Consider the following 57,333-nt stretch of genomic DNA (forward strand, 5'->3'; position numbering starts at 1 on the left):
TCAGCCTCGCGGATTGCGGCGCCGCGCCATTCCTGTTCTATGCCGACTGGACGCATCGCATCGGCGCGGCGTTTCCACACGTGCTCGCCTATCGCAAGCGGCTGCTGGCCCGGCCGTCGTTCGCACGCGCGGTCGACGAGGCACGCCCGTATCGCCCGCTGTTCCCGCTTGGCGCGCCCGACCGGGATTGAACCCAACGCGACAAACCCGGCGCCCCGAGACACAAGAAGGCAAGAGCGGGCCGACGCGCGAGCAAGCTGAGGCGCCCGCTCCGCGGGCGCTGCGGCCCTCTTTGCCACAACATTATTTCCAACCTATACACTTCAATTCGATACCTACTTCCGCCCATCATTCATAAGGCAAAAACATGGACCGTTTCGAAGCGATGGAGATATTTACGCGTGTGGTTGAAGCGAACAGCTTCACCAAAGTATCCGAATCGCTCGACCTGCCCCGCGCCAAAGTCAGCCGCACCATTCAGGCTCTGGAAGAACATGTCGGCGTGCGGCTCCTGAACCGTTCGACGCGGCAGGTCAGCGTCACCGAAGACGGCGCGCTGTTCTACGAGCGCTGCGTGCGCATTCTCGCCGAAGTCACCGATGCCGAATCGTCGCTGTCGAACAAGCGCGAAAACCCGAGCGGCACGATTCGCGTCGATACCTCAGGCACGCTCGCCCGTGCGCTGCTGCTTCCCGCGCTCGACGATTTCTACCGGCAATACCCGGAGATCGATGTGCGGCTTGGCCTCGCGGATCGCAATATCGATCTGATCCAGGACGGCGTGGATTGCGTGATCCGCATGGGTACGCCGGAAGAATCGAGTCTGGTCGCGCGACACATCGGCCAGGCGCGGATCGTGACCTGCGCGTCGCCCGCCTATCTGGAGAAACACGGCACGCCGACCACACTCGACGAGCTCGGCGAGCATCGCGCGGTCAACTACGTTTCCGCGCGCAGCGGCAAGACCTTTCCGTTCGAGTACGAGGTGGGCGACGAGATCGTCAAGGTCACGCTGAAGAGCGTGCTCGCAGTGAACGACGGCAGCGTCTACATCGGCGCGGCCGCGCTCGGGCACGGCATCATCCAGCCGTCGCGCTTCATGGTTGCCGATCTGATCGCACAAGGCGCGCTCAGGGAAATCCTCACCAAGTATACGAGCCCGAGCACGCCGCTGTCGATCCTGTACGCCCATCGCCGCAATCTGAGTTCACGGCTACGTGCCTTCACCGAGTGGGTGACCGAACTGGCGCGCAACAATCCCGATCTGCGTATCGCGGACGCTTGACGTCTTGCCGCAGGGGCGCCGAGTGCCGGGTCCGTTGCAAACAAACTGCCCATAAGCCAATGATAAAAGCCCCATGCGTCTCACAACGCATGGGGCTTTCTCATCTCGAACAGCTCAGCGCAAAGCCACAGGGTCAGGCAATCCGCTCTTCATTCGACGGATCGAACAACACCGCCTTCGACGCATCGAACAGCAGCGTCGTATTCGTCAGCGGCTGCGGATTGGACGCCGGGTGCACACGGCTCACAATGCGCTTGCCGTTGACCTGCGCGAACACCAGCGTGTCCGGTCCGGTCGGCTCGATCACGTCGACCTTGACTTCGATCGGTTGCAGCTTCGCGTTGTCGCCATGCGCGCCGCGCGCGTCGGTAATCCGCTCGGGGCGCAGGCCCAGAATCACTTCACTCCCCACGTGCGACTTCACCTTCGCGGAGTCGAACGGCAGGTTCAGCACAGCGCGCGCCACGCCCGTGTCCAGTTCGATGCCGACGCCCGAACCCTGCTCCACCAGCTTGCCCTGGATGAAGTTCATCGGCGGCGCGCCGATGAAGCCGGCCACGAACAGATTCGCCGGCGAGTCGTAGATGTCTTGCGGTGCGCCGAACTGCTGGACGATGCCGTCTTTCATCACCGCGATGCGGTCGCCAAGCGTCATCGCTTCGATCTGATCGTGCGTCACGTAGACGATCGTCGTGCCGAGGCGCTGATGCAGCAGCTTGATTTCCGAACGCATTTCGATGCGCAGCTTCGCGTCGAGGTTCGACAGCGGTTCGTCGAACAGGAACATCACCGGATCGCGCGCGAGCGCACGGCCCATGGCCACACGCTGACGCTGACCGCCGGAGAGTTGACCCGGCTTGCGGTCCAGCAGATGCGTGATCTGCAGCGTGTTCGACACGCGGTCGACGATCTGCGCCTGCTCCTGCTTCGGTACCTTGCGGATCCCGAGGCCGAACGAGATGTTCTCGCGTACCGTCATGGACGGATACAGCGCATACGACTGGAACACCATCGCAATGTCGCGATCTTTCGGCGACAGGTTGTTCACCGTCTTGCCGTCGATCTGGATCTCGCCCTTGGTCACGGTTTCGAGGCCGGCGATCATATTGAGCAGCGTCGATTTCCCGCAGCCCGAGCCGCCGACGAGAATCAGGAACTGGCCATCTTCGATGTCGATGTTGACACCCTTCAGAACCGGCACCCCGTTCGGGTAGGTCTTGTACACGTCACGGATGGAAAGGCTTGCCATGCTGTGAATCCTCTTGTCTCTGGTACTGCTTGAAAGCGCCCCCAAACCTGGCACTTCGTGCCAGGCCCCCCGAGGGGGGCTGAGAAAACTTGGGGCGGCCCGGCGTTTTCTCAGGAGCATCTTGTCGGGTGACGGCGGCGCTTTATGCGTTCACGCAAAAGACGCCACCGCGCTCGGATGGTTTATCCCTTGACTGCGCCCGCCGTCAGGCCGCGCACGAAATAGCGTCCGGCGATGATGTAGACGAGCAAGGTCGGCAGGGCGGCGATGATCGCGCCGGCCATGTCCACGTTGTATTCCTTCACGCCGGTCGAGGTGTTCACGAGGTTGTTCAGCGCCACCGTGATCGGCATCGAATCGACACCGGAGAACACAATCCCGAACAGGAAGTCATTCCAGATCTGCGTGAATTGCCAGATCAGGCACACCATGAAAATCGGCAGCGACACCGGCATCAGAATCTTCGTGAAGATCGTGAAGAAACCCGCGCCGTCGATCCGCGCGGCCTTCACGAGTTCAGCCGGAATGCTCACGTAGAAGTTGCGGAAGAACATCGTGGTGAAGGCGATACCGTAGATCACGTGCACCACCACCAGACCGGTGGTCGTGTTCGACAGGCCGAGAAAACCTTCGAAGCGCGCCATCGGCAGCAGGATCGCCTGGAACGGAATGAAACAGCCGACCAGGATCATCGTGAAGATCGGATCCGCGCCGCGGAACCGCCAGTGCGTAAGCACATAACCGTTGAACGCGCCGATGATCGACGAAATCAGCACAGCCGGAATCACCATCCGCACCGAGTTCATGAAGAACGGCTGCATGCCATCGCAACGCACGCCCGTACATGCACCGCTCCATGCCTTGATCCACGGGTCGATGGTCCAGTGAGTGGGCGGCGTGAGCAGGTTGCCGGTGCGCAGCTGATCGATGTCCTTGAACGACGTGGACAGCATCACGTACAGCGGGAACAGGAAATACAGGGCGAACAGAATCAAGGCCGCATAAATGACGGCACGGCTGATCGTCATCTTAGGCTGCATTGCGGGTGCTCCTCGATTCCAGATACATCAGCGGCACGAGCACGGCCACAACGGTAGCGAGCATCATCATCGACGATGCCGCGCCGACGCCCAGCTGCCCGCGATTGAACGAAAACGTGTACATGAAAATAGCCGGCAATGACGAAGACGTACCCGGACCGCCCGCCGTCAACGCGACGACCAGGTCGAAGGTCTTGATCGTGATGTGGCAGAGAATCAGCAACACGGAGAAGAACACCGGGCGCATGCTCGGAATCACGATCTTGCGATAGATGGTGGGCAAGCCGGCGCCGTCCATCTGCGCGGCCTTGAAAATTTCACCGTCGACACCGCGCAGGCCCGCGAGAAACAGCGCCATCACGAAGCCGGTGGATTGCCACACCGCCGCGATCACGACGCAGAAAATCGCCTTGTCGGGGTCGCCGAGCCAGCTGAACGAGAAGCTCGTCCAGCCCCAGTCGTGGAACACCTTCTCGAGGCCGACGCTCGGCGTCATGATCCACTGCCACGCCGTACCCGTCACGATGAACGACAGCGCCATCGGGTACAGGAACACGGCGCGCAGCGCGCCTTCGTTGCGGATCTGCTGATCCAGCAGAATCGCGAGGAACAGACCGAGGCCGATACAGATACCAATGAACGGAATCCCGAACCAGCCGAGATTGGCGGCCGAGGTCCAGAACACATCGTTATCGAACAGCTCTCGATAACGATCGAGACCGACAAATTCATAACGTGGCATCAGTCGCGAATTCGACAGCGACAGAAAGCCGGTGATGCCGATGAAGCCATACACGAAGATCAGGCTGATCACGACGCTGGGTGCGAGCACCAGCTTCGGAATCCAACGATCGGCAAGGGCCGCCATCGGCGACGTGCGGCGGGTCACGGAAGCCGTGGTTTTCCCGTTTCCGCTGATAGAAGCAGTCACTACTCGACTCCTGCTGAAACTGTACCGCCGGGGCGCTCACGCATGGCAACCGCGAGGCCGGAGCGGCACAGGTGTGACTCGATGAAACCAGGGCCGAACGCTCACCCTAAGTAACGCACCTGCTGCAAGCAATTAGAAGCGCGCACCCGGCGCCCACGAGGGGACCACCTGGTGCGCCACTTCGCTTACACCACTTACTTGGTCTTCGCTGCCTTCGCGAGCGCTGCAACCGCGCTCTTCGAATCCTGCTGCGAGTTCATGAACTTCGTGACCACGTCCGAGATCGCACCGGCTGCAGCATCCGGTTGCGCCATGCCGTGTGCCAGCGAAGGCACGTAGCCGCCCGACTTGATCGCCACCTGTTCATCCGCGTACGACTTCTTCGCGCAGTCGTCGAACTTGGCCATCGACACGCCCAGACGAACCGGGATCGAGCCCTTGTTCAGGCTGAACTGTTCCTGGAAGTCCGGCGTCATGATCGTCTTGGCGAGTGCCAATTGACCCGGCGTCGCGGTCTTCTGGCCCTTCTGCTGGAAGAACACGAACGAGTCGACGTTGAACGTGTAGGCCTTTTCGGTGCCCGGCACGGCGGCGCAGACGTAGTCCGTGCCCGACTTCTTGCCGGCGTTGGCGAATTCGCCCTTCGCCCAGTCGCCCATGAACTGCATGCCGGCCTTGCCGTTGATGACCATTGCCGTTGCCAGGTTCCAGTCACGGCCCGTGCGGCCCGCGTCGAAGTAACCCTGGATCTTGCGGACCGTGTCGAACACGCCGACCATCTGGTCCGACGTCAGCGTCTTCTCGTCGAGATCAACCAGCGCCTTCTTGTAGAAGCCCGCGCCTTGCGACAGCACGACGTCTTCCCACAGCGTCAGGTCTTGCCACGGCTGGCCGCCCATCGCGATCGGCTGGATGCCGGCGGCCTTCATCTTGTCGGCCACGGCGAAGAACTCAGGCCACGTGGTCGGCGCCTTGCCGCCCGCCTTGTCCAGCGCTGCCTTGTTGATGTACAGCCAGTTCACGCGGTGCACCGAGAACGGCGCGGCCACGTAGTGACCGTCTGCGTGCATGATCTTGTCGATTTCCGGCGGCAGGTTCTTCTTCCAGTCCCCCGCGACGGAGTCGATCGGTACCAGCACACCTTGCGAAGCCCAGTCCTGGATCAGCGGACCCTTGATCTGCGCAGCGCTCGGCGCGTTGCCCGAGATCACCTGCGTCTTGAGTGCCGTCATGGCAGCCGCACCTGCGCCGCCAGCAACCGCGAAGTCCTTCCACGTGTAACCCTGCTTCGTCATGTCGTCCTTGAGGACGCCGACGGCTTTCGATTCACCGCCCGAAGTCCACCAGTGCAACACTTCGACCGACTCGGCGGCTTGCACAGCCGAGACGCCACACATCAGACCCGCGGCGCACAAAGCGCCCATGATCGCGCGAAATTTCATTGCTTATCTCCTCCAGACACCTGAACAAAAAACAAATGGCCCCTGATGTCGCCAGGGTGCTGTGGTTGGTTCAAACAGGCAAAACACTGGGCGATCGAGCACGGTCGGGCGCATGCGTCGAGGCATGTGCCGGCGGACCGATGTCCGGCCGCTGGAAGCTCAAGAGATGAGTGGTTCGGGATGCAACTGACTGTCTCCTCTTTTGATTTTTGCCTGCCCGCGTCGCGCGCGGCAGACTCGAGGTGCCTCACACGTTAACCCTGACACCAGCTCAGCCCTCCAGCTTTCCGTAAGGTCCACCGATGGCATGCTGGCACGTGCTCGCACGCAATGTCCGTTAACATGCAGGGGACGCCTGCCGATTCGGGAAAACGTGCATCTAGCCCCACAGCGCACGCTTTTTTCATCGAATTAGCGCTACCTCTTGATTTGGATTGTAGTTAAACTACAATTCAGTGTCAAAAAATATTTTATCGGACTACGGTCGCCCTTTTTCGGTCACCACGGCGGCTCTCAGGATATCGACGGAGACTCATGCAAACCGATTCAAGTTTCACCTTCGTGCTCTTCGGCGGAACCGGCGATCTGTCGATGCGCAAGATCCTGCCTGCACTGTATGAAGCGCACCGTGCAGGCGGCATGCTGGCCGAGAGTGGCAAGATCGTCGCGGTGGCGCGGCATGTGGCCGATCGGGCTGCCTACCTTGAGTGGGTCAATGAGCACGTCAAGCCGCACGTGTCGAAGAACGGTGTGGATGAAACAGCATGGGCGAGCTTCCTCGAGCGTATCGAGTTCGTGAAGATCGACCTCGGCAACCCCGAAGACTTCACGCTGCTGCGCGATGCCCTGAGCGGCCGGCCCGGCATCCGGGTGTTCTATCTGGCCACGGGTCCGTCGCTGTTCGTGCCGATCTGCCGCGCGCTGGCTTCAGTGGGCCTCAACGAAAATTCGCGCATCGTGCTGGAAAAGCCGCTCGGCTACGACCTCAAGTCGTCCAACGCAATTAATGATGCAGTCGGCGAAATCTTCGCCGAAGAACAGATCTACCGGATCGACCACTACCTGGGTAAGGAACCGGTGCAGAACCTGCTCGCGTTGCGTTTCGGCAATGTGCTGTTCGAACCGTTGTGGCGCCGTGAATGGGTGGAAAGCATTCAGATCACGATTGCGGAAGAGCTCGGTGTCGAAGCGCGCGGCGACTTCTATGACAACACCGGCGCGTTGCGCGACATGGTGCAGAACCATCTGCTGCAACTGCTTTCCATCGTCGCGATGGAGCCGCCGCATTCGATGGACTCCGATTCGGTACGTGACGAAAAACTGCGCGTGCTGCGCGCGTTGAAGCCGATCGATCCGCGCGACATCGGCAAGGTCGCGGTGCGCGGCCAGTATCATGCGGGCGTGATTCGCGGCAGCGCGGTGCCGGCGTATGCTACCGAGCCTGGCGTGAAGCCGGACAGCACGACTGAAACCTTTGTCGCCGTGAAGGTGGAAATCGAAAATTGGCGCTGGGCAGGCGTGCCGTTCTTCCTGCGCACCGGCAAGCGCCTCGCGGATCGTGTGGCTGAGATCGTGGTGAATTTTCGTGCTGTGCCGCATTCGGCGCTCGGCGCATCCGCGCTGCGTGGCGGTGCGAACCGTCTCGTGATCCGCTTGCAGCCGAACGAAACCATTCGCCTCTACTGTCTCGCGAAGCAGCCGGGCGAAGGGATGAACCTTGCCAGCGTCCACCTCGACCTCGCGTTCGACCGGTTCTTCCGCGAAGGGCAGATGGAAGCGTATCAGCGTCTGTTGCTCGACGTCATCAACGGCCGGCTCGCGCTCTTTGTGCGGCGCGATGAGCAGGAAGCGGCATGGCGTTGGGTCGAGCCGATCCTCAACGAATGGGCGGTGTCGAACAAGCCACCCAAACCGTATGCCGCGGGCACGTGGGGACCCGCCGCGGCGAGCGCGATGCTGGCGCAGCACGACACCTGCTGGCTCGAAGAAGAGAATTGAAGTAACTGAACCACGGCGCCATACCGTGCCCGATCACGATCCCGATCGAAGCACGGCACGGCGCCTGTAAGGCCCACCGACGAACTGAACGGAATGGCGCCGGTATCACGAAGGCGCCTGCAAGTCATCCCCGCTTGCAGGCATCGCGTGAGAGCAGTACGGCACGTTCCGCAGATCTAACAAGAAAGCAGCACGGAGGAGAAGTGATCGAGCTTCACGCTTTCGACGATCAACGCGCCCAATCCGACGCGTTGGCGAAAGCGGTTGGCGACGCGTTACATGCGTCGCTCGCCGCACAGGCGGCCGCGTCCGTTACCGGCATGTCCGCTACCGGCACGTCCGCTACCGGCACGTCCGCTACCGGCACGCCAGATACTGGCGCGCGCCCGGCAATGCTTGCAGTGTCCGGCGGCACCAGTCCGCGTCCGTTCCTGCAGACCTTGTCCACGCAATCCTTCGACTGGGCGCGCATTGCCGTGACGCTGGTCGACGACCGCTGGGTACCGGAAACGGACAGCGCGAGCAATTCGCAACTCGTGCACGACACGCTGTTGCAGAATGCCGCGAAGCACGCCGCGTTCTGGCCGCTGGTCGACACCACGCAAGAACTGAACGCGCACGTTGCCGCGCTGAATGCGGATCCACGCTTTAGCGTGGTGCCGGACGTCGCGATTCTCGGCATGGGCGAAGACGGCCACACCGCGTCGATTTTCGCGGATGCGCCGGAATGGGACCACGCGATCACCACGACTGAGCGCTTCGTGGCCGTGCATCCAGGCAGCGCGCCGCATGCACGCGTGAGCTGGTCGCTGTCCGCATTGAAAGAAGTGAAGCAGCTGTTTTTGCTGATCGCGGGACCGCGAAAGATGGACGTGCTGAATGCCGCCGCCGCTTCGCTACAAAAAAATGCCATCTCGCAGTTGGCAAACGACAAGGGAGTAAGACTCGATGTCTACTGGTGTGCAAAGTAAGACTGTTCCGGGCGCGGGCCAGCACGCCGACGGACCGAGGCTGCTCGCCGACATCGGCGGCACCAATGCGCGCTTCGCGCTCGAATACAGCCCGGGCGAGATCGCCTCGGTGCAGGTCTACCCGTGCGCCGACTATCCGGGCGTTGCCGAAGTCATCAAGAAGTACCTGAAGGACACCAAGATCGGCCGCGTGAATCATGCGGCAATTGCGATTGCGAATCCGGTCGACGGCGATCAGGTGAGCATGACCAATCACGACTGGAGCTTTTCGATCGAAGCCACGCGGCGCGCGCTCGGCTTCGACACGCTGCTCGTCGTGAACGACTTTACCGCGCTGGCGATGGCGCTGCCCGGTCTGACCGATGCCCAGCGCGTGCAAGTGGGCGGGGGCGCGCGTCGTCCGAACAGCGTGATCGGCCTGCTCGGCCCAGGCACCGGCATGGGCGTGTCCGGCTTGATCCCGGCCGACGACCGCTGGATCGCGCTCGGCAGCGAAGGCGGCCACGCAACGTTCGCGCCGTCTGACGAACGCGAAGACATCGTGTTGCAATACGCGCGCAAGAAGTGGTCGCACGTCTCGTTCGAACGCGTGGCCGCGGGCCCTGGTATCGAAGTGATTTACCGCGCGCTGGCGGGCCGTGACAAGAAGCGTGTGGCGGCGAACGTCGACACGATCGAGATCGTCAAGCGCGCGATGGAAGGCGAGCCGCTCGCCGCCGAATCCGTCGATGTGTTCTGCGGAATTCTCGGCACCTTCGCCGGCAATATCGCGGTGACGCTCGGCGCATTGGGCGGCATCTATATTGGCGGCGGCGTCGTGCCGCGGCTCGGTGAATTCTTCGCGCGTTCGTCGTTTCGCAAACGGTTCGAGGCGAAGGGCCGCTTCGAGGCGTATTTGCAGAGCGTGCCGACCTACGTGATTACCGCGGAATACCCGGCGTTTCTGGGGGTTTCCGCGATTCTCGCCGAGCAGTTGTCGAACCGCGCGGGCGGCAGTTCATCGGCCGTGTTCGAGCGGATTCGCCAGATGCGCGATGCGCTGACGCCGGCCGAGCGTCGCGTGGCCGATCTCGCGTTGAATCATCCGCGTTCGATCATCAACGATCCGATTGTGGATATCGCGCGCAAGGCCGACGTGAGTCAGCCGACAGTGATCCGCTTTTGCCGTTCGCTTGGCTGCCAGGGTTTGTCGGATTTCAAGTTGAAGCTGGCGACGGGTTTGACCGGCACGATTCCGGTGAGTCATAGCCAGGTGCACCTGGGCGATACCGCGACGGACTTCGGCGCGAAGGTGCTGGACAACACCGTGTCGGCGATTTTGCAGTTGCGCGAGCATTTGAATTTCGACCAGGTCGAGCAGGCGATCGATCTGTTGAACGGCGCGCGGCGGATCGAGTTTTACGGGCTCGGCAATTCGAACATTGTCGCGCAGGATGCGCATTACAAGTTTTTCCGGTTTGGCATTCCGACTATTGCCTATGGCGATCTGTATATGCAGGCGGCTTCCGCTGCGTTGCTTGGCAAGGGTGATGTGATCGTTGCCGTGTCCAAGTCGGGGCGTGCGCCTGAGTTGCTGCGGGTGCTGGATGTCGCGATGCAGGCGGGGGCTAAGGTGATTGCTATTACGTCGAGCAATACGCCTTTGGCTAAGCGCGCTACTGTGGCTTTGGAGACCGATCACATTGAGATTCGCGAGTCGCAGTTGTCAATGATTTCGCGGATTTTGCATCTGGTCATGATTGATATTCTTGCCGTTGGGGTGGCGATTCGGCGCGCTGTGCCCAGCGCGGATGTGGCTGAGACGGTCGCTAAGGCGCGGCAAGGGGCGGATGATGATGCTACTGCGGTGCTTGACTGGTTGAGTCATGGGGCCGCTTCTTCGGCGCGGGATTAGGGCATTCCCGGAGAGGTGTTTGGGGTCTGTGGTTTTATGGCGTTGGCCTTTACTTGTTGTGTTTGTGGTTTATTAGCGTCGCCCCTGTGCGGGGCAGGCACCTACTTTTCTTTGCCTGCCGCAAAGAAAAGTAGGCAAAAGAAAGCGGCTCACACCGCCAGCTCATAAGCGGGTCCCTCGCACAGTCGCGGTAGTGGCACATCTGGAATCGGTGTTCCCGCACATTCGGCCTGAGTGACAAAGCCGTCATTCTTCCCGCCTCGCGCTCCGCGCTCGTCGGAGCGGTTTGCTCAACCTAGCTGGTTTTTTGCGCGGTACCGCCCTCACTGGGCCGTTATGTTCACGGCTGTCCTCCGTTGTTCGTTCAGCCTTCGCTGAGGGTCTGCGGCGTGGTACGCCTTTGTTTTCCCTCGGTGGATTCGTCCTGCGACAAATTGCGGCGGCACCGCGTGCAACGGTTACGCGGTCCAGGTGTCGATTCATTACGTAGGTTCGTCGGGATTTCTAATCTATTGGCGTTGCCGAGGTGAGTGATGACCAAGGGCGGAATCAGGAATTTGAATTACCTTCGCGTCTTTATGGCCGTTGTCGAAAAAGGCAGTTTTACCGCGGCCGCGGAATGTCTGTGTATTTCGAAATCGCTAGCGAGCGAATACCTCAGCCGGCTCGAAGCGGAAATCGATACCCAACTCGTCCTGCGAAGCACCCGCAAAATCGCCCCCACCGATGCCGGGCGCACCCTCTATCTCGCCGCCCAGGAATTCTTCTCCCGGCTTCATGAAACCATCGGTAGCATTCGGCAACTGCGTCACGAATCGACAGGGCTGCTGCGCGTCGCGGCGCCCAGTGGATTGTCCACCGCGCTTCTGAGCGTTGTCGTCGCGACGTTCGTCGATCGGCATCCGCACATCGATATCGAAATCGTCTGCAACGACGAGAACGTCGATTTGATCGGGCAACGCATCGATCTGGCCTTCGAAACCGGATGGCCCAAAAGGAAAGGCTTTCGCATGAAAATGCTCGGCTCCTCCGAGCAAATCCTCGTCGCGTCGCCCGACTATGCGCGCAAATACGCCGCGCCCCGACATCCCGATGATCTGCCCAGCGCGCATTGGATCGTGCACAGCGGCCTCGCTAATTCAGGCTATTCGCTCTTCATCAGCAACGGGCAATCAGTCCGCATTCCCACCAGCGGACGCCTCAAAGTCCAAAACGTCCTGCTCGCCCATCAAATGGTCCTGGCCGGCGCCGGCGTCAGCGTGCTCCCCGATTACCTGATCGCCGACGATTTGCACGAAGGACGCCTGTGCCGCCTCCTACCCGCCTGGACAACGCCCGCAGGCGGTATCTACGCGTTCCGTACCGCCGCGCGCCATGCGTCGATCCGGGAGCGGTTATTCCTCGGTGCAGTGCAAATGTATCTCGCCGATTTGAGCCGCAAGCAAGTGGCCCTCTGCGTTCTCGCGACCTAGCGGCTCACGTCCACCTGCCGTCGCCGGCCTGAACCACAGTGGCATGTGGCCGCTGCCGAAGCCATACCCGCTGAATGCCTCGCCTCGGGAGGCAAGCGCAGGACCACAGGATAGATTGTTGCGGCCGTCACGCAGGCGGTCGCCGCAAACGTCTCCGGTCATCAACGCCATGGTTTTTGCTCCGTGGAAGAAGGGCTCAGATCGTCGCGTGACCAGGCGTTTTCGCTAGATGCGGATTATGCAGCGGCGGCTCGCTGTGGATATGAACGCGGCGCAGATGCCGGGCGCTGCGGCTGACGAAGGCTTCGCGTCCGTGCAGCAAGGTGAAGTTATCGGTGAGCACGACGTCGCCGTTTTGCCAGCGATGGGCGTAGTGCGCGCGCGGATCGTAGAGCGCGTGGCGCAGACTGGCGAGCAGCGCTTTGCGCTCGTCTTCGCCAATGCCGTCGAACGTGTAGCTTGATGGATTGATGAAGGTACTGTCGCCGTCGACCGGGGGTTCGCAGAACCGCAGCACGGGGAACGCGCGGCGTGGATGCTGGCAGACGATGGGCGCGGTCACCGTGGCGCTGTAGAGTTCGACGGTTCGCTGATAGATGCCACCGGCACGGTGCCAGAGCGCGAGAGCCGACGGCGTCGCGATCCGCAACGCTTCGGTGGTGCTTGAAAAAGTGGTACGGCCGCCTTGCGTTTCACCCGGTGCCTGGACGCAATGAAACAACTGGTACTCCGGCACGGTTTCCAGGTACATTCCGTCCCAATGCAAGGGCACATAGCTGCTCGCGAAGATATGGTCTTTGGGATCAGCGTGCTCGACGAGTTCGAGCACTGCACCGAACGGCCACATCATGATTCTCCCGAACGTCGCGCAATAACGGGTCAAGCTCTCTGCGTCGTCGAAACTGTCGAAACCGCGCAATATGATCAGTTGATGACTGTGTAGTAGCGCGCGCAACCATTCGACCGGTAGTTCGCCGACGTGAAGAGTCGGGCGACGCGATTTCACCAGTATGCCGAACGAGCAGGCGTCGCCGGTGTCGCCGACCAACGGTTCGAGTGTCACGTAGCGTTGCGGAAAGAGGTCGTTCATGACAACTCCGACTTGATCGGGGATGCCGTCGCGCAGGTCCATGCCGAAGCGTGTTCGTCGACGATATCAGGGCAGGCGGGGCGCTTGGCCGGTTGCGCGGGTTCGATTGCGTAGTGACTCGGCTGTTGGTCGCGCATCACGATGCGGCAGCCTAACCGCTCGGCGTCGCGGCGTTTCATCAGGGTGAACTGTCCGCCGCGCTCGACTGCGACGCCGTGCCACGGCGTTAGCCAGTTGTCGAGCGTCGGCATCAGATGGACACCAATCTTTAAACTGGTTGCCGGCTGCGGATGGATCGACAGACGAATCGCGTCCGGAAAGCGGTCGGCGAGGAGCGCGCCCCATGCCCAGCTGCGCTGAATCACGCCGAGCGCGCGGGTTTTGGAATCCTTTTGTAACGCGGTTCGCGAGCCGCCATAGTGGGGCGTCAAACCGTCTTCGAACAGGAAACGTGTGAGGGCGCGATAGAGCAGTGTGCCGGCTTGATCGCTCATGAGTTTCTGTTTGATCGTGTCGATTGGGTCGGCGTATTCGTCGACCAGGCGTTCGCGTATTTCTTTGAAGTTCCTGGCGCGGGAGGCGTGCGGGCTGAAATCTTCCAGGTTGTAGAGGTTGAGATGATCGGCGCGGTTTTTGGCGATGATGTGTTGCAGCGCGCTCTGGTAAGCGCTGATGTCGTGATCGGCGACCTGGATCAGATCGCTAAAGACGCGGCCGTCCGAACAGATTTTTAGTTTTGCGCCTGGCGGGTGATGTCGCTGAATGCGCTGGCAAAACGTGTTGAGGAACGATAGTGAGAGTTCTTCCGCCATATCGGGGAGGCGGCCTAGTACTTTGGCGGGGTTGGGGGATTTCGCTGGGAATGCGGGTAGTACGAATTCGATCGGCTTGTCTGCTTCGACGAAGGTGTGAATTTTGGGGAGTTGGATTGCGGCGAGTATTTCGTTGTCGCAGTGAATGTTGGGTGCAGCTCTTTGTCCCAGGTGATGGCGGTGGATTCGGGTCAGCTCTTCGAAAATGGCGAGGGAGGTTTTTCGATTTCGATCGGGGAGCATTTTTCGACTTCGTTGGGGTAATCGATTCTGTGTGAGGTGAATTTATTCTTTGCGTGGTGAGGGATAAATGGGGATTTGTTGAAAAGATTGTTCGGAGAACCTGGGAGGATGCGGGTTTGGGGTCGCCCAGCGTTCCACGCTCCCTGCACAGAGCAATGCCCGGGCATAGGCCCTACAGGCAAAATCCCAAAAAAGCGATAATAGAAACCCCAAGGCGTCGCAGGCAAAAACCCCAATGATCATCCGCCCTCATCTCCACTGGTTCCGCATGCTGCTGGCCTGGCGAGGCTCTGTCCTTCCCCAGTTGCTGCCGCGCTTAGCGTTGATCTTCGGCATTTCGATCATCGCCGTTGCGGCCCATGACCACCTGCTGCCGATCTCACTAAATCTCAGCACGACAGCGCCCTTCTCCCTGATCGGCATCGCGCTCGCGGTCTTCCTCGGCTTCAGAAACAACGCCAGCTACGACCGATGGTGGGAAGCCCGCAAACTCTGGGGCCAACTGCTGAACGAGTCACGCTCGCTGATCCGCCAGGTACTCACGCTATCGACAAAGCAGATTCCACAAGAAAACATCAAAGAATTCTCAGCAGCACTCGGGGCACTCCCGCACGCACTGCGACACCAGCTGCGCAAAAGCGACCCGCGCGAAGACCTCGCGGCACGTCTTCCAACCGTCCTCTTCGATCGCGTCACGGCGTCACGGTACAAGCCGGCAACCTTAATGCTGTCTCTCGGCGAATGGGTGCAACGTCACGCGCAGACAGGCGCGATCGATCCGATGGCGGTCATCGCCATTGATCGGAATCTGAATGGAATCTCGGATGTGATCGGCGGATGCGAGCGCATCGTCTCGACGCCGCTGCCCTTTGCCTATTCGGTGATGATTCACCGCACGGTCTATTTCTTCTGCGCGTCGCTGCCGTTCGGACTGGTGGACAGCCTCGGCATTTTCACGCCTGTTTTCGCGGTGTTCGTGGCGTACACGTTCATGGCGCACGAAGCGATTGCGTCGCAGATCGAAGAGCCTTTCGGCACCGACGACAACGACCTCGCGCTCAATACGATGTCGCTCTTGATCGAAGACGCGATGCGCGACCTCCTCGGTGAACCGGCTCTGGAAATGCCCAGGCCCCAAGGGGAAGAAGCTCACATACTCAATTGATGACGTCGCGGCGCAAGCGCGGCCGCGTGATCAGGGAAGAATAGATGCTGCCAGCCAGGCGGTCCGCCACACGTACCGTTGAGCGCCAAGGCCCATTCGTTGTCGACGGGCCGACAACCGTCAGTCGTTGCCGACCGTTTCCGACAAGCGCTTGAGCGTCGCCACCCGCGCACCGATGATATCGACGCGGCTGCGTTCGTCGATCAATGGCGTGGTGGCGTCGAGATACGCGGTCCAGGCCTTCTGCGCGCGCGCGAGCGTCGGGCGCGAACGCGTCGGCATCTTCGCTTGCAAGCGGCGGTAATAGCGGTTCAGATCGAACATCGCGTGTTCGCATTGCGCGTCCGCGCTACAGGCGCGCGAACGCCGCGGCGGGTCCCCGCCGGCGCTGATCCTGGCCGCGGCGCTGCGCAGCGCCAGTGCGCGATCACGCACCGGCTGCAATTGCATATCGGCTTCGGCCAGCACATACATCGTGCCGCGCGTCGTCGCGAACACAGCCGCCAGCAACTGCCTCTCGACATCGCGCGAGGCCTGCCAGCTCGCCTGACTCTTTTCCCATGGCTTACGTTGCGACTGCGGCAACTTCGTCTGAAGCTGCTGCCACGCGCTGTCCAACGCGGCCCGCCAGGCGATCCGCGCGTTGTCCATGCACTGCACCTGCCCCACCGTCGACGACATGTCGCTGCGCGCAAGACAGCTGCGCATCGACGCGTCGATCGGATCGGCGGCGGCGACTTCGGCATGCACCGCTAGCGGCGCGAAGGCGAGCACCGCCGCCATCGCCGACGTCAAGGCTAGCGCGCCAAATGCGCGCCGGCCGTCAGCACCCAACGGAGACTCCACCATCCACATCGTCAGGCGCGCACGCAATCGACGAAATATTCGATGCGCCCGTTAATGGTTTCGCCGACCAGCCCGTGGATATCCGTGTGGAAACCCGGGAAGCGTTCGTTGAACTCGCGCGCGAACCGCAGGTAGTTGACGATAGTCTTGTTGAAGCGCTCGCCCGGAATCAGCAGCGGAATGCCCGGCGGATACGGCGTCAACAGAATCGACGTGACACGGCCTTCGAGTTCGTCGATCGGTACCCGGTCGATCTCGCGGTGGGCGAGCTTGGCGAATGCATCCGACGGCTTCATTGCGGGCTCCATGCTCGACAGGTACATCTCGGTCGTCAGGCGCGCAATGTCGTTCGCGCGGTAGACACTGTGGATCTGCTCGCACAGATCGCGCAGGCCGACGCGCTCGTACATCGGATGATGCGAGACGAACTCGGGCAGCACGCGCCACAGCGGCTGGTTGTTGTCGTAGTCGTCCTTGAACTGCTGGAGTTCGGTGACCATCGAATTCCAGCGGCCCTTGGTGATGCCGATCGTGAACATGATGAAGAACGAATACAGCCCGGTCTTCTCGACGATGATGCCGTGCTCGGCCAGATACTTCGTGACGATCGCAGCCGGAATACCGGACTCGCCAAAGCCGCCGTCCATATCCAGACCCGGCGTGACGATGGTCGCCTTGATCGGGTCGAGCATGTTGAAGCCTTCGGCGAGCGGGCCGAACCCGTGCCACGCGTCGTTCGGGCGCAGCATCCAGTCTTCGCGCGAACCGATGCCTTCATCCGCGAACTGGTCCGGGCCCCACACCTTGAAGAACCAGTCGTCGCCGTATTCGGTGTCGACCTTGGTCATCGCGCGGCGGAAATCCAACGCTTCCGCGATCGACTCCTCGACCAGCGCGGTGCCGCCCGGCGCTTCCATCATGGCCGCAGCCACGTCGCACGAGGCGATGATCGCGTACTGCGGGCTCGTCGACGTGTGCATCAGATACGCTTCGTTAAAGCGATGCTTATCGAAGCGGCTGTTCTTCGAGTCCTGCACGACGATCTGCGAAGCCTGCGAAATGCCGGCCAGCAGCTTGTGCGTGGAGTGCGTGGCGAACACCATCGCGCCGATGCGCGGACGGCCCGCGCCGATCGCGTGCATGTCCTGATAGAACTCGTGGAACTCGGCGTGCGGCAGCCACGCTTCGTCGAAATGCAACGTGTCGAGCCAGTCGCCGAGCATTTCCTTGATCATCTCGACGTTGTAGATCACGCCGTCATAGGTGCTTTGCGTGATCGTCAGAATCCGTGGCTTCAGATCCGGGTTTTTGGCGAGCGCTTCGCGGGCGAACGGATTCGCGAGGATCTTCTTCTTGATGTTTTCCGGTTCGAATTCGCTGCGCGGAATCGGACCGATGATGCCGAAGTTGTTACGCGTGGGCGTGAGGAACACCGGAATCGCGCCGGTCATCGTGATCGCGTGCAGGATCGACTTGTGGCAGTTGCGGTCAACCAGCACGATGTCGCCAGGCGCCACCGTGCCATGCCAGACGATCTTGTTCGAGGTCGAAGTGCCGTTCGTCACGAAGAACACGTGGTCGGCGCTGAAGATGCGCGCCGCGTTGCGCTCGGAGGCCGCGATCGGACCGGTATGGTCGAGCAGTTGACCGAGTTCGTCGACGGCATTACACACGTCCGCCCGCAACATGTTCTCGCCGAAGAACTGGTGGAACATCTGGCCAAGCGGGCTTTTCAGGAACGCAACGCCGCCCGAGTGCCCCGGGCAATGCCACGAGTAGGAGCCTTCATCCGCGTACTGCACCAGTTCCTTGAAGAACGGCGGCGCGAGTGAATCCAGATACACCTTGGTCTCGCGGATGATGTGGCGCGCGACGAATTCCGGCGTGTCCTCGAACATGTGGATGAAGCCGTGCAGTTCACGCAGGATGTCGTTCGGCAGATGGCGCGAGGTGCGCGTTTCGCCGTACAGGAAGATCGGAATATCGGCATTGCGGCGGCGCACTTCGGTCACGAACGCGCGCAATGCGACGATCGCCGCGGCCAGTTCCGGCGTTTCGCCTTCCACGACAACGTTATCGACGTACGGCAGCAATTCATCGTCGTCGATCGACAGGATGAAGCACGACGCGCGGCTCGATTGCTGTGCGAACGAGGTCAGATCGCCGTAGCTCGTCAACCCGAGCACTTCCGCGCCTTCTTTCTCGATAGCTTCGGCCAAAGCCCGGATGCCGGAACCCGAGATATTCTCGGAGCGAAAATCTTCGTCGATGATGACGACGGGAAAACGAAACTTCATGGGCGATTCTCCAAAAAGAACGACCGCTGCGCCTTGTAAGAGCAGCGGTCACCCGAATAGCTGGTGGGTCAGTGCGCTGCCGGCGTCACGTCTTGGGCAACGTCACGCCGTGCTGACCTTGATATTTGCCGCCGCGGTCCGCGTACGACGTTTCACAAATCTCGTCGCTTTCGAAAAACAGCACCTGGGCGACGCCTTCGTTCGCGTAGATTTTCGCAGGCAACGGTGTCGTATTCGAGAATTCGAGCGTGACGTGTCCTTCCCATTCCGGCTCGAACGGCGTCACGTTGACGATGATGCCGCAGCGCGCGTAGGTGGACTTGCCCAGACACACGGTCAGGACGCTGCGCGGAATCCGGAAATACTCGACGGTGCGAGCCAGCGCGAACGAATTCGGCGGGATGATGCAGACATCGCCCTTGAAGTCGACAAACGACTTCTCGTCAAAGTTCTTCGGATCGACGATGGTCGAATTGATGTTCGTGAAGATCTTGAATTCGTCGGCGCAGCGGATGTCGTAGCCGTAGCTCGACGTGCCGTAGCTGACAATCTTCCGGCCGTCTTCGGATACGCGGACCTGGTCGGGCGCAAACGGCTCAATCATGTTGTGCGACTCGGCCATGCGCCGGATCCACTTGTCGGATTTGATAGTCATAGGTGAACGCTGCTCGACTTGAATGACAGATGTGTGACGGGTAACAACCCGGTGTGAGTTCCGGGTAACTTTTCGGCTAACTATCGGGTCGACCTGAACGGCGCACCAGTCAGACGGAATACGGCTCGGCGGAGCATCCCGGCCAGGCGCCCCCGACTAGGCGCCCCCGACGAAAGGCGCTTATTTTACGCGATCGTGAGAACGCTGCCGCAGGTATGGCCGAGGAGCGGCCAGATGCGTGTCGAGAAGCGACTGCCGAGGCCTGCTAAAGGAACCCACGAGGAACCCACGAAAGGAGCCCACGGGCGCAGACGAAACAAGGCGCTCGCGCGGCGCTCACTGGCGAATCAGACCGCATGCGAGCGCGGGGCCCGCACCATGCTGCGGATACGCATAAGGATCGGTCGCGTCGCGATGCAACAGAACCGCGCGTTGCACCACCGAACGGATACCGTCGAGCGACACGTCCGGCGCGACGATGAAGCCGGTCGCCACGCCGTTCGCGTCCGCGTGGATGTTGCCGAGGTCGCCTTCGACCCGGGCGCCGGCTTTCAAACGCTCGGCGGCCGGCGAAAACACCTGGCCCGCGCTGGAGCCGTCGGCGGCATTGCAATCGCCGCGTTCATGCACTTGCAACGCGTGGTCGCTATTGGGCGGCATGCCCGCGATGTTGTAGGTGACCTGCACGCCGTCCGAACGCTCGATGAACGTGACGAGGCCGCGCGCCTGATTGCCCACAGTGGGCAGCAACTGCGCGTCGGCACGCTTTTCCTGTGGTCTCAGGAACGTGCTACAGCCGCATAACAGCACGCTGCTGGCAGCCAGGACGATGAACGCATGCACCGCCTGCCCGTCGATTCGTTTTCCCATGCGATCCTCTTGCCGGCCTGGTGGCCGCCCCTGCGGCGCCGAGCCGAACCTGTGAAGTCGACATGATACCGCGAGACCCGGCGCAAATTGACGCCCTGGCCCCGCTTTGACCCCTCATCCGAATGGCTGCTCAGGTATTCTGCACGACGATGCTGGGAAACTTCGAGGTCATGTCGCGAGCCCGCTCGGCGATATGGATCGCAACCTTGCGCGCGATCGACCGGTAGATCTCGGCGATACGGCCCTGCGGATCCGCCACGACGGTGGGTTTGCCCGAGTCGGCCTGCTCCCGGATCGCGATATCGAGCGGCAGGCTGCCGAGCACGTCGACACCGTATTCCTTGCCCATCCGTTCGCCGCCGCCCGCGCCGAAGATATGCTCTTCGTGGCCGCAATTCGAGCAGATATGCATTCCCATGTTCTCGACGATGCCGAGGATCGGAATGCCGACCTTCTCGAACATCTTGAGACCCTTCTTCGCGTCGAGCAGCGCGATGTCCTGCGGCGTCGTAACGATCACGGCGCCGGTCACCGGCACGCGCTGCGACAAGGTCAGCTGAATGTCGCCAGTGCCCGGCGGCATGTCGACGATCAGGTAGTCGAGATCTTGCCAGTTGGTCTGCCGCAGCAGTTGTTCGAGCGCCGAGGTCGCCATCGGCCCACGCCACACCATCGGGTTGTCCTGCTCGATCAGAAAGCCGATCGAGTTGGCCTGCAACCCGTGGCCGGTCATCGGGTTCATCGACTTTTCGTCGGGTGATTCAGGACGCCCGACAATGCCGAGCATCATCGGCAACGACGGGCCGTAAATATCCGCATCGAGGATGCCGACCGACGCGCCTTCGCTCGCCAGTGCCAGTGCGAGGTTCACAGCGGTCGTGCTCTTGCCCACGCCGCCCTTGCCCGACGCCACGGCGACGATGTTTTTAACATTCGGCAATAGTTTGACGCCGCGCTGCACCGTGTGCGCGGCGATCTGCTGGGACACCTCGACGCGCGCGTTCGCCACGCCGGGCACGGCTTTCAACGCGTCGCCGAACTGCGCGCGGATTGCGTCGAACTGCCGTTTAGCCGGATAGCCGAGTACCACTTCGAGGCTAACCGTGTCACCCTCCACGGCCACGTTCTTGATGTTCTTGGCAGCCGCGTACGGCTTGCCCGTGTTGGGGTCAGTGACGGCTGCAAGGGCGGCGTCGACCAAAGCCCGATCAATACTCATTGACACTCCGTGGGGAACACCTGCGGCGCGGCGGAATCGAAGGTCTCGACCACGCGCTGGAATTTGAAAAAAATTGTTAGGCAGCATTGCTAAAGCCCGGTGTGCCGTGCACCCTTCGGGCAGGCGGCGCGCCATGGGGTCGCATCGTTGCGTACTTCAACCCTCATTGTAGTGGCTGGCGCCAAGCCCTGCCGGAAGACCCTTCTTCACTGTCGGACCGGGACCTGAGAAGACGCAGGATTCTCCTAACGTCGAGTAACGCGCTTTACCGCTGCCACGTTTGGCGGATAGTTTCATCGCTTCCACCGTTTTACTCGTTTGACTCAAGAGGAATCAAAAAATGAATGCAAAAATCATGACTCGCCTGGCTGTTTTCGCCGTTGCTGGTTCGTTGCTGGCAGGCTGCGCAAGCCAGCAAGGTACCGACACGGCCGTCGGCACTGGCGTGGGCGCCGCCACCGGCGCGGCGATCGGCGCGATCTTCGGCGGCGGCAAGGGTGCGGCGATCGGCGCGGGCGCCGGCGCAGCGGTGGGCGGCATTACCGGCTACAACTGGCAAGCCATTCACAACAAGCTGTCGGGCGCCACCAAGGGCACCGGCACGCAGATCACCGAGCAGCCGGACGGCTCGCTCAAGCTGAACATCCCGAGCTCGGTCACGTTCGACACCAACAGCTACGCGGTCAAGCCGTCGTTCGCGCCGGTACTGGATCAGCTCACGCAGACCATGCAGCAGAATCCGGAACTGATCGCCCAGGTGATCGGCTATACGGATAGCACGGGTCAGCCTGCCTACAACCAGACGCTGTCGGTCAACCGCGCGGAAAGCGTGACGGGCTATCTGGGGCAACGCGGCGTGGCGCCGCAACGCTTGTCGGCACAAGGCATGGGCCAGAACCAGCCGATCGCTGACAACAACACCGAAGCCGGCCGTGCTGCAAATCGTCGCGTGGAAATTTATCTGCGCGCCACGGCTCAGCACACCACGCAATAACAGCACAACCCGAAAGAGGAAGAAGCAGCCGGGCGCGAGGCTCTTGACAGAGTTTCCACGCGCGTCCGGCAACTCGTAAAAAGCAGAGGGGGGAAAAATCTCGTACGAGATCGAAAAAAATTTCGAACTCTGCCGAAAATCCGCTGTCTGTCTTTACGGTACGTGGCTGGCGAAGCCGCCGCGTCACCATTCTCCTCTTGTCGTTGTTGCTCCGGGGTTAATAGCCCCGGTTTTTTTTGGGCGCTCGGTTTTCAACGCCGTTTTCAAACGCGCCCGCTCCGGCACTTCCTGCCGGGCGCCATCCGTCCCTTGGCGGCAAGCCAGGCGGCCCAGCCCGCGCCGGGCGCCTGCCCTGCTAGAATCAACGTTTCGTCCCACCGCAGGCTCCCACCATCCTTATGTCAGCACCCGCAACCGATCACTCCGCAGGCGCGCCGTCGGGCCGTCGCCAGGTTCTCGTCACGTCGGCCCTTCCGTATGCGAACGGGCAAATTCATATTGGCCACCTGGTCGAATATATCCAGACGGATATCTGGGTCCGGACGTTGCGGATGCACGGGCACGAGGTCTATTACGTGGGCGCCGACGACACGCACGGCACGCCGGTCATGTTGCGCGCGGAGAAAGAAGGTCTCACGCCGAAGCAGCTGATCGACCGCGTCTGGCAAGAGCACAAGCGCGATTTCGACAGCTTCGGGATTTCGTTCGACAATTACTACTCCACCGATTCCGAAGAGAATCGGGTGTTGAGTGAATCGGTCTACCTGGCGCTCAAAGACGCGGGCCTGATCGACGCGCGCGACATCGAACAGGCGTATGACCCCGTCAAGGAAATGTTCCTGCCCGATCGCTTCATCAAGGGCGAATGCCCGAAGTGCGGCGCGAAGGATCAATACGGCGACAGCTGCGAAGTATGCGGTTCGACTTATCTACCCACCGAACTGGTCAATCCGTATTCGGTCGTTTCTGGCGCCACGCCGATTCGTAAGACCTCGACGCACTACTTCTTCCGTCTGTCCGATCCGCGTTGCGAGAATTTCCTGCGCGAGTGGGTCAGCGGCCTGGCGCAGCCGGAAGCCACCAACAAGATGCGTGAATGGCTCGGCGACGCCGGTGAAGCCAAGCTTGCCGACTGGGACATTTCGCGCGACGCCCCGTACTTCGGCTTCGAAATTCCGGGCGCGCCGGGCAAGTATTTCTACGTCTGGCTGGACGCGCCGGTCGGCTATTACGCGAGCTTCAAGAACCTCGCCGAAAAGCGCGGCCTCGATTTCGACGCGTGGATTCGCAAAGGCTCGAGCGCCGAGCAGTACCACTTCATCGGCAAAGACATTCTGTATTTCCACACGCTGTTCTGGCCGGCCATGCTCGAATTCTCGGGCCACCGCACGCCGACCAACGTGTTCGCGCACGGCTTCCTGACGGTGGACGGCGCGAAGATGTCGAAGTCGCGCGGCACGTTCATCACCGCGCAAAGCGTGATCGACACGGGCCTGAATCCGGAATGGCTGCGCTACTACTTCGCCGCCAAGCTGAACAGCACCATGGAAGATCTCGACCTGAACCTCGACGATTTCCAGGCGCGCGTGAACAGCGATCTGGTCGGCAAATACGTGAACATTGCGAGCCGCGCCGCCGGCTTCCTGATCAAGCGTTTCGACGGCCGCGTGCAGGACAGCGCGATGCAGCACCCGCTGCTCGCCACGTTGCGCGCCGCCGTGCCGCAAATCGCCGCGAACTACGAAGCGCGCGAGTACAACCGCGCGCTACGTCAGACCATGGACCTGGCCGACGCGGTCAATGCGTACGTCGACACCGCCAAACCGTGGGATCAGGCGAAGGACCCGGCAAACGCGGTCGCGTTGCATGAGACCTGCAGCGTCAGCATCGAGGCGTTCCGTCTGCTGTCGCTGGCGCTCAAGCCGGTGTTGCCGAAGCTGGCCGAAGCGGTCGAAGCCTTCCTCGGCATCGAGCCGCTGGTGTGGGCCGACGCGAACGTGCCGCTCTCCTCCACGCGTCCGATCAACGCGTACAAGCACCTGATGACACGCGTCGATCCGAAGCAGATCGAGGCGCTCCTCGCTGCCAATCGCGAGTCGCTGCAAGCCACGCCGGAAGCGGCGGCGGCGCCGGCGGATGCGAAGGCCAAGTCGAAGGCAGCGAAAGCGGCTACGGCCGGGAAGGACGAAGCACCCGGCGTCATCTCGATCGACGACTTCGCCAAAATCGATCTGCGCATCGCGAAGATCGTCGACTGCAAGGCGGTGGAAGGATCGGACAAGCTGCTTCAACTCACGCTCGACATCGGCGAAGAGAAGACGCGCAACGTGTTCTCGGGCATCAAATCGGCCTATCAGCCGGAGCAACTCGTCGGCAAGCTGACCGTGATGGTCGCGAATCTCGCGCCGCGCAAGATGAAGTTCGGCCTGTCAGAAGGGATGGTGCTGGCGGCCTCCGCCACTGACGAGAAAGCCGAACCGGGCCTTTACGTGCTCGAGCCGGATAGCGGCGCGAAGCCGGGTATGCGCGTGAAATAAAGCGCGCGGCGTCAAACGCCGCAGGCATCCGCAAAAGAAGCGGCACGCTTTTAAAGGCGTGCCGTTTTTTATTTCACGGCTTGTTCAGCGCTGCAGCCGCACGGATAAGTTTCTTGAAGGCGGTCTCATCTATTTCATCACCTTCATGAAAATCGATAGCGCGCCGGGTGTTGCCTTCCAGGCTGGCGTTGAATAGTCCTGAAGGATCATCGAGCGAAGCGCCCTTGGCGAAAGTCACCTTCACGGCGCTCTTGTACGTTTCGCCGGTACAGATCATGCCGTCGTGATACCAAACCGGAACGCCTCTCCACTTCCACTCCTCAACCACCTCAGGCACAGCCTGTTTGATGAGCGCGCGAACATGCGCGAGCATCTCGCCACGCCAGTCGCCCAGTTCCTTGATCCTCGCGTCGATCAGGCGAGAAGGGAATTCGACTTCGGTCGCTGCACTTTTTTTCATATTGTTCGCACCTCATTCGGCGGGTTTCAGTCTGGCGAAAATACCCATCATCCGCGAGTCGGCAAGCGGCGGGTAGGCCGGCAGGCTTCAGACTAAAATCCGCGCCAAAACCTGTTCCAGATTCGCAAAGAAATGCTGCCATCCGCCCTGGGCGCCCTGGTAAGCCTGCTCCTGATCTTGCCGGAAGCCTGACTGCTCCATGCGCAGGTGGGTGCCCGTGCTCGTCGGGCTGAGAGTCCAGGTGACGATGCTCTCAAGACCATAAGCCGCCCACGTGTACGAGAGCGTTTTGTTCGGCTCGATTGCCAGGACCTGACAGTCGACCGCGCCCCAGTCCGCGCGAAGATTGAAACGGTGGTCCATGACAGGCTTGAAATCGTTCTTCATCAGCCACTCCTCGATCAGGTGTGGTTGAGTGAGTGCGCGCCAGATCTTCTCCGGCGGATGCGGCAGCTCCCGTTCGACAACGACAGAGCGCGTTTCGGTCAGCTTTTCGTTCATTGGTCCATCCTTTTCAGCAGATCTTCAAGGTGGTCGAACCGGCTTTCCCAGAATCCGGCCATCTGGCTTGTCCAGTCGATCAGCGGGGCAAGCGCGCCGAGCTGCGCGCTGTAATGCGTCTGGCGACCTTCATGGCGGTCGCGCACCAAACCGGCCTGCTTCAGGATCCCAAGATGCTTTGAGACGGCCGGTTGCGAAACCCCGGCTTGCGCCGTCAGGGCCCCGACCGTCTGCTCGCCGTCGCGGCACAATCGCTCGAAGATAACCCGCCGGGTCGGATCGGCGAGCGTTCTGAAGAGCACATCGTGAGCGTTCGGCATCTGGGATTAATAATTGGCTGGTTATGGATTTAAATATAACCAACGAGCTATATGTGAGTCAAGCAGGAATAGGGCACTCGGATGCGTTTTTATTGAGGGCGGCTTCTTCCGGTCATCTCCGGGATAGCGGCTATGCCGCCGCGCGCGCTGCATTTACCCTGGTAAGTCACCCTCTCTTTTCAATATGTAAAGCTAATCAATATTGAAACCGGCCCGATGTTCCCGTCACTGGCCGAATGTTGCGTCACAACCAGAGGACCCTATCATGCGAGTCGAAGGATATAGCGCAAGCACACCGCTCCCACTCACCGAGGAAAATTCATCTTCGTCCTCCCCGGACATCTACAAACTGCGAAGCAAAATACGCCTAATGCGGCCACGCAGGTGCTGCAGGACCGCACGCGGAGCGCGGCCTCGGCACGACGATGGCGATCATGGCAACAGCCGCCGCTAATTCGTTGCCGCACAATAGCAACCTCCTCGAAGCGGCTGACCGAATCCGGCACATGTACGATAACGGGGGCACGGACAGGGAACGGGCGCTCGCTACGATCGAGGGCTATCACCAGGGCGGCGAGTGGAACGGCGACGCGAGAGAACTGGCGTCCTACATCAGACATCCAGGCGCCGAAGGACTGGGAAGCGGCGATGCTGTGGTGGATGACCTCGCTCGCCATTTTTCCACGCCCTATACCCCCCATAACGAAGCCATGGGGCATCCCGAGACGTTTGCACTGATAGGCTTCGCGAACCCCAACGGTAGCATTCCAGGGCGTGACAATTGGTCTCCGTCCCAGACAATTGCCGTGCAGCGGCTCCACACAACCGGCGATTACCGCAACGACAGGTATGCGCTCTACTATCCCGACGAAGGCGCCTTCCTCTACGAGAATTTCAATCAGTTGGCCTACGCGCTGTCCCACGTTCAGTTAAACGAAGTGAACGGGCCGACTCCCCTACATGCATACACGTCCTACTATGCCATGCAGAATGTGCTGCAGCATCCGATGGCAGAGCAACGTCTCGGTGAAGCAGGTGGCAGCTACGGGATTGCGCCTTTGCGTGCCCAGCCGCCAGCTGGCGTCGGCGGCGGCTGGCCCGTGTATGCCGAGCCGCCAGCCGGTGGAGGCGGCACCTGGCCCCTGCAAGCTTCCGTGCCATCCCTCACACCACCACGCGCAGACTTGCCGCCGCTGCCCGACTTCGATCAGCCGGGGCCGTCGGGCTACCAGCCCAGACCGCGCGACGAACTGAAGCGCAGTGCGGACACCGAAGGCGATCGCCAGCCTATGGCGTTGTACCGCCCTTCGAATGTCACGCCGGCAGATCTGAAAAAACTCGGCGGCTTCAGCGCCGAACAGACACCGCTCGGCAGGGTCAACCTCGACATGCACAACTTCGACGTCGCGACCAATCCCTCCGTGATCGACGGTTCCGGCTATCTCGGCACCTTCCGCAAGCTCGAGACAGCCCAGCAGAATCCAGCACTCACGGACGCAAAGAACGGCTACGTCTACGCGGTCGCGCCCACGCCGAACATGGTCCACGTCAATGCCTCGCTCGGCGCGAATTCCCCGCGTCCCGATACCGGCGAAGTCGCCGCGATGGGCCGCATCGACTACACGCAGATTCGCGGCTGGCAAAAAATGGAGAACGGCAAACTCGGGGCATTCACCGCCAACCCCGACTACCGCTGGGACATCTACGATCAGACTCGCACCGCCGGCGCCCAGCCCCAGCTATCGCGCTTCGCTGCCGGCAACCCGGCATGGAGCGACAGCGCGCATCGACCGTTCACCACCGCGCAGCAGCACGACGGCAAAATGGTCCAGGCGCCAAAGCAGGAGCCCAATCTGACCCAGGCGAGCTTCTACAATCACGCGCTGGAAAAAATCGGCTACCTGAACGACCAGCAGACCCAGGGCCTGGATCATCGGGGACCCTTGGAGCTCGTCGCCCACAACGGCGAGTACGGCACGCTACAGGCAAACGTCCACACGCCGGCCGGACAAGTCTTCTCACCCAACGGCCCCGGAAACACCGATGTCACCGTCACGAACAGCGCAGCCGACGTAGACGGCTTTCACACGTTCCGGATGGGCGATGACGGCCGGTTTCACACCAAGGTGCTCGGTGAAGACGAGGTCTTGCGGGTGGGCAGCGACGGTTTTTATCTGTATCTCGACTACGCGCCCAAGGATCCGCAAAGCAGGAATGGCGTGTTCCGCTACTTGGACAATCGTCTGGTTCACGAAGAGGACCATAAGGTGCTCACCTATTCCTATGCGGGCTATGCATACGTCAGCAGCGACGACTATGACAGCAGCTATTCGCAGTGGAAGCTGACCGACAGCAGCCACAATTCCTATTCGCCGCCGAAAAGCATCAACCTGTACTACGACAACAGTGCGGGCAGCGCGCGAACCCAGTATGAATTCGAAAAAGATCCGGATTCGGCATTGCCAGCCGGCGTCACTTACTTTGCGACGCATGTACCCAACGTGTCCGCAACCTATCTAGACACCAATAAGTTTCTACACGAGGCGACGCGCGACTCGCAGCAACAGACCGCCGAGTGGCTCAATCGCAACAACGCGGCGCTGCTGTTCAAGGACGGCTTCTATCTCACCGCGACCAGCGAGCACACCCTGGAGGTACGCAATCTGCAAGGCAATACTGTCAGAAGCATCCAAACCGATGCGCCGCCGCAAACCGGCGCGTCGGGCATCAAGTCCAACTACCTGGTAGCCGATCGGACATGGGCCCGCCTGCAGAAGGAACAGGAGCGCAGGCAAAAGTTTGAGGCGCTCAGCAAGACCGCGTATGCCGTGCAATAAACGGGATGACCGGCTTATGAGAACGCCGCGCCAATACAGCCCCAGGCGCGGCATTCGAAACATCACCACCTGATCCGATCGAAGCGCCGCGTATAGAGCAGCTCGAGCCCGTCGAAGGTGCCACCATAAGCCGCGACCGACCAATATCGCGTGAGGTTGACGGTCGCCTTGATCGCATTGCTCGCCGACTGCAGGCCCTGCTCGTAGCCGATCACGAGCCACTCGTTGATCGCCTTCGACACCATCACCACTTGCGGATCGGTCAGCCCGACTTCGCTTCGGCCGACCGAAAACTCGTCGAGCCCAAAGGTCTGCGCGATCCGCTTGCCGCTCGCGCTGCCGAGCAAGGCGAGCGCGGTCGTCATGGTGCTTTGCTGACCAAGGTTGTTGCCCTGATCCGTGCCATGTCCGAACAGCAGCCACGACAATTTTTCGTTGTCCGGCACGCTCGGCTCGGAGACCAGCTTCGCGACCGGGAACTGCACCGTGCCGGTCACCTGCACACCCGCCTCGACCTGCTGATTGCGGCGCATCGCGAGGATGTTGATACCCGGATTGGCCACCGGACCGTTGAACGTAAAGAAGCCGTTCTCGATGTTGAGTTTGCGGCCAAACGCGGTGTAGGTCGAACCCTGCGTCACGCGGACATTGCCGACCGCGCGCAACGGCAAGTTCGGCGCGCTCATCGCGGTGATCGTGCCGGTCAGGCCGAGGTCCGCGCCTTGACCGCGGAAGCGGAAGCTGTCGCCGAGGCTGATGTCGATATTGGCGCGCGGCGCGAACCGGCCGACCGGCTTGTTCGTGCCCGCCACTTGCGGCGGCGGCCGTTCGCCCGCCACCGTGCCGTCCGGACGCACGATCACCACGTCGTCGCCAAGTTTCGGCGCGGATTGCTCCGGCATATCGAACAGCGCGTGATCGACCACGAATTTGCCATTGATCGCCATGCCGCCCTGTGCACCGGCGTTCGCCACGCTCGCGCTGCCCGACAACGACAGATTGCGGTCCGGCGCCGCGAATAGTTCCAGCTTATCCGCGACGATGCTCGCGGACAGATCCGGCTCGGCGCCATCCAGACGCACGCGGCCGGTGGCGCGCAACGTGCCGCTCGCACCATGAAACTCGACCTGCTGAAAATCCACCAGATTTTTCGACAGCGCGATGCGCACCACACCGTCCTTCAATTGCACCCCCTGGTCGACCATCGTCGCCGACAAACCATCGCCGAGCAGCGACCCCGTCAGATCCGGCTTGGCGAGCGTGCCGCCGAGCGCGAGCTTCAGCGCGAGGTGGCCGTCGAGCAGATAGCTCGGACCGAACAGGCCGCCGGTCGTTTTGAGCGACGGTACGTTCGCGTTCACGTTCCCGCTGAGCGCGCCCTCTTCGTTGACGCTCAGAAAGCCGTCGTGCATCACGAGCGTGGTATGCGCATCGGCGTCGACCACGCCGATCCGGCTGGCCTGCGCATGGACGATCGCATTCAGCCGGTTGCCGCCGGTAAATTCAGCGCGCGCGCTCATATCCGTGATGCCCAGCGAAGCCAACCCGCGACCGATTTCGACCGTCACGTCGCCGCTGCGACGCTTCAGCTGGAGGTGGCCGCTCGCGGTGCTGCCGAGCGCGAAATCCCAATCGCCGTCGAACACCAGGTCGGTCTTGACGGCGGGCGGCGCGCCAGTGATCTCGCGCCGCAGATCTTGCAGCCGCGCCAGCGAAATGTCGGTCAAGGTGCCGGCGGACTGGATCTTGCCGTGGTCGAAGGCGAACGACTTCAGGCTCAGCACCGCGCCTTCGAGGGTGAAGCGCGTCACGCCGAGCGTCAGGCGGCTCGGCCCGGCGCTCACGGCGAGCGGCGACTCGAGATTTAGCGCCGGTGTGCCGCGGTTCTGCAGGCGGGTCACGGTGCCGTCCCAGCGCGTGCCGTCGCGTGCTTCGCTCAGCTTGCCGTTGGCCGCGAGCGTCAGATCGAGCGGACGGTCCTGCAGTTTGCCGGTCGCCGCCGCCTCCAGCGTATGGTTCGCGCGCGTGCCGGACAGGCGTGCCGTGAGCGTGGTCAGATCGACGCCGCCCGCGCTGAGATCGCGTGCGTCGGTCGTGAAGACGAGCGCGCCGTTCGCGCCGTCGCGCAATTCGGCATGGCCTTCCGCATGACCGACACGGTTGCTGCTGAACACCACGCTGTCCGCTTTGTAGTTCAGCACGACATTCGGATGCGCGAACGAGCCCGTGACGTCGCCATCCGCGGCGACGAGACCGGCGAGGCCGAAACCGAGGCGCTCCAACTCGGGCGCATCGACGCGGAAACGCAGCCGGTCGCCGCGCGCGCCGAAGCTGCCCTGCAAGTCCACCTGATTGCCCGCCACCGAGAGATTCGCGCGGCTCGGCAAAATTCGCGAACCGGCTAGCTGGACCACGCCGCTGCCTGTCAACGGCAGGCCGTCGTACACGCTCGGGCCGAGTTTGAATTCAGCCTTGGTGGTGAAGACCGGACCGAGCATACCGGTCGCCGTGAGTGTGCCGTTGACGCGTGCCTCGATCTTGCGGGCTGGCGGCGCTTTGGACACCCTGGGCGGCACCTTGCGCTGGACGACTTCTGCTTGCACTGCCGCCTTGGCCGTGTTCTTGACCACCGCTGCGGCCTTGTCGCCGGGTGCCGCGCTTTTCGCGCCGGCCGTACTGCCCGCGAGTGCCGCCGCCTGGGTGGCTTGGGCGGCCTGGGTAGTCTGGGTAGCCTGGGCAGTCTGGGTGGTCTGGGTGGTCTTGGCCTTCGCGGCCCGAGCCGCCTGGGTCGCCTTCGTCGCCCCCGCAGTGCCCGCCCCCGTGGTTACCGGCGTGCGCGACGGCATCTGCGAAGTCAGCGTCAACGGATCGAAATCGGTCAGTTGCGCTTTCAGGTTGTAGGTCGAATTCGCGTCGTGCTTGAGCGCGCCGGACAGATCGATGCGGCCTTTGCCCGACGTGATCCGCACGTCGTTGAAGCTCGTTCGTGCAGGGTCGAAGGTCACCTTGCCTTGTGCGCGCAGCCCCGCCTTCGGGTCGGCGAGATCGAGGGTCAGGCTTTGCACGTCGTCGTTCAGACGGATGCCGATCGGACCGGAAAGCTGGGTCGGCCGCACGGTCGCTTCGAGCGCGTTCAGGTCGAGCCCGGCAACCCGCAGGTCGAACTGGCCGCGCTTGCCGGTCAGCGCGCCGCCGCCGGTGAGCGTGGCGCTCTTCACGAGCCGTACGTTCAGGTTCGAGATGCGCTGCGCCTGGGCGTCGAGATGCACGTCGGTTTGCGCGTCAATCAAAGGCAGCAGGTTCTGGTCGATCGCACCGGGTTTGGCGTTGACGATCGAGACGTGGCCGGCGACGGCGAAACCCGCTGCGCCTTTTTCCGTCGCTTCGGTGTTGACGCCGCCTTTGCCGTTTTTGGCAGCGTGCCGCTCGGCAATGCCGGGAGCGGTGTTCGGGGGAGCGGTGTTCGGGGCAGCGGTGTTCGGGGCAGCGGTGTTCGGGGCAGCGGTGTTCGGGGCAGCGGTGTTCGGGGCAGCGGTGTTCGGGGCAGCGCTAGTGGCACTACTGGCGTTGCCGGCACTCGCGGCAGTCGCGACGCCGGAAGCGCCGGCGGCACTCGCCGCACCTGCCGCGCCAGCGCTACTCACCCCGCTCGCCCCGCCCAATACCACCGCCCTTGCCGCACGTTGCCCCACCGGCGCAAGTTCCGCCCGCACCGCCAGGTCCGCCAGCGGTGCGCCGGGCGCAAACGCCTGCGGATTAACGTGATCGAATGTCAGCGTGGCGCGTTGCAACGGCACGTCGCCGAATGGCGTGGCCTCGACCCGCGCGTGGCCGGCGAGCTTCATGCCGCTGGCATCGAGTTCCGCGATGAGATTTTCCAGCGAGCCGCTCAGATGGCCGCCCACCTGCACCGCCTCGTTGTTGACCTTGCCGGAATAGCCGACATCGCCGGTCAGCGGAAACGGCCGTACGCCGTCGAGCTTTGCCGCCGCCGTCACCGCGCCGAACGGCGTGTCCAGCCGTTCAATCGCGGCTTCGTGGTGCCGGCCGTCACTGCGGCCGTGGAACATGAAACGGGAAAGCTCGGTCGTCGACCCGCCCTGGTGCAACAGCAGTTTGTCGACCTGCACGTCGCGCACCTCGAGTTGCATCGGCAAGCGCAGGTCTTGCGGCAGTTTCAGCGGGCCGCTGCTGCTCGACGACGAAGCGCCGACACGGGCGTCGATCGTACCGATATGCAGATAGTCGATCGCGAAACGCCAGGGCTTGCGCGAAAGTGCCCAGCGGCCGGCCACGCGGTCGACCTGGATATCAGTGCCGCTGCCGTCGAGACTGCGCCAGCGCACCTGTCGCAATTGCAGGCCGGTCGAGAGCGCCCCGCTCTCCAGGGTGCCGGTCAGTTTGCCGCCGAGCAGCTTGACGGCCGCCTGCCATGCGTAGGCTGTCCCGCGCTCGGTCGTCAGCGCGCCGTACAGCAGGCTGATTGCCACGGCAACCAGCAGCACGAGCACGGCGAACGTCCACGCAAGCGTTTTCAGCAGCAAGCGGCCGCGACGGCGCTTCGGCTGCGGCGCGTCAGGCGCAGGCGGCTGTCCGGGCTGCTGTCCAGGTGGAGGAGCGCCGGGCGGCTGCGCGGGTGGTTGGGCGGAAACGTCCGTGGTCATGCGGGGATCATGTAAGGGCAGGTTTCCATCAGAAGGCGATGCCGAGCGTCAGGTACGGCCGCACGCTCCTGTTGCGGATGCCGTAGGCGACGTCAACATTCACCGGGCCAACCGGGCTGCGCCAACGCGCCCCGACCCCGACGCCGGGATAAAAGACTTTCTCGCCCCAGGTATCGGTGGCGGTACCGACGTCGAAGAACGCGGCTGCGCCCCAGTCGTGCGTGAACCAGTGCTGATATTCGGCCGACGCCGTCACGAGATACTTGGTAGGCAGCACCGATCCGTCGACGTTGTTACCGATGCTCTCGTAGCTGTAGCCACGGATCGAATTCGAACCACCCGCGCGGAACAGCAGCGAAGCCGGAATCCCGCTCGAACTGCCGCTCGTGAACACGCCGCCGAGTTCGGCACGGAACAGCATGAGGTCTTCCTTGCCGATCGGCAGATACTGCTGGCCGCGGGCGTAGCCGCGCACGAAGGTCTGATCGGTCAGCACGCCCTTGACCGCGAAGCCCGCTTCGACGTGAATCAGGTTGCCCGAGCGCGGAAACAGCGGGTCGTCGGTATTGCGGCGGGTCCACGACCATGACGGCACCAGCGCGCGGCTGGTAGTCGGCGCGATCGAGTTCTGGTCGAGCCGGTCCTGGTAGTACAGGATCGAGTAGTTGTAGTCGATGAATTGCGAGGTACGGGCCCGCTGCACGCCACCGCGAATACTGTAGATGCGGGTGTCGGACACGTCGGTCGTGGTGTAGGAAGCCAGCACGCTATTGGTCCATGCGCGCGGCCCCGGCGGCATCGCGAGTTGAATCTGTCCGTACTGCTGGATCTGGTCGATGCGTCCGTCGACCGTGAACGGCCACGCCTTGCCGAACGTGTCGAGGTACGAGTACGAACCCTGGATCAACGGGCCGTTGTCGGTCGAGTAACCGACCCCGCCGCGGATACTGTTGTACGGATATTCCGACACCTTCACGTGCATCGGCGTGTCGACCGGCTTGGCCGGATCGCTGTCCACGTCGATCGCCACGCTTGCGTAGTACGGCGTGTTCTGCAACTGCCGCTGCAATTCGGCGACGCGCTGCACGTCGTAGATATCGCCGACCGAAATCGGATTCACGTTGTCGACGATCTGTTCCGGATAGCGCCGCGTGCCGGATACGTCGAGCTTGCCCATCGTGAAAGTCGGCCCGCTTTCATACGTCACCGTCAATTTCGCTTCGTGCGTGCGCGGGTCGACCCGCGCCTCGGAGTGATAAATCTTCGCGCCCAGATAACGGCGCGCCTGCAACGCCTTGAGGGACGCGTTTTTTGCGTCGTCCCAGTCGCCTTGCGAAAACGGATCGCCTTCATGCAATGAAAACGCGAAGCGCGCGGCGTTTTCCTGCGCCGGGTCTTCGGTCAGCACCGGGCCGCGAAACGACAGCGAAATCGACGAGATGAGGGTTTGCGGGCCGGGATCGACGCTCACCGTCACGCGCTTCTGGTCGTCAACGGTACGCACGTCGGTCCGCACGACCGGCGTGAAATAGCCTTGCGTCGCGGCCAGATCGCGCACCTGCTGGGGCGTGGCGGTAATCAGAAATTCGAACTGGTCGTCGCTGATGTCGGGACGTTTGGCAAACCGCGCCACGTCCAGATGCGCTTCGAGCAACTTGCGCAGCGAGCGCGGCGTGGCTTCGATATCGACCTTGTAGCTGGCGGACGCGCGCCGCACCGCGTGCGCGTCGACCGTGGCCAGCATGAGCATGACGATGCCGAACGCGAGCCACGCGCGCAGCCAGCGCCGAATGGGCATCAGATGCCCGGGCTCGTCACCGGTTTTGCCGCGCCGCATACGCGGCTCTTCGATCGCACACCCCGCCAAACGGGACCTCCGGCCGTGGTTGATGGATTCTGTCGCTCTGGCGCGCCGCGGCGGCCGAAGCTCGCGCTATTTGACCACATCGGCGAACCCGCGCCATCTCTTAAAAGGACGTTTGCAGCATGAGTCGCAGTGGGCCCCGCGGCTGCCAGCGACGCGCCTTAGGCGGCATCCGCAGCGATGTCTATCCGAACGCACAGCGCGAATTCCCGCACCGCCCGCGGACCAGGCGCCCGCCTTTGACGCATCGCAACAGCGCGGGTTCCGGGCGTTTTTGCAGACTGGCCGCGCGCGCCGGCCAGCCTTTTTCGACCACGCGCGGCGCATGCGGTAAAATTATGGAATAGCAGTGGCGCCACGCGGGATTTCCGCCGGGCAGCCGCCATTCCCCAAACCACGGACGTCTAGCCATGTATCAATCGGACATCACCCAGTTCCTGAACCAGCTCAAGCAACAGAAACCGAATCTGGAAGCTGAACAGCGTCGTGGCCGGGCGCTGCTGTGGGACAAACAGCCGATCGACCTCGAAGAACGCGCCGAGCAGAGAGCCTCGCGCGTAGAGCAGACGCCTTACTCGTACTATCAAAACTTCTAAGCGCGTGAGTCACGCCGACGAGGCAAAGGGCGCCACGCCGGCGCCCGACGCTGCGCTTGCCGCGCCCGCCACCGATTCAACGCCGGACATCGTCGACGGCATTGCTTTCGCGCGTCTGTACGGCGAGCCGCTCTTCAAGCTGCCGACGGATCTGTACATTCCGCCGGACGCGCTCGAGGTGTTTCTCGAAACGTTTGAAGGCCCGCTGGATCTGTTGCTGTACCTGATCCGCAAGCAGAACTTCAACGTGCTCGACATCCCGATGGCGGACGTCACGGTCCAATACCTCGGCTACGTCGACCAGTTGCGCCAGACCAATCTCGAGCTCGCGTCCGAGTATCTGCTGATGGCGGCGATGCTGATCGAGATCAAGTCGCGCATGCTATTGCCGGTGAAGAAAGCCGATAGCGGCGACGAGGCCGAAGATCCGCGTGCGGAACTGGTACGCCGCCTGCTCGAATACGAGCAGATGAAGCTTGCCGCACAGCGCATCGACCATCTGCCGCAACTTGGCCGCGATTTCCTGCGCGCCGAGGTGTATATCGAGCAAAGCATCACGCCGCGCTTTCCCGATGTGGATAGCGAAGACCTGCGCGCCGCGTGGGCAGACGTGATCAAGCGCGCCAAGCTGGTTCAGCACCACAAGATTTCGCGCGAGGAATTGTCGGTGCGCGAGCATATGAGCACGATCCTGCGGCGCTTGCAGAACGCGCGTTTCATGGAGTTCTCCGATCTGTTCGACACGAGCAAGGGCGTGCCCGTGGTCGTGGTGAATTTCATCGCGATGCTCGAGTTGTGCCGCGAGTCGCTCATCGAAATCACCCAGGCCGAGCCGTTCGCACCGATCTATGTGCGCCTCGCCTATCTGCCGGCCTGAAGCCGCCAAACGGGATTTGCGTGCGCCATGGCTGCCGCAGACGCCCCGTTTCAGTGCGCGTCACGGAACAAAATCCACTACATCGGTGCGCCCCCGGAACAATTCCACTACAATCCCGCGCTCCGAACCTGTCATCACCAGCGAGGCCGCGGAACGTGCGAAAACCTGAGTTTTTGCGCCCACCCAGTCTCGCGCCGCGCGAGGAAATCCCTGTCCGATCATGAAAGTCATCAGCTCGATCCATGAATTGCGCGACCAGTTGCGCGGCCAGAATCGCACCGCCTTTGTGCCGACCATGGGCAATCTGCATGAGGGCCATCTGTCGCTGATGCGCCTCGCGCGCCAGCACGGCGATCCGGTGGTGGCGAGCATCTTCGTCAACCGCTTGCAGTTCGGCCCGAACGAAGATTTCGACAAATACCCGCGCACGCTCGAAGCCGACATCGACAAACTGCAGAAAGAAGGCGTCTACGTGCTGTTCGCGCCGACGGAGCGGGATCTGTATCCGGAGCCGCAGGAGTACCGCGTGCATCCGCCGCATGATCTGGGCGACATCCTCGAAGGCGAATTCCGCCCTGGCTTCTTCCAGGGTGTTTGTACAGTGGTGATGAAGCTGATGTCGTGTGTGCAGCCGCGCGTCGCGGTGTTCGGCAAAAAGGATTATCAGCAATTGATGATCGTGCGCAGCATGTGCCACCAGTTCGCGCTGCCAACCGACATCATCGCGGCGGAAACCGTGCGTGACGCCGACGGCCTCGCGCTCAGCTCGCGCAACCGCTTTCTGCAGACGGCCGAGCGCGCTGAGGCGCCGGTGCTGGCCGCCGAGCTCAATCGTGTGCGCGATGCGGTCCTCGCCGGCGATCGCGACTTCGCAAAACTCGAACAGGCGGCCATGGCGGCACTGGCCGCGCGCGGCTGGCAGCCTGACTACATCGCCGTGCGCAAGCGCTCGAATCTGCTGCCGCCGACGAGCCCGCAAGACGCGAACGCGGAGTTGGTCGTGCTGGCCGCTGCCAAACTCGGCACCACTCGGCTCATCGACAACCTCGAAATCTGAAGCCGTCTTAGTTTGCGCAAACGCGCATAAGAAGCCACAAGGGATTGGTCATGCAACGCAACATGCTGAAGTCGAAAATCCATCGCGTCGCGGTCACGCACTGCGAACTGCACTACGAAGGTTCGTGCGCGATCGACGAAGACTTGCTGGAAGCCGCGAACATCGTTGAAAACGAGCGGATCGACATCTGGAACATCAACAACGGTGAGCGTTTTTCGACCTATGCGATCAAGGGCGAACGCGGCAGCGGCATGATTTCGCTGAATGGTTCGGCCGCGCGGCGCGCGCAACTGGGCGATCTGGTGATCATCGCGGCGTTCGCGGTGGTGGACGAAGCGGAGCTGAAGGCAGGCTGGAAACCGGATCTGGTGTTCGTCGACGACAACAACAAGATCAAGGGCAGCCGCGATCACGTGCCGACCCAGAACTGGACTTGAGCCTGTCGTTCACAGCGCGGTTTTAGGCGGCGGGCGGCCTCGAGCCGCCCACAAGCTCACCTCAAGCCTTCTTGCCGGCGCCGTTGGTCCATTCGATGATCGGCTGCCACTGCTCCAGATCCTTCTCCACGCGGCTTTTTGCGACGTCCCACAAGGTCAGGCCATGCGCTGCCAGTTGGACGTAGTTCTGCGTGTCGCGCAGGTAGCCCAGCACCGGCAGCTTCAATCCCTCGACAAAACGATGCAACTGCTCCGCTGAACGCGTGCGCGCGTCGACGCGCATCCCCACGACGCCGATCTCGATCGCACCTTTTCTGACCGCCTTCTCTTTCGCCAGCCGCTCGAGAAATTCCTGGGTGGCGAGAATATCGAACATGGAAGGCTGCAACGGCACGATCACCTTGTCGGCCAGATCCAGCGCGATACTCAGACGGTTGCCGTGCAACCCGGCTGGCGTGTCGACCACCGCATGTTCCAGACCTCTGGGTGGTTTGGCGGGGTTTTCCGGATCGACCTCCCAGGTCTCGATGGGCGGCAGCGCAGCGGGCCGTAGCGACAGCCACGCGTGCGCGGACTGCTGTTTGTCGAGGTCCGCCAGCGCGACCCATTCCCCGAGCGACGCGAAATAGCCCGCCAGATTGGTGGACAGCGTGCTTTTGCCCACGCCGCCCTTCGGATTCGCCACCACGATCACCGTCATGAATTCTCCCGGAAAGAAGGCTGGGCGCCGCCAGCCGGTTTGCCGCGCTGTTTGCTCCGACATGCACGGGCGGGTCCTGATTCGTGCCATTTCAGGTTCACCCGCCGATCCAGCCGTTGATAATATCGACAAATCCACCGGGGCCGAAGCCCCCAAACGGCTAATTGACCGCCCTATCCCCCTGTTTTTCCATCGAGGACCCGAATCTCATGAGCAAACTCCGCCAGGAATACACCGTCGAGCGCCTGCATGAGCGCCAGAAGGGCACGCTGCCCGGCTTGCTGGGCGTGCATGTTCTGGCGCTGGAGCAAGGCACCCTGAGCGCGGAATTGACCGTGCGCGATGAATTGCTGGCGCCGAACGGCTTTCTGCATGCCGCCACCGTGATCGGTCTCGCCGATACCGCGTGCGGCTATGCGTGCCTCGCGCACCTGCCCGAGACGGCGCGCAACTTCACGACCGTGGAGCTGAAAAGCAATTTTCTCGGCACCGCGACGCAGGGCACGATCCGCGCGGTCGCCAAGGGCGTGCATCTGGGGCGCAGCACGCAGGTGTGGGACGCCACCGTCACCGATCCGAACGGCAGGACGATCGCGCTGTTTCGCTGCACGCAGATGGTGTTGTATTGACTGACTGATGCGGGCGCGGACCTTCGTCACCCAATCGCAGCAAACAGCTTCGACAGATCGAGATGCTCGGCGAGCGTGTCGGCCAGACGATCCAGCGAAGCCTCACGCAACGCCGGATAGTCGACTTTCGCGGCATCGCTCAACCCCGCCCACGCGAGCAATGCGGCGCACGCGGCCGGCGTGTCGAACAGGCCGTGCACATAGGTGGCGAGGATCTGGCCATCGGCCGAGATCGCGCCGTCGGGATGAGCGTCTGGCGCTTCGCCCAATTGCAGCGCGGGAGAGTTCAGCGCCGGGCCTTGCGTCTCACCCATGTGAATCTCGTAGCCGGCGACCTCGGGCGAACCCGCCAACGCAAGGCGCCCCGTCACGTTCTTAAGCGTCTTTTCACGCGTCAACACGGTCGAATAATCGAACCAGCCGAGTCCCGCGCTCGTTCCCGGCGGGCCTTCCACGCCGTGCGGATCGGCCACTTCGCGCCCCAGCATCTGCATGCCGCCGCAAATCCCGATTACACGACCGCCATAGCGCAGATGCCGTTGCAGCACCGCATCCCAGCCCTGCGCACGCAGAAAAGCCAGATCGCCGGGCACATTCTTCGAGCCCGGCAAGATGATCAGATCGGCGGCCGGAGGCGGCGTGCCGCTTCGCACATAATGAAAATCGACCTGAGGATGCGCGCGCAGCGCGTCGAAATCGGTGTGGTTGCTGATGTGCGGCAACACCGGCACGACCACCCGCAGCATCCGGGCCGCCTCGTCGCTTTGGCCGCTATGCGCGGCGCGCAGTTCGGCCGGCAGCATGTCTTCGGCGTCGAGCGTCAGACCGTGCAGGTAGGGCACGACGCCGAGCACCGGCTTGCCGGTCTTCGCTTCGAGCCAGTCGAGCCCGGGCTTGAGCAAACCGACGTCGCCACGAAAGCGGTTGATGATGAAGCCACGCACCCGCGCCTGCTCGCTTTCCGACAGACACGCGAGCGTACCGGTCAGATGCGCGAACACCCCGCCGCGATCGATGTCGGCCACCAACACAACCGGACAATCGACCGCTTCAGCGAAACCCATGTTGGCGATATCGCGCTCACGCAGATTGATCTCGGCGGGACTGCCCGCGCCTTCGACGAAGATCGTGTCATATGCCGCCTGGAGCCGCGCATACGATTCCAGCACGGCCTCGAACGCAACCGGCTTGTAGTCGTGATACGCGCGCGCATCGAGATTCATGCGCGCCTTGCCGTGGATGATCACTTGCGCGCCGCGGTCGCTCGTCGGTTTGAGCAGCACGGGATTCAGATCGGTGTGCGCGGCGATGCCCGCGGCCACCGCCTGCAAAGCCTGGGCGCGGCCGATCTCGCCGCCGTCGACCGTCACCGCGCTGTTGAGCGCCATATTCTGCGGCTTGAACGGCGCGACCCGCACGCCGGCGCGTCGCGCCAGCCGGCACAAACCCGCGACGAGCGTGCTCTTGCCGGCGTCGGACGTGGTGCCCTGAATCATCAGCGTGCCGCGCGGCACGGGTACAGCGTCATGCGGGGTCGAAGTGGTGGTCACGGAATGTCGGACTCGGCGGTGGATAGGCAGTGAAGCTGGCAGTGACGCCGCGGCGCAGCGCGCAATCTGGCGGCAAGGATCTCGCCGTACGCGGCGGCGCCGTACAGCCACGAAGCGGCAACGCAGCGATTTGAAGCCGGCATTATCCCATCGTGTCGGCACGCACTGCACGCCGGTACAATCACGCGATGATTTCCCGCGACCTCACCTTCGTTCTCGGCGGCGCCCGCTCGGGCAAGAGCGTGCACGCCGAACAACTGGCAAACCATAGTGCCCTTCCCGTCACCTACGTGGCCACCGCGCGCGTGGCTGACGACGCCGAATTCAGCGCGCGTATCGCGCATCATCGCGAGCGGCGCCCGGCGCATTGGCAGTTGCTCGAAACGGGCCTCGATCTCGCCGGCGCCGTCGCGCGGATCGACGCGCCCGGCCACTGCATTCTGATCGACTGCCTGACACTGTGGCTCGCCAACCTGCTATGCCCTCCTGATGGCGACGGTTTGCCAATCGAGCACTATCACGCGCACTTTGCCGCTTTCGAAGCGGCGCTCATCAACGCCAAAGGCAAGATCATCGTGGTCAGCAATGAAATCGGCTTGGGCGTCGTCCCGCTCGGCGCTGAAACCCGTCTCTATGTCGACGAACTCGGGCGGCTCAACCAGCGCATCGCCGCGTTGAGCACCCAGGTCACGATGATGATCGCAGGCTTGCCGCTCGCCTTGAAAACAGCAGGCGGCGCGTAATGCTGTCGCTTCCGCTGATCGTTACCCTGGCAACGGCGGGCGTCGCCGTCGACCGTTGGCTCGGTGAGCCGCGCACCGCGCATCCGCTGGTCGGCTTCGGCAAATGGGCGGCGCGCCTCGAAACGCGCTACAACACCGGCCGGCGCTTGCGGCTCAAAGGGCTGCTCGCGTGGTCGCTGGCGGTCATGCCGCCGGTGTTGATCGCCTGGTGGCTCGTCGCCGTGCTGCCGTTTTTTTGGGCCTGCGCGGTGCATGTCGTCCTGCTGTGGTTTGCCCTCGGCGCGCGCAGTCTGCACGATCACATCGCGCCGATCGCACAAGCGTTGGCGCGACGCGATCTGGCGCAAGCGCGTCTCCTGACCTCGCGCATCGTGTCGCGCGAAACCGCTCATGCCGACGAAGCGGCGCTCTCGCGCGCCGCCGTCGAATCGGCACTCGAAAACGGCAACGACGCGATTTTCGGCGCGCTGTTCTGGTTCGCGATCGCGGGCGGGCCGGGCGCGTTGGGCTTTCGTCTGGCCAACACACTCGATGCCATGTGGGGCTACCGCACGCCGCGCTATTTGCGTTTTGGCTGGGCCGCCGCGCGGATCGACGACGTGCTCAACTGGATTCCCGCGCGCCTCACCGCGGTGAGCTATGCGTTGCTCGGCGACACGCGCACGGCGCTGCGTTGCTGGCGCGAACAGGCGCCGCGCTGGGACAGTCCGAACGCCGGACCGGTCATGGCGTCGGGCGCGGGCAGTCTGAACGTATTGATCGGTGGCCCCGCGGTGTATCACGGCGCGCTGGAACACAGACCGACGCTCGGCTTCGGACACGCCGCGCAGGCCACGCATGTGACGGCGGCGTTGATACTGGTCGAACGCACGGTCATTCTCTGGCTGGCGGTGCTGATCGTGCTGGCTTTGCTGAGTGTGCCCTTTCATGGTTGATCGAATGGCGGGTCACACAGCCGATTCCGGCGCCGCGCCCACCGTGGTGATTCATGGCGGCAATCTGCACGAAGCGGCTGAGCGTTACGGCATTCCCTACGCGCAATGGCTCGACCTGTCGACGGGGATCAATCCGCACGGCTATCCGGTGCCGCCGGTTCCCGCCGATGCCTGGCGCCGCCTGCCCGACGAAGGCGACGGCTTCGCGGCCTGCGCCGCGCATTACTACGGCGCGCCCGATGCCGCGCACGTGCTCCCCGTAGCCGGGAGCCAGGCGGCGATCCGCGCGCTGCCCTCGCTCTTGCCACGTGCTCAGGTTGGCATCGCGCCGCTCACGTATAGCGAATATGCGCCCGCCTTCGAGCGGGCCGGACACCAGGCCGCGCCACTGGATGTGACCTGGGACACCCTGCCCGAGACATTCACGCACGTGGTCGTGGTGAATCCGAACAATCCGACTGCGGAGCACCTGAGCGCCGGCAAGTTGCTGCACTGGCACGCACAACTCCGTGCGCGCGGCGGCAGCCTGCTCGTCGACGAGGCTTTCGCCGATACGATGCCTGCGGCGTCACTCGCGGCAAACACGCATCGCGACGGCTTGATCGTGCTGCGTTCGCCGGGCAAATTCTTTGGGCTCGCCGGTGTGCGCGCGGGCTTCGTACTCGGTGCACCGCCTTTGCTCGATGCATTGGGCCGTACGCTCGGCGCGTGGACTGTCAGCGGGCCGGCTCGTCACGCCGTCAAAGCCGCATTCGAGGACACGGCGTGGCAGCAGCAAACGCGCACGCGCCTCGCCGCCGAAAGCGCCCGTCTGGTGAGTCTGTTGCATGCACACGGCCTCGCCGCGCGCAGCACGCCGCTCTTCGCGTGGACCGACGACGCGCGCGCCGCCGCGGTGCATGAAGCGTTAGCGCGGCGCGGTGTGTGGACACGACTCTTCGCGGCATCGGGCAGCGTGCGCTTCGGGCTGCCGGCGAGCGAAGCGGAATGGGCGCGTCTTGGAGCAGGTTTGCGCGAGGCAGTTCGATGATTCGAGGACTACGTTGCGCGATTGCCGCCGCGCTTTTCGCGGGCACACTGCATGCGCACGCCGCCATCACCGTCATCGACGACACCGGCGCAACCGTCACCTTGCCCACACCGGCGCAACGCGTCATCAGTCTCGCGCCACACGTCACCGAACTGCTGTATGCCGCGGGCGGTGGCGCGAAACTGGTCGGCGCCGTGTCCTATAGCGACTATCCGCCTGAAGCGAAGCAACTGCCGCGCGTCGGCGACAACAAGGCGCTCGACCTCGAACGGATCGTCGCGTTGAAGCCCGATCTGATCGTCGTGTGGCGACACGGCAATGCGCAGCGCCAGCTCGATCGGCTGCGCGAGATGCATGTGCCGCTGTTCTTCAGCGAGCCGCATCATCTGGACGACGTTGCCACGTCGCTGACCAGGCTGGGGCAATTGCTCGGCACCTCGCCGAGCGCGGATGCCGCCGCCGCGGCATACCGTCGGGACATCGCGCGATTGCGCACGCAGTATGCGAGCAGGCCGTCGGTCAGCGTGTTCTATCAGGTGTGGGATCAACCGTTGATGACGCTCAACGGCGAGCATATGGTGAGCGATGTGATCGCACTCTGCGGCGGCCGCAATGTGTTTGCGAAACTCGAGCCGCTCGCGCCGACCATCTCGACCGAAGCGGTGCTCGCAGCCAATCCGGAAGCGATCTTCACTGCCGCGCCCGGCGCGACCAAACCGGACACGACTTTGCCGCAACTCAGCACATGGCGCGCGTGGCCGAGCCTCAAAGCGGTCGCGAACAACAATCTGTTCGCCATCGACGGCGATCTGATCAACCGGCCGGCCCCACGGATTGCGCAAGGGGCGAAGCAGATGTGCGAGGACCTGGAGCTGGCGCGCTCGCGGAGAAAGGACGGCGCGCAGTGATGCACGTCGCGAAACCGGAATTCAAGCGTCAGCGCGAGGTCGTTTCGGAGCGCTTGAACGGCCAGCGCTCGAATTCAGAAAGCCGCAACCGGTAACGCGCGACGTTGCCAAGGTAAAGATGATCGAGATCGGACTGGATCGCGTCGATGAACGAGGACATATCGTCCGCGCCCACCAGGTTCCGCGCCAGCGTTTCGATCTCGCCACGCGTGCCGGCAAGACCGCCGCGAATCACCTCCTGTACCCCGTCGATCAACGCATTGCGATATTTGAGGCGGAACGCGTCCGGCTCGCCGACGGATTGTCGAATCGCCAGATAACGCTGACACGAGCGCTCGTATGCCCAGATGAATACGTCGCGCAATAACTCGACGCGATTGGCTTCGTACACACCGAGCGTGCCGTCCACGTAGGCCTTTTCGGGAACGTCGATGAACGACAGCGGACACAGATTCTGCCGGATCAGCGGGATATTCGCGGTCAGGCGCGAGACCCGTTTGTTGACGTCTTCGAACGGCTGCAGATACGGCAGGTGCACCATGCCGAAGAAAGCCTGTTCGAAGGGATCGTCGATTTGGGCGGCCTTGTTCAATACCGCCTCGAAGCATTCCGCAATCTGCTGTGGCACGGCGAGTGGAAAAAAGACAGTGCCGCTGATCTCCACTTCGCGCGCGCGCAAACGGCCGCTGGCGAAGGGGTCGGACATCAGGTTATCGGAGAGAATCGCGTGCAGGTTCAGGACGGTGAATCGATTGAAGCCCACTTCGTCCGCGCTCTCGACGATCATTTCGATCGCGGCCTTGTGATTCAGGATCATCTGCGTTTCCTGAGCGTCTTTGCCTTCCGCAATGTGCCCTTGTTCGATCAACCGTACGGTATCGAGCCGCGTGTAGGTATTGCCCTCGAGCCGCGAGGAGGCCCACGACAGATCGATCAGAAGCCGGCTCAGGATGTCGCGCGCGTACGTACCTGCCGGCCTGACATCCGCCGACGTTCGGCCCCATTCGTGCAGGCGTGCACGCTGCGCTGGCGACAGGTACGCATCCTGATTCGGGCGATAGCGTTCGAGAAACGCGCGGTTATAGCCGACCGGCCGGCGCTCTTGCAGCGGCCTGTTCACTTCCGCGCGCACCTCGAGACCCGCACTCGACACGGGCACGTAAGACTCGCCGGAAGTGCTTGCGCCGGCGCCAACCTGGGCAGGGAAAACAGCCGCGCTGGAGGCTAAGACCTGCTTGTAGGCGACGGCCCGTCCAGCACCTTCCGAGATGATCCGGCCCGCGTCGAGCAGGACGTCGAGACGACGTTGCAGCGTGCGGCGCTGCATGGGATGGCGGCGCGCGGCAAGCGCCGCGGCAAGCGCGCGAACGCCCCGCCCCTCATCGCTTGCCGCGATGAGTTGCTCAATCAAATCCAATTCCTGCCTGATACCGCTGCTGTTCATGCGCGCCACCCTTGAGCCTATGTGGCGCGATAAACTCTAATCGCGCCACTTTCTCGTGGCATTGTGGCACGATTCGGGTTAATCGCGCCACTTTTCGGTCTAAAAGTGGCGCGATTTCGGTATTCGTGACAGATTTTTAGAAAATGTGTCACGAATAAGACCGAGACTGACGCAATTCGAGGGAGGCGGCAAACGAAAACCGATCCGTCACGCATTCCACCTCACCAATGACCACTGCTGCGCCTCCTCGTCCCTGCGCAGCCAGACGATCCCCGACATCTCCAGCGACCATCGCAGACAGCGCTCCAGCGGCACCTCCAGCACCAGCGATGCAATGACCCGCATCACACCGGCATGGGTGACCACATACGCCGGCGACAACTCCCGCGTCTGCGCGAATGCGTCGAACCACGCCCGCACCCGCGTGACGAATTGCGCGACGCTCTCGCCGCCATGCGCGCGCGCGTGCTCGAAGTTCGCGGCCCAATCGTCGAGCAACGCGCGATCGATAGCATCCCAGCGCTGCTGCTCCCAGGCACCGAAGTTCATTTCCTTCAGACGATCGTCATGGCTGAGCGCGCAACCGAAATCGCCCGCCATCGCAGCGGCGAGCGCCGAGCAACGCATCAAGGGACTCGACATGAACACGCGCGGCGCCGGCACCTGCAAAGTGGCGAGTTTCAATGCAAGCGCGGTTGAGGACACCTCGGCATCCTCGGCAAGCGCGACGTCGCTATGGCCATAGCACACGCCCGAATCGAGCGCGACGGCGGGATGGCGAATCAGGACGATATCCATGCGAGCCCCAGCAGATAGATGCTCAATTCAAAGATCTGTTGTGCAAAGCCGAGGCAGTCGCCGGTGTAGCCGCCAATGCGTCTGACGAAGTAACGGCCCATGGCAAATCGCAACGCCGCGAGTAGGACGAATGTCACCCCGGCGAAGCGCCAATCCGGCAGACCAGGTCCGTTCGGCCAGAGCAGGAGCGGCAAACCGAACACCGTCGCGCACAGCAACGCGGGGCCGCTCAAGCGCTGCGCGACCGGCTTGGCCTTGCCCTCGGCGCGCACGTAGTCGAGCGTGGCCAGATAGCTGATTGCAAACACGCGGCTTGCCGCATGCGCGGCAATTATCAGACTTGCCGCACGCAGCGGCGGCAGCGCGGCGAGCGTTTGCCACTTCAATGCAAGCACGATCACGAGCGCGATGGCACCGAACGCACCGATGCGCGAATCATGCATGATGCGCAGCACGTCCTCGCGTGTATAGGCGCCACCGAACGCATCGACGCAATCGGCGAGTCCGTCCTCGTGAAATGCACCGGTGACGAGAAGCGACACCGCCATCGACAGTAGTACCGCCACGCCGGCCGGGAAGACATGCAACGCAGCGAGATAGACCAGCGCGCTCAATCCGCCGATCAATAGACCGATGAGCGGAAAATATCGCGCCGCCGCATTCAGATAGTGCGGCTCATAGCCGACCCAACGCGGCACCGGCACGCGTGTGAAATAGCCAAGCGCCGTGAAGAAATAACGCAGTTCCGCGAGCGGGTTCATGAGTGAGCGAGGCGCACGTTTCTGTAAGGGGCTGCCTCGTATGAAAGCGCCTCGTACGAAGGCACTTCATATGAAAGCGCCTCGGATATCGACGCTTCGTATAGCGGCTTACGCATCGCGATTCGCGACACCGGCCGATTCGAAGCTCGCCATTTCATTGACGAACGCCACTGCCGCGCGCAGCAACGGCACCGCGAGCGCCGCGCCGGTGCCTTCGCCCAGACGCATATCGAGCGAGAGCAAGGGCAGCGCGCCAAAATGATCGAGCATGCGCCGATGCCCCGCCTCGTTCGACGCATGCGCGAACACGCAATACTCACGCACGGCCGGTGCGAACGCATCGGCCACCAGCAACGCCGAGGTCGCGATGAAACCGTCGACGAGGATCGTCATGTGGGCTTGCGCGGCAGCGAGATACGCACCCGTCATCATCGCGATTTCGAAGCCACCAAAGGTGGCGAGCACGTCGAGCGGATCGGTGGAAACAGCGTGATGCGCGAGCGCGGATGCGAGCACGTTGCGCTTTTTCGCGAGGCCTGCATTGTCGAGACCGGTCCCACGGCCGACGCATTCGTCGATCGGCACGCCGCACAAACGGCTCATCAGACATGCGGCCGCCGATGTATTCGCAATGCCCATTTCGCCGAAGCCGATCACATTGGTGCCGAGCGCCGCGTGATGCCGCACGCGAGCCGCGCCCGCCTGCATCGCGGCAAGCGCCTGCTCACGCGTCATGGCCGGCTCGTGCGCGAAGTTGCGCGTGCCGGCCGCAACCGGAATGTCGATGAGACCGTCAGCCGACGGCAGCGCCGTCGCAATCCCTGAGTTGACCACCTCGAGCTCGATGCCGGACAGGCGGCTCAAAGCATTGATCGCCGCGCCACCCGCGACAAAGTTAGCGACCATTTGTGCGGTCACCGCTTGCGGATAAGGACTCACGCCTTCGTGCGCAATTCCGTGGTCGCCGGCAAACACGATCATTGTCGGACGTTCGACCGTGGGGTGCGTCGTGCGCTGGATCAACCCCATCTGGCGAGCGAGCGTCTCGAGCCGCCCGAGACTGCCGGGCGGCTTGGTCTTGGTATCGATGATGTGTTGCAGGTCGGCACGCAGCGTCTGATCGAGCGGTTCGACTTCGGTCAATCCCTGCAAGCCTGGCAAAGAAGTCATAGAGGTTTCTGAAAGAGAGTGTTTGTTAAAACGCTTAGCCTGCCGGTGTGTCATTAGCGGCAGGCGATTGATGACGCGAGCGCGACGCGGGAATCAGCGCCTCATGCTCGCCGTCGCGAATCAGAATCAACGGATAGCCGAACGCGCGGCTGGTCAGCGTGGGCGTCAGCACGTCGTGGACCGGTCCGGCATACGCACCGCCGTTGCCGTCGAGCAGCAACGCATGGGTCGCGAAGCGGCGCGCGAGGTTCAGGTCGTGGCACGAAAACATCACTGTACGCCGAGGCTCGTGGGTCCAGGCCGTCAATGCTTCGAGACAATCGATCTGGTGATGCAAGTCCAGATGCGAGAGCGGTTCGTCGAGCAGCAACAACGGCGCCTCCTGGCACAATACTGACGCAAGAGCCACGCGTTGACGTTCGCCACCTGAAAGCGACAACACGTCGCGCGCAGCGAATGCCGCAAGGCCCAAGACGTCCAGCGCGGCATGCGCGGCAACGTGGTCGGCCTCGCCCTCCCAACCCCAGCCGGTCAGATGGGGAAAGCGGTTCAGCATCACGATATCGAGCACGCTGGCGCTGAAGGCGTCCGCGGCATTTTGCGGCATCAGCGCGCGACGCTGCGCGAGCGGCAACGGCGGCCAGTCGGCGAGACGCACGCCGTCCAGTTCGACATGACCCGCCGATGGTTGCGCCAGCCCCGCGAGTGTCGACAGCAGTGTCGTCTTGCCCGCGCCGTTCGGTCCGGCAATGCACCAGATCTCGCCTGCATAGAAGGTATGCGTGAATGTGTCGAGCAGCGTGCGCGTGCCCGCGCGCAGGGTCAGACGTTGCGCGCTGAGCGCCGCATGCTGGGCGTTATAGGCGTTCATCATCGACGTTTGCGCAACAGCATCCACAGAAACACCGGCACGCCGACAATCGACGTGATGACGCCGACCGGCAATTGCGCCGGTGCAATCACGGTACGCGCAATCAGGTCCGCGCCCATCACCGCGACACCGCCACCGAGCGCCGCAGCCGGCAGCAGCATGCGCTGATCGTTGCCGAACGCAAGCCGCAGCATGTGCGGCACCACCAGGCCGACAAAACCGATCGTGCCCGCTGTCGTCACGGCCGCCGCGGCCGCCAGCGACGCCACCAGATACACCCGCAGGCGCAGCGGCATCACGGCGACGCCGAGCGCCTGCGCGGCGGCGTCGCCGCGCAGCAGAACATTCAGACGCGGCGCAACAGGCACGATCGCCACAAGCACGACGACGAGCACCGCGAGCGCCGTCCACGGCATCGCGCCGCCGTTCAGATCACCGGTCAACCAGAACAGCATGCCGCGCAGACGGTTGTCCGGCGCGAGGTTGAGCAGCAAGGTAATGAGCGCGCCCCAACCGGCCGCGATCACCGCGCCGGTCAGCAGCAAACGCGGCGACGTATCCTGCGGCTCGCCGCGCCACAACTCGCGGCGTGCGAGTCCGAGCACCAGCAGAATCGACACGAAGGCCCCGGCGAACGCGCTGGCCTCGACGATCCACCACGCGCAACCGGCGATCATCGCGACCAGCGCGAAGCTCGCCGCGCCGCCCGACACACCTAGCACATAGGGTTCGGCCAAGGGGTTGCGCAAGAGCACTTGCAGCAAGGCACCCGCGAGCGCAAGCAATGCGCCGCATGCGAAGCCGGCCACCGCCCGCGGCAAACGCAGCGTGCGCACGATTTCGCCGGCAAGATCGGCGGACTCGACATGCGAGGCATGCGCCGGCAGCAACGCCGCCACTACCCGCGCAGGCGCCAGCGACACACTGCCCAGCGCGAGCGACGCCAGCAGCACCAGCAGCGCGATTCCCGCGAGTACGAGCCAGATCGCGGCCGCGCGCTTCGCGCTCATCACGCGTAGCGTAGTTGTGGGCAGCGGGCTCGAGCTGCGGCTCATCGGCACGTTCTCATGGAAGTACGTTCATCACTGCTGCGGCCAACCGACCGCGACATACGCACCGCGCCGCGGTGAGTGATACGAGTAGGCCGTTTCATAGTCCTTTCAACAGGTTCTGGATTTGCGAGGCCACGTACCACGCCTTCTTGATTTTGTCGCGCGCCGGCAGATTCGCCACACCATGGCCGCTTAGCGTACCGCTGCTATTTTCGCGGTTACCGCCAACGTATTCGAGTCGTGGGTAGCGTGCCCGGCCCGCTTCGCCGCCGGCGGATGCGTAATGAGGCGCCCGCGGAGGCACCCGCAGAGTCAACCACGGAGGCAACCGTGGAAGCGCCCGCTGTTTTACGTTTGCGCGGGGACGCCCCTCTCCCTTTGGCCGACATCGAGGCTGGCGACACATCGATTCCGTCTTCCCACGCGTGGCGCGCAGTGGCACACTCGCACGTTAAGCTTCAAAACACGCGATCAGAATCGATCTGCGTGCTGCATGCCGAATGCGCTCGCTTACCGTCGCGAGGACAGCGCGGGTTCGCGCGGTCATGCGAACGGCGTGCCCTGCTTTCCGTTCAACAGAACGAGCCGAACGTGCGCACTGCACTGAGCGCACGTTGGAAAGCACGGGGCACCAAAGTGCGGCCAGTTTAGGAGTGGCCTTCGGGTCCGTCAAGAATGGTTAATCTGCACGCGATCCGTTCTGTTATGTGCAGGTTATTGTCCGATGCCCGCATCGTTTTTCATCATAAGGTCGATAAAAGCCTGCACAAAGCGATGTTGTTACGTCTCGAAACGAGACAATTGTCGGAACCTGCGATATTCCGCGCTAAAATGCGATGTCTTTAGAGGACGCAGCAGATGCTCACCGAACTCGAAACACTTTCACAAAATATCGGCAAGCTGATCGCGATCAGCCAGCGCCACAATGAAGCGCGGCTCGCGCTCGAAGATCAGCTCGCTCAAACGCGTGCCGAAGCAGAGGCCACACGCACTGAACTCGCGTTGATGCGCGAGGAGCGCGATGCGCTGCAAGCAGAACGCGACGCGCTGTCGGCAAAGATCGACGACGCACAGGTGCGCCTGAACGCGATCCTCGAAAAGCTGCCGCGGGCTCGCGCGCACAACGAGCCGGACAATCAGCTCGATCTGCTCGAGACCGCGCCGCATGAGGTCGAAGCGGAGAGCGACGTCACCCGCCACGGAGAAAATGCATGACCACCAAGCAGATCGAAGTATCGATTCTCGGGGTGCCCTATCGCCTTGCCTGCTCGCCCGAAACTGAAGGCGCGCTGCTCGAAGCGGTCGCACGTGTCGACGCCGAGATGTCGAAGATCCGCAACAACAGCAATGTGCGCGGCACGGATCGCATTGCCGTCATGGCTGCGCTGTCGCTGGCATCGGAACTGCTTAAGCTGCAAACGAGCGTGCGGCACGGAGAAGCATTTCCCGCAGAAGAAATCCGGCGTACAATGCATCAAATGAACGAACAACTGGGTACTGTGATTCAGCAGTACAGCATGTAGTAAGTATCTTGCAGCCGGTCCTGAGATCGGCTGCGGATTCAAGCGAAGTGCATGAGCGAAGACTCATGCAAACGTTTTGAATTCAATCGGTTTGACTTCCCTGCCTGGTTCGCCAAGGTCATATATTCCTTGAACCAATGCCATGTGCACGGTTGTGGAAATTTGTAGCACGGGTGTGCGCGTCACTCTGTCTGATGTACCCGAAGTGCTGCTAACTGCGACCAATTCTGAACCCCCGGTTCAGGATGCCGGCCTAGCGGCTAAGGCGGGGACCCTATTCAAACGGCATCGGACTTCGGTTCGGTGCCGTTTTTTCTTTGGGCCTCGATTTTTCTTCCTGCACCTTCAACCTCTTAACGTTCAATTCGATTCATGCGCTACTGGCTAATGAAGTCCGAACCGGACGAAGCAAGCATCGACCATCTCGCCCACGCACCGCATCACACGTTGCCGTGGACTGGCGTGCGCAACTATCAGGCGCGCAACTTCATGCGCGACGTGATGCAGGTCGGCGACGGTGTGCTGTTCTATCACTCGAGTTGTCCCGAGCCAGGCATTGCGGGGCTCGCGGAGGTATCGTCAACCGCCTATCCGGACCCGACTCAGTTCGACAGGAAGAGCCCCTACTACGACTCGAAGTCGTCGCAGGAAACACCGCGCTGGCTGCTAGTCGATGTGGTGTTCAAGAAGAAGATCCCGTTGATTCCGCTTGCCGCGTTGCGTGAGCATGAGGAATTGAAGGACATGCGCGTGCTCGCCAAAGGCAACCGCCTGTCGATCACGCCGGTGACCGAAGCCGAATGGCGCTTCATCACCAAACGTCTTGTTTGACGGTGCATACGCGCATACGACCCATCGTCGCTTGAATGGGGCGTGAATCATGCGGAAAATCCGCGCGTGCGATAAAGGCAAACGTCAAATTAGGGAACCAAGCTAAGGTTACAAGCGCCTAACGGACTCGCAAACGTCGTGCCATCGCGCGGCGTTCGCTTCAATCGTGCACCACTGTTCAAGCAAGGAGTCCAGGAATGACGAAAAACCCCGCACGTGCACTCGCGCTCGCGCTCGCATGCGCCGCCCCTGCCGCGCTCACACTCGCGCCGGCCACGGCCCACGCGCAGAGCGTGACGCAGTATCAGCCCGCGGGCGTACTGTCGCTGAATGCACAGGCGAGCGCGGAAGTGCCGCAAGACGTCGTCGACATCACGCTGTTCTACGAACAGGAAGCAAGCGATCCGTCCGCGCTGACCTCCACGCTGAATCAACGCGCCGATGCAGCGCTGCAAAAAGCCAGGAGTGTGAACGGTGTGACGGCCCGCACCGGTTCCTTCTCGATCTACCCGTCCACCGATCGTGACGGCCGCATTTCGGCCTGGCGCGGCCGCACGGAAGTCGTGCTCGAATCACACGACTTCGCCGCGGCGTCGAAACTCGCGGGCCAGATGGCATCGATCATGCAGGTCGGCAATGTGCAATTCTCGCTGTCGCCTGAAACGCAGCGTGCTGCTGAGCAGAAGCTCACCGGTGAAGCCATCAAGTCCTTCCGTGAGCAGGCCGCTTCGTCGGCGCAAGCGTTCGGCTATAGCGGCTATTCGATTCGCGAAGTGAACGTTGGGCACAACGGCGTCATGCCGCGTCCGATGATGATGATGAGTGCCCGTGCCATGGGCGCCGACGCGAAGGCATCCGCGCCGGTACCGCTCGAAGGCGGTACGTCGACCGTGACGGTCAACGTGTCGGGCTCGGTGCAGATGAAGTAACGCGTGCTACGCTACATGTGCTTGCGTTGAAGCAATCAAGGTCAAACAAAAAAGCCACGGCATGCCGTGGCTTTTTACATGGGCTGCACACTACGATAAAACGTAACGGGCAGCTCGCGCTAACCGACCGCGCCGGCTTCGCGGCGCGTCGACATCCGGAAGCTTACCCGTACGATAAGCCGCAGCGCTCAGTTCGCGCCGATCGCTTGCGTCGGCTCGCGCCGCGCACGGCGATAGGACCACACCAGCATCCCGATGCCCGCAAGGATCATCGGCAGCGAGAGCCATTGGCCCATCGAGAGGCCCATTGCAAGCAAGCCAAGGAAATCGTCCGGCTCACGCGCGAATTCCACCGTGAAGCGTGCGAGGCCGTAGCCGATCAGGAAGATCGCGGAAATCGCGCCCATCGGCTTCGGCTTGCGCGAAAAGAAGAACAGCACGAAGAACAGCGCGACGCCTTCGAGCGCGATCTCATACAACTCCGACGGATGACGCGGCAGCATGTGATATTGCGCGAACACCTCGTTCAAATGCCACTGCGCGGCCAGTTGAGGATGCGTGGTGAGCCACGCGGCGTCGTCCGGCGCGGCGCCAGGAAACAGCATCGCCCACGGCGCCGACGGGTCGGTCACTCGGCCCCACAACTCGCCGTTGATGAAGTTGCCGAGGCGCCCTGCCGCGAGCCCGGTCGGCACCATTGGCGCGACGAAATCGGTGACCTGCAGCCACGAGCGTTTGCGCTGATACGCGAACAGCACCATCGCCAGCGTCACGCCGAGGAAACCGCCGTGAAACGACATGCCGCCCTCCCACACCTTGAAGATGTCGAGCGGGTGAGCGAAATAAAAACTCGCCTTGTAGAACAGCACATAGCCGAGCCGGCCGCCGAGAATCGTACCGAGCACACCGTAGAACAGCATGTCGTCGATATCCTTCGCGGTCCAGCCTTGCGCCGCAACGTACGGCAAACGCAGCCGCAGCCGGCCGACGACGATCGCCGCGATGAACGCAACGAGGTACATCAGTCCATACCAGCGCACTGCGAGCGGCCCCAGATGAATGGCAACGGGGTCGAAATTCGGATGAATGAGCATCGTGTTGTTATGGGCAGTTCAGGTTCAGAAGCGGATTTCTAATGGATTTCGGGTAGCAGCCAGCGGTTTGCGCACCGTGCGGCGCATGCGTTGGACGGTTCGGCTTGCAATGCGTTCGCGTCCCGCGCCGAACCTAACTATGAGGCGCCGCATACTACGCCCCGGCCCCGGCGCCGGCCGCATGCGCTCGCACGATCTCGATGAAGCCGGCCAACACCGGGCTCACCTCCGCCGTGCGCCAGACCAGCCCCGTCTCGATCGTCGGCACCGATTCGCAGAGCGGCCGATAGACGACACCGGTGCGGCGCAGGTTACGCAGCGATTGCGGCACCAGTGCGACACCCATTCCGGCCGACACGAGGCTTACGATCGTCTGCATCTGGATCGCCTCCTGGCCGATGCGGGGCGCCAGCCCCGCCACGCCGTAGCAATCCATAATGATGTCATAAAAGCCTGGCGCCAACCGTCTTGGGAAGATCACGAGCGGCTCGTCGGCGACGTCGCGCAGGCTGATCGGCGTATCGAGCCACTCGGCTTGCGAGTTGTTGTGCCGCCCGGCGGTGGCTTTTGCGTGGGTTCCGGTGTCAGACCCGCCTGCGCCTCCCAAACGCGCCGCCATCTCCGACGACATCGCGATCACCAGCGGCTCACGCGCGATCGGCAGCCATGACAGCTGCGTGGCGTGGCGCGACGGCAGCGGCGCAATGACGAGGCCCGCGTCGATGCGCCCGGCCACCAGTTCGTCGATCTGCACGTCGCTGGTGGCTTCGGTCAATTCGAGGCGCACTCGCGGATGGCTCGCGCCGAAATCGCGCAGCAGCAGCGGCAGCAGGCCGTAATCGGCCGTCGAGACGAAGGCCAGCGACAGCACGCCCGCCTCGCCGCGAGCGAGGCTCTGCGCCAGCGGCTTCAGTCCCTCGGCGCTCGCCAGCAGGCGCCGCACTTCGGGCAGCAGATCAGCCCCCACCGAAGTGAGTTCCACCGAGCGCTTGGTCCGCGCGAACAACGCGACGCCAAGCGTCTCCTCCAGCCCCCGAATCGCCTGCGACAACGGCGGCTGCGTCATGGAAAGGCGCGCGGCCGCGCGGCCGAAGTGCTTTTCTTCGGCAACGGTCACGAAATAGCGCAATTGGCGCAAATCAGGAATGGCAGGCAGCATGGCTAATACATTTTACGACCTAATCCACGCTGAATAATATATTGGACACACGTTTCGCAAAACTGCATCCTTGCGCGACGCGTCGGAACTAAACTGGACTGACGCGCCGGCCGAAGCCGCCGGCGACGCATTGGCAGCGCGGCTCCCGCCTCTGCGGCAGCACTGAGCCCCCGAACACGCTGCACGGCCAAAACAAAACAGATTGGAGTTCCCCATGGCATACAACCGTCGCTCGAAGAACATCACGCAAGGCGTGGCGCGTTCACCGAACCGCTCGATGTACTACGCACTCGGCTATCAGAAGGAGGACTTCGACAAGCCGATGATCGGTATCGCCAACGGCCACTCGACCATCACGCCGTGCAACGCCGGCTTGCAGCGTCTGGCCGACGCAGCGGTCGCCGCGGTCAAGGGCGCCGACGCGAATCCGCAGATCTTCGGCACGCCGACGATTTCGGACGGCATGTCGATGGGCACCGAAGGCATGAAGTACTCGCTGGTGTCGCGCGAAGTCATCGCCGACTGCGTCGAGACGTGCGTGCAAGGCCAGTGGATGGACGGCGTGGTCGTGATCGGCGGTTGC

General features: G+C 62.6%; 51 protein-coding genes, 1 other RNA gene and 1 pseudogene (2 of these 53 only partly in view). 25 read left to right on the forward strand and 28 right to left on the reverse strand.

What is annotated here, in order from left to right; translation table 11 throughout:
* Positions 1-191 carry the end of a glutathione S-transferase family protein gene (locus PQR53_RS11730; RefSeq protein WP_408453378.1) on the forward strand. It extends 469 nt beyond the left edge of the window, so only the last 191 of its 660 coding nucleotides appear in the window; its start codon lies beyond the left edge, outside the window; its stop codon occupies positions 189-191.
* Between the two features lie 176 nt (positions 192-367).
* Complete coding sequence (locus tag PQR53_RS11735; protein ID WP_408453381.1) at positions 368-1,285, forward strand: LysR family transcriptional regulator; 918 nt, start codon at positions 368-370, stop codon at positions 1,283-1,285.
* Positions 1,286-1,418: 133 nt separating this feature from the next.
* Here the strand turns inward: PQR53_RS11735 and PQR53_RS11740 are convergent, their stop codons facing one another.
* The 4 genes from PQR53_RS11740 to PQR53_RS11755 form a co-directional block, all read right to left on the reverse strand.
* Complete coding sequence (locus PQR53_RS11740; protein ID WP_408453384.1) at positions 1,419-2,534, reverse strand: ABC transporter ATP-binding protein; 1,116 nt, start codon at positions 2,532-2,534, stop codon at positions 1,419-1,421.
* 182 nt (positions 2,535-2,716) lie between these two features.
* The gene (locus PQR53_RS11745) at positions 2,717-3,574 is read right to left on the reverse strand and encodes a carbohydrate ABC transporter permease (protein ID WP_408337747.1); all 858 of its coding nucleotides are present in this window, start codon (positions 3,572-3,574) and stop codon (positions 2,717-2,719) included.
* Positions 3,564-4,505, reverse strand: a complete 942-nt coding sequence (locus PQR53_RS11750) for a carbohydrate ABC transporter permease (RefSeq protein ID WP_408453387.1) — start codon at positions 4,503-4,505, stop codon at positions 3,564-3,566. Before PQR53_RS11750 ends, PQR53_RS11745 begins: the two co-directional genes overlap by 11 nt.
* 194 nt (positions 4,506-4,699) lie before the next feature.
* Entirely contained in the window at positions 4,700-5,947 is a 1,248-nt protein-coding gene (locus PQR53_RS11755; RefSeq protein WP_179736746.1) for an ABC transporter substrate-binding protein, read from the reverse strand.
* 534 nt (positions 5,948-6,481) lie between these two features.
* Here PQR53_RS11755 and zwf point away from each other — a divergent pair.
* The 4 genes from zwf (at position 6,482) to PQR53_RS11775 (ending at position 12,282) form a co-directional block, all read left to right on the forward strand.
* Positions 6,482-7,945, forward strand: coding sequence for a glucose-6-phosphate dehydrogenase (gene zwf, locus PQR53_RS11760; RefSeq protein WP_408453390.1), 1,464 nt, complete (start codon positions 6,482-6,484; stop codon positions 7,943-7,945).
* Between the two features lie 203 nt (positions 7,946-8,148).
* Positions 8,149-8,916 (forward strand): 6-phosphogluconolactonase, encoded by a 768-nt coding sequence (pgl, locus tag PQR53_RS11765; RefSeq protein WP_408453393.1) that lies wholly within the window; start codon positions 8,149-8,151, stop codon positions 8,914-8,916.
* Positions 8,894-10,810, forward strand: a complete 1,917-nt coding sequence (locus PQR53_RS11770) for a bifunctional transcriptional regulator/glucokinase (RefSeq protein ID WP_408453396.1) — start codon at positions 8,894-8,896, stop codon at positions 10,808-10,810. Before pgl ends, PQR53_RS11770 begins: the two co-directional genes overlap by 23 nt.
* Positions 10,811-11,343: 533 nt before the next feature.
* Positions 11,344-12,282: a LysR family transcriptional regulator gene (locus PQR53_RS11775; protein WP_408453399.1), complete on the forward strand. Its 939-nt coding sequence runs from the start codon at positions 11,344-11,346 to the stop codon at positions 12,280-12,282.
* A gap of 196 nt (positions 12,283-12,478) precedes the next feature.
* Here PQR53_RS11775 and PQR53_RS11780 read toward each other — a convergent pair whose 3' ends face one another.
* Positions 12,479-13,372: a TauD/TfdA dioxygenase family protein gene (locus PQR53_RS11780; protein ID WP_408453401.1), complete on the reverse strand. Its 894-nt coding sequence runs from the start codon at positions 13,370-13,372 to the stop codon at positions 12,479-12,481.
* The gene (locus PQR53_RS11785) at positions 13,369-14,427 is read right to left on the reverse strand and encodes an L-tyrosine/L-tryptophan isonitrile synthase family protein (protein ID WP_408453404.1); all 1,059 of its coding nucleotides are present in this window, start codon (positions 14,425-14,427) and stop codon (positions 13,369-13,371) included. The genes PQR53_RS11780 and PQR53_RS11785 overlap by 4 nt, the downstream gene beginning before the upstream one ends.
* A 235-nt stretch (positions 14,428-14,662) precedes the next feature.
* On the opposite strand from PQR53_RS11785, the gene PQR53_RS11790 reads away from it, so the two are divergent.
* Positions 14,663-15,592: a bestrophin family protein gene (locus PQR53_RS11790; RefSeq protein ID WP_408453407.1), complete on the forward strand. Its 930-nt coding sequence runs from the start codon at positions 14,663-14,665 to the stop codon at positions 15,590-15,592.
* Positions 15,593-15,712: 120 nt separating this feature from the next.
* On the opposite strand, the gene PQR53_RS11795 is transcribed toward PQR53_RS11790, so the two are convergent.
* The 5 genes from PQR53_RS11795 to apbC form a co-directional block, all read right to left on the reverse strand.
* Complete coding sequence (locus PQR53_RS11795; protein ID WP_408453409.1) at positions 15,713-16,447, reverse strand: lysozyme inhibitor LprI family protein; 735 nt, start codon at positions 16,445-16,447, stop codon at positions 15,713-15,715.
* Between the two features lie 2 nt (positions 16,448-16,449).
* The gene (locus tag PQR53_RS11800; RefSeq protein ID WP_408453412.1) at positions 16,450-18,735 is read right to left on the reverse strand and encodes an Orn/Lys/Arg family decarboxylase; all 2,286 of its coding nucleotides are present in this window, start codon (positions 18,733-18,735) and stop codon (positions 16,450-16,452) included.
* Between the two features lie 85 nt (positions 18,736-18,820).
* Positions 18,821-19,390, reverse strand: coding sequence for a dCTP deaminase (gene dcd / locus PQR53_RS11805; RefSeq protein ID WP_028200499.1), 570 nt, complete (start codon positions 19,388-19,390; stop codon positions 18,821-18,823).
* A 336-nt stretch (positions 19,391-19,726) separates the two neighbouring features.
* Complete coding sequence (locus PQR53_RS11810) at positions 19,727-20,260, reverse strand: superoxide dismutase family protein (protein ID WP_408453415.1); 534 nt, start codon at positions 20,258-20,260, stop codon at positions 19,727-19,729.
* A gap of 130 nt (positions 20,261-20,390) precedes the next feature.
* Entirely contained in the window at positions 20,391-21,479 is a 1,089-nt protein-coding gene (gene apbC / locus PQR53_RS11815; RefSeq protein WP_408453418.1) for an iron-sulfur cluster carrier protein ApbC, read from the reverse strand.
* A gap of 340 nt (positions 21,480-21,819) precedes the next feature.
* On the opposite strand from apbC, the gene PQR53_RS11820 reads away from it, so the two are divergent.
* Complete coding sequence (locus tag PQR53_RS11820) at positions 21,820-22,473, forward strand: YiaD family glycine zipper/OmpA-like lipoprotein (RefSeq protein ID WP_408453421.1); 654 nt, start codon at positions 21,820-21,822, stop codon at positions 22,471-22,473.
* A gap of 398 nt (positions 22,474-22,871) precedes the next feature.
* Complete coding sequence (gene metG / locus PQR53_RS11825) at positions 22,872-25,010, forward strand: methionine--tRNA ligase (protein ID WP_408453424.1); 2,139 nt, start codon at positions 22,872-22,874, stop codon at positions 25,008-25,010.
* A 73-nt stretch (positions 25,011-25,083) separates the two neighbouring features.
* On the opposite strand, the gene PQR53_RS11830 is transcribed toward metG, so the two are convergent.
* The 3 genes from PQR53_RS11830 to PQR53_RS11840 form a co-directional block, all read right to left on the reverse strand.
* A complete protein-coding gene (locus tag PQR53_RS11830) occupies positions 25,084-25,470 on the reverse strand; it encodes a DUF1801 domain-containing protein (RefSeq protein ID WP_408453426.1) in 387 nt (128 codons plus the stop codon).
* A gap of 87 nt (positions 25,471-25,557) precedes the next feature.
* Positions 25,558-25,971, reverse strand: coding sequence for an SRPBCC family protein (locus tag PQR53_RS11835; RefSeq protein ID WP_408453429.1), 414 nt, complete (start codon positions 25,969-25,971; stop codon positions 25,558-25,560).
* Complete coding sequence (locus PQR53_RS11840; RefSeq protein ID WP_408453432.1) at positions 25,968-26,291, reverse strand: ArsR/SmtB family transcription factor; 324 nt, start codon at positions 26,289-26,291, stop codon at positions 25,968-25,970. The genes PQR53_RS11835 and PQR53_RS11840 overlap by 4 nt, the downstream gene beginning before the upstream one ends.
* Positions 26,292-26,725: 434 nt before the next feature.
* Between PQR53_RS11840 and PQR53_RS11845 the strand changes: the two genes are divergently transcribed.
* Entirely contained in the window at positions 26,726-29,128 is a 2,403-nt protein-coding gene (locus PQR53_RS11845; protein ID WP_408453435.1) for an enterotoxin A family protein, read from the forward strand.
* 62 nt (positions 29,129-29,190) lie between these two features.
* On the opposite strand, the gene PQR53_RS11850 is transcribed toward PQR53_RS11845, so the two are convergent.
* Together PQR53_RS11850 and PQR53_RS11855 are read right to left on the reverse strand one after the other, a co-directional pair.
* On the reverse strand, positions 29,191-33,792 hold the full coding sequence (locus tag PQR53_RS11850; RefSeq protein ID WP_408453438.1) for a translocation/assembly module TamB domain-containing protein: 4,602 nt from the start codon (positions 33,790-33,792) through the stop codon (positions 29,191-29,193).
* Between the two features lie 28 nt (positions 33,793-33,820).
* Positions 33,821-35,629, reverse strand: coding sequence for an autotransporter assembly complex protein TamA (locus PQR53_RS11855; RefSeq protein ID WP_459251628.1), 1,809 nt, complete (start codon positions 35,627-35,629; stop codon positions 33,821-33,823).
* 437 nt (positions 35,630-36,066) lie between these two features.
* On the opposite strand from PQR53_RS11855, the gene PQR53_RS11860 reads away from it, so the two are divergent.
* Both PQR53_RS11860 and PQR53_RS11865 read left to right on the forward strand, forming a co-directional pair.
* On the forward strand, positions 36,067-36,252 hold the full coding sequence (locus tag PQR53_RS11860) for a DUF3460 family protein (RefSeq protein WP_175150426.1): 186 nt from the start codon (positions 36,067-36,069) through the stop codon (positions 36,250-36,252).
* Positions 36,253-36,256: 4 nt separating this feature from the next.
* A complete protein-coding gene (locus PQR53_RS11865) occupies positions 36,257-37,129 on the forward strand; it encodes a segregation and condensation protein A (RefSeq protein ID WP_179736708.1) in 873 nt (290 codons plus the stop codon).
* A 60-nt stretch (positions 37,130-37,189) separates the two neighbouring features.
* On the opposite strand, the gene PQR53_RS11870 is transcribed toward PQR53_RS11865, so the two are convergent.
* Positions 37,190-37,360, reverse strand: coding sequence for a hypothetical protein (locus tag PQR53_RS11870; RefSeq protein WP_408453444.1), 171 nt, complete (start codon positions 37,358-37,360; stop codon positions 37,190-37,192).
* Here PQR53_RS11870 and panC point away from each other — a divergent pair.
* Positions 37,350-38,186, forward strand: coding sequence for a pantoate--beta-alanine ligase (panC, locus tag PQR53_RS11875; RefSeq protein WP_408453447.1), 837 nt, complete (start codon positions 37,350-37,352; stop codon positions 38,184-38,186). The genes PQR53_RS11870 and panC overlap by 11 nt on opposite strands.
* Before the next feature lie 50 nt (positions 38,187-38,236).
* Complete coding sequence (panD, locus tag PQR53_RS11880) at positions 38,237-38,623, forward strand: aspartate 1-decarboxylase (protein WP_012432059.1); 387 nt, start codon at positions 38,237-38,239, stop codon at positions 38,621-38,623.
* Between the two features lie 61 nt (positions 38,624-38,684).
* Here the strand turns inward: panD and PQR53_RS11885 are convergent, their stop codons facing one another.
* Positions 38,685-39,323 carry a ParA family protein gene (locus PQR53_RS11885; RefSeq protein ID WP_408453581.1) on the reverse strand — a complete coding sequence of 213 codons (639 nt, stop codon included), beginning with the start codon at positions 39,321-39,323 and terminating at the stop codon, positions 38,685-38,687.
* A gap of 209 nt (positions 39,324-39,532) precedes the next feature.
* Between PQR53_RS11885 and PQR53_RS11890 the strand changes: the two genes are divergently transcribed.
* Positions 39,533-39,952 (forward strand): PaaI family thioesterase, encoded by a 420-nt coding sequence (locus PQR53_RS11890; protein ID WP_408453450.1) that lies wholly within the window; start codon positions 39,533-39,535, stop codon positions 39,950-39,952.
* 26 nt (positions 39,953-39,978) lie between these two features.
* Here PQR53_RS11890 and PQR53_RS11895 read toward each other — a convergent pair whose 3' ends face one another.
* Positions 39,979-41,448, reverse strand: a complete 1,470-nt coding sequence (locus tag PQR53_RS11895) for a cobyric acid synthase (RefSeq protein WP_408453583.1) — start codon at positions 41,446-41,448, stop codon at positions 39,979-39,981.
* 242 nt (positions 41,449-41,690) lie between these two features.
* Here PQR53_RS11895 and cobU point away from each other — a divergent pair, with 242 nt between their 5' ends.
* From cobU to PQR53_RS11915, 4 genes are read left to right on the forward strand one after another with little or no spacing between them, the layout of a single operon-like run.
* Positions 41,691-42,245: a bifunctional adenosylcobinamide kinase/adenosylcobinamide-phosphate guanylyltransferase gene (gene cobU / locus PQR53_RS11900; protein ID WP_408453453.1), complete on the forward strand. Its 555-nt coding sequence runs from the start codon at positions 41,691-41,693 to the stop codon at positions 42,243-42,245.
* Entirely contained in the window at positions 42,245-43,180 is a 936-nt protein-coding gene (gene cbiB / locus PQR53_RS11905; protein ID WP_408453456.1) for an adenosylcobinamide-phosphate synthase CbiB, read from the forward strand. The genes cobU and cbiB overlap by 1 nt, the downstream gene beginning before the upstream one ends.
* On the forward strand, positions 43,173-44,210 hold the full coding sequence (gene cobD, locus PQR53_RS11910) for a threonine-phosphate decarboxylase CobD (RefSeq protein ID WP_408453459.1): 1,038 nt from the start codon (positions 43,173-43,175) through the stop codon (positions 44,208-44,210). Before cbiB ends, cobD begins: the two co-directional genes overlap by 8 nt.
* Positions 44,207-45,118, forward strand: coding sequence for a cobalamin-binding protein (locus PQR53_RS11915; protein WP_408453462.1), 912 nt, complete (start codon positions 44,207-44,209; stop codon positions 45,116-45,118). The genes cobD and PQR53_RS11915 overlap by 4 nt, the downstream gene beginning before the upstream one ends.
* A gap of 28 nt (positions 45,119-45,146) precedes the next feature.
* Here the strand turns inward: PQR53_RS11915 and PQR53_RS11920 are convergent, their stop codons facing one another.
* From PQR53_RS11920 to PQR53_RS11950, 7 genes and pseudogenes are all read right to left on the reverse strand, one after another.
* The gene (locus PQR53_RS11920) at positions 45,147-46,529 is read right to left on the reverse strand and encodes a Fic family protein (protein ID WP_408453465.1); all 1,383 of its coding nucleotides are present in this window, start codon (positions 46,527-46,529) and stop codon (positions 45,147-45,149) included.
* A 240-nt stretch (positions 46,530-46,769) separates the two neighbouring features.
* The gene (cobC, locus tag PQR53_RS11925; protein ID WP_408453468.1) at positions 46,770-47,360 is read right to left on the reverse strand and encodes an alpha-ribazole phosphatase; all 591 of its coding nucleotides are present in this window, start codon (positions 47,358-47,360) and stop codon (positions 46,770-46,772) included.
* A complete protein-coding gene (locus PQR53_RS11930) occupies positions 47,345-48,121 on the reverse strand; it encodes an adenosylcobinamide-GDP ribazoletransferase (RefSeq protein ID WP_408453471.1) in 777 nt (258 codons plus the stop codon). Before PQR53_RS11930 ends, cobC begins: the two co-directional genes overlap by 16 nt.
* Before the next feature lie 108 nt (positions 48,122-48,229).
* A complete protein-coding gene (gene cobT / locus PQR53_RS11935; protein ID WP_408453474.1) occupies positions 48,230-49,291 on the reverse strand; it encodes a nicotinate-nucleotide--dimethylbenzimidazole phosphoribosyltransferase in 1,062 nt (353 codons plus the stop codon).
* Between the two features lie 34 nt (positions 49,292-49,325).
* Entirely contained in the window at positions 49,326-50,165 is an 840-nt protein-coding gene (locus PQR53_RS11940) for an ABC transporter ATP-binding protein (protein WP_408453477.1), read from the reverse strand.
* Positions 50,162-51,217, reverse strand: a complete 1,056-nt coding sequence (locus PQR53_RS11945; RefSeq protein ID WP_408453480.1) for a FecCD family ABC transporter permease — start codon at positions 51,215-51,217, stop codon at positions 50,162-50,164. Before PQR53_RS11945 ends, PQR53_RS11940 begins: the two co-directional genes overlap by 4 nt.
* Positions 51,218-51,244: 27 nt before the next feature.
* Positions 51,245-51,443, reverse strand: a pseudogene (locus tag PQR53_RS11950) (TonB-dependent receptor); the annotation flags it as partial.
* A gap of 629 nt (positions 51,444-52,072) precedes the next feature.
* On the opposite strand from PQR53_RS11950, the gene PQR53_RS11955 reads away from it, so the two are divergent.
* The 5 genes from PQR53_RS11955 to PQR53_RS11975 all read left to right on the forward strand — a co-directional run bounded on the left by PQR53_RS11955 (position 52,073) and on the right by PQR53_RS11975 (position 54,497).
* On the forward strand, positions 52,073-52,429 hold the full coding sequence (locus tag PQR53_RS11955; protein ID WP_063495050.1) for a hypothetical protein: 357 nt from the start codon (positions 52,073-52,075) through the stop codon (positions 52,427-52,429).
* Positions 52,426-52,737 (forward strand): cell division protein ZapA, encoded by a 312-nt coding sequence (locus tag PQR53_RS11960; protein WP_179736680.1) that lies wholly within the window; start codon positions 52,426-52,428, stop codon positions 52,735-52,737. The genes PQR53_RS11955 and PQR53_RS11960 overlap by 4 nt, the downstream gene beginning before the upstream one ends.
* A 94-nt stretch (positions 52,738-52,831) precedes the next feature.
* A non-coding RNA gene (gene ssrS / locus PQR53_RS11965) (6S RNA) lies at positions 52,832-53,013 on the forward strand.
* A 96-nt stretch (positions 53,014-53,109) separates the two neighbouring features.
* Entirely contained in the window at positions 53,110-53,568 is a 459-nt protein-coding gene (locus tag PQR53_RS11970) for an EVE domain-containing protein (RefSeq protein WP_408453484.1), read from the forward strand.
* Between the two features lie 197 nt (positions 53,569-53,765).
* Positions 53,766-54,497 carry an SIMPL domain-containing protein gene (locus PQR53_RS11975; RefSeq protein WP_408453487.1) on the forward strand — a complete coding sequence of 244 codons (732 nt, stop codon included), beginning with the start codon at positions 53,766-53,768 and terminating at the stop codon, positions 54,495-54,497.
* A 188-nt stretch (positions 54,498-54,685) separates the two neighbouring features.
* Here PQR53_RS11975 and lgt read toward each other — a convergent pair whose 3' ends face one another.
* Both lgt and PQR53_RS11985 read right to left on the reverse strand, forming a co-directional pair.
* The gene (gene lgt / locus PQR53_RS11980; RefSeq protein WP_408453490.1) at positions 54,686-55,591 is read right to left on the reverse strand and encodes a prolipoprotein diacylglyceryl transferase; all 906 of its coding nucleotides are present in this window, start codon (positions 55,589-55,591) and stop codon (positions 54,686-54,688) included.
* 154 nt (positions 55,592-55,745) lie between these two features.
* Positions 55,746-56,750, reverse strand: coding sequence for a LysR family transcriptional regulator (locus PQR53_RS11985; RefSeq protein WP_408453493.1), 1,005 nt, complete (start codon positions 56,748-56,750; stop codon positions 55,746-55,748).
* A 214-nt stretch (positions 56,751-56,964) separates the two neighbouring features.
* Here PQR53_RS11985 and ilvD point away from each other — a divergent pair, with 214 nt between their 5' ends.
* Positions 56,965-57,333: the start of a dihydroxy-acid dehydratase gene (gene ilvD / locus PQR53_RS11990; protein ID WP_408453496.1), read on the forward strand. The gene runs 1,305 nt beyond the window's last position; 369 of the gene's 1,674 nt are visible here — the first part of the coding sequence; the start codon lies at positions 56,965-56,967; its stop codon lies off the right edge, out of view.

It is taken from the genome of Paraburkholderia fungorum (assembly GCF_046027605.1).
Lineage (GTDB): Bacteria > Pseudomonadota > Gammaproteobacteria > Burkholderiales > Burkholderiaceae > Paraburkholderia > Paraburkholderia fungorum_F.

Bases quoted from the DNA above. Each gene is read 5' to 3' on its own strand.
- PQR53_RS11735 (WP_408453381.1), top strand. From the start codon at position 368: ATGGACCGTTTCGAAGCGATGGAGATATTTACGCGTGTGGTTGAAGCG.
- PQR53_RS11740 (WP_408453384.1), bottom strand. From the start codon at position 2,534: ATGGCAAGCCTTTCCATCCGTGACGTGTACAAGACCTACCCGAACGGG.
- PQR53_RS11745 (WP_408337747.1), bottom strand. From the start codon at position 3,574: ATGCAGCCTAAGATGACGATCAGCCGTGCCGTCATTTATGCGGCCTTG.
- PQR53_RS11755 (WP_179736746.1), bottom strand. From the start codon at position 5,947: ATGAAATTTCGCGCGATCATGGGCGCTTTGTGCGCCGCGGGTCTGATG.
- zwf (WP_408453390.1), top strand. From the start codon at position 6,482: ATGCAAACCGATTCAAGTTTCACCTTCGTGCTCTTCGGCGGAACCGGC.
- PQR53_RS11770 (WP_408453396.1), top strand. From the start codon at position 8,894: ATGTCTACTGGTGTGCAAAGTAAGACTGTTCCGGGCGCGGGCCAGCAC.
- PQR53_RS11775 (WP_408453399.1), top strand. From the start codon at position 11,344: ATGACCAAGGGCGGAATCAGGAATTTGAATTACCTTCGCGTCTTTATG.
- PQR53_RS11780 (WP_408453401.1), bottom strand. From the start codon at position 13,372: ATGAACGACCTCTTTCCGCAACGCTACGTGACACTCGAACCGTTGGTC.
- PQR53_RS11785 (WP_408453404.1), bottom strand. From the start codon at position 14,427: ATGCTCCCCGATCGAAATCGAAAAACCTCCCTCGCCATTTTCGAAGAG.
- PQR53_RS11790 (WP_408453407.1), top strand. From the start codon at position 14,663: ATGATCATCCGCCCTCATCTCCACTGGTTCCGCATGCTGCTGGCCTGG.
- PQR53_RS11795 (WP_408453409.1), bottom strand. From the start codon at position 16,447: ATGTGGATGGTGGAGTCTCCGTTGGGTGCTGACGGCCGGCGCGCATTT.
- PQR53_RS11800 (WP_408453412.1), bottom strand. From the start codon at position 18,735: ATGAAGTTTCGTTTTCCCGTCGTCATCATCGACGAAGATTTTCGCTCC.
- dcd (WP_028200499.1), bottom strand. From the start codon at position 19,390: ATGACTATCAAATCCGACAAGTGGATCCGGCGCATGGCCGAGTCGCAC.
- PQR53_RS11810 (WP_408453415.1), bottom strand. From the start codon at position 20,260: ATGGGAAAACGAATCGACGGGCAGGCGGTGCATGCGTTCATCGTCCTG.
- apbC (WP_408453418.1), bottom strand. From the start codon at position 21,479: ATGAGTATTGATCGGGCTTTGGTCGACGCCGCCCTTGCAGCCGTCACT.
- PQR53_RS11820 (WP_408453421.1), top strand. From the start codon at position 21,820: ATGAATGCAAAAATCATGACTCGCCTGGCTGTTTTCGCCGTTGCTGGT.
- metG (WP_408453424.1), top strand. From the start codon at position 22,872: ATGTCAGCACCCGCAACCGATCACTCCGCAGGCGCGCCGTCGGGCCGT.
- PQR53_RS11830 (WP_408453426.1), bottom strand. From the start codon at position 25,470: ATGAAAAAAAGTGCAGCGACCGAAGTCGAATTCCCTTCTCGCCTGATC.
- PQR53_RS11835 (WP_408453429.1), bottom strand. From the start codon at position 25,971: ATGAACGAAAAGCTGACCGAAACGCGCTCTGTCGTTGTCGAACGGGAG.
- PQR53_RS11840 (WP_408453432.1), bottom strand. From the start codon at position 26,291: ATGCCGAACGCTCACGATGTGCTCTTCAGAACGCTCGCCGATCCGACC.
- PQR53_RS11845 (WP_408453435.1), top strand. From the start codon at position 26,726: ATGGCAACAGCCGCCGCTAATTCGTTGCCGCACAATAGCAACCTCCTC.
- PQR53_RS11850 (WP_408453438.1), bottom strand. From the start codon at position 33,792: ATGACCACGGACGTTTCCGCCCAACCACCCGCGCAGCCGCCCGGCGCT.
- PQR53_RS11855 (WP_459251628.1), bottom strand. From the start codon at position 35,629: ATGCGGCGCGGCAAAACCGGTGACGAGCCCGGGCATCTGATGCCCATT.
- PQR53_RS11860 (WP_175150426.1), top strand. From the start codon at position 36,067: ATGTATCAATCGGACATCACCCAGTTCCTGAACCAGCTCAAGCAACAG.
- panC (WP_408453447.1), top strand. From the start codon at position 37,350: ATGAAAGTCATCAGCTCGATCCATGAATTGCGCGACCAGTTGCGCGGC.
- PQR53_RS11870 (WP_408453444.1), bottom strand. From the start codon at position 37,360: ATGACTTTCATGATCGGACAGGGATTTCCTCGCGCGGCGCGAGACTGG.
- panD (WP_012432059.1), top strand. From the start codon at position 38,237: ATGCAACGCAACATGCTGAAGTCGAAAATCCATCGCGTCGCGGTCACG.
- PQR53_RS11885 (WP_408453581.1), bottom strand. From the start codon at position 39,323: ATGACGGTGATCGTGGTGGCGAATCCGAAGGGCGGCGTGGGCAAAAGC.
- PQR53_RS11890 (WP_408453450.1), top strand. From the start codon at position 39,533: ATGAGCAAACTCCGCCAGGAATACACCGTCGAGCGCCTGCATGAGCGC.
- PQR53_RS11895 (WP_408453583.1), bottom strand. From the start codon at position 41,448: ATGATTCAGGGCACCACGTCCGACGCCGGCAAGAGCACGCTCGTCGCG.
- cobU (WP_408453453.1), top strand. From the start codon at position 41,691: ATGATTTCCCGCGACCTCACCTTCGTTCTCGGCGGCGCCCGCTCGGGC.
- cbiB (WP_408453456.1), top strand. From the start codon at position 42,245: ATGCTGTCGCTTCCGCTGATCGTTACCCTGGCAACGGCGGGCGTCGCC.
- cobD (WP_408453459.1), top strand. From the start codon at position 43,173: ATGGTTGATCGAATGGCGGGTCACACAGCCGATTCCGGCGCCGCGCCC.
- PQR53_RS11915 (WP_408453462.1), top strand. From the start codon at position 44,207: ATGATTCGAGGACTACGTTGCGCGATTGCCGCCGCGCTTTTCGCGGGC.
- cobC (WP_408453468.1), bottom strand. From the start codon at position 47,360: ATGGATATCGTCCTGATTCGCCATCCCGCCGTCGCGCTCGATTCGGGC.
- PQR53_RS11930 (WP_408453471.1), bottom strand. From the start codon at position 48,121: ATGAACCCGCTCGCGGAACTGCGTTATTTCTTCACGGCGCTTGGCTAT.
- cobT (WP_408453474.1), bottom strand. From the start codon at position 49,291: ATGACTTCTTTGCCAGGCTTGCAGGGATTGACCGAAGTCGAACCGCTC.
- PQR53_RS11940 (WP_408453477.1), bottom strand. From the start codon at position 50,165: ATGATGAACGCCTATAACGCCCAGCATGCGGCGCTCAGCGCGCAACGT.
- PQR53_RS11945 (WP_408453480.1), bottom strand. From the start codon at position 51,217: ATGAGCCGCAGCTCGAGCCCGCTGCCCACAACTACGCTACGCGTGATG.
- PQR53_RS11955 (WP_063495050.1), top strand. From the start codon at position 52,073: ATGCTCACCGAACTCGAAACACTTTCACAAAATATCGGCAAGCTGATC.
- PQR53_RS11960 (WP_179736680.1), top strand. From the start codon at position 52,426: ATGACCACCAAGCAGATCGAAGTATCGATTCTCGGGGTGCCCTATCGC.
- PQR53_RS11970 (WP_408453484.1), top strand. From the start codon at position 53,110: ATGCGCTACTGGCTAATGAAGTCCGAACCGGACGAAGCAAGCATCGAC.
- PQR53_RS11975 (WP_408453487.1), top strand. From the start codon at position 53,766: ATGACGAAAAACCCCGCACGTGCACTCGCGCTCGCGCTCGCATGCGCC.
- lgt (WP_408453490.1), bottom strand. From the start codon at position 55,591: ATGCTCATTCATCCGAATTTCGACCCCGTTGCCATTCATCTGGGGCCG.
- PQR53_RS11985 (WP_408453493.1), bottom strand. From the start codon at position 56,750: ATGCTGCCTGCCATTCCTGATTTGCGCCAATTGCGCTATTTCGTGACC.